This is a genomic window from Duganella sp. sic0402, from assembly GCF_019219065.1.
Taxonomy (GTDB): Bacteria; Pseudomonadota; Gammaproteobacteria; order Burkholderiales; family Burkholderiaceae_D; genus Rugamonas.
The window spans coordinates 57,672-115,342 of record NZ_JAHUWK010000009.1 but is presented as its reverse complement, the minus strand read 5'-3'; the positions used below and the strand labels follow the sequence as shown (position 1 = coordinate 115,342).

Below are 57,671 nucleotides of genomic sequence, written 5' to 3'. Positions count from 1 at the left end.
GGGCGGCTGCGCCATCGGTTCGCGTCCGGTCGACCAGCACATCAAGGGCCTGCAAGCGCTGGGCGCCGACATCACCGTGGAAGGCGGCTACATCTACGCCAAGTGCGCCAAGCTGAAAGGCGCGCGCATCGTCACCGACATGATCACCGTGACCGGCACCGAAAACCTGCTGATGGCCGCCACGCTGGCCGAAGGCGAGACCGTGCTGGAAAACGCCGCCTGCGAACCGGAAGTGACCGACCTGGCCAACCTGCTGGTGGCGATGGGCGCCAAGATCGACGGTATCGGTACCAACCGCTTGGTCATTCAAGGCGTCAGCGAGCTGCATGGCGCCAAACACGCCGTGATCTCGGACCGTATCGAAGCGGCGACCTTCCTGTGCGCGGTGGCTGCCACCGGTGGCGACATCACCATCCGCAACACCCGCGTCGACATCATGGACGCCGCGCTGGACAAGCTGCGCGAGATCGGCCTGCAACTGACCATCGGCGACAACTGGATACGCGCACAGATGGACAAGCGTCCGCACGCCGTGACCTTCCGCACCACCGAATACCCTGGCTTCCCGACCGACATGCAAGCGCAGTTCATGGCGGTGAACACCATCGCCGACGGCGCCAGCCGCGTAACGGAAACCATTTTTGAAAACCGCTTCATGCACGTCCAGGAGATGAACCGCCTGGGCGCGCAAATTGAAACCGATGGCAACACCGCCTTTATCAAAGGCGTGGAACAGCTGGTTGGCGCGCCTGTGATGGCGACCGACCTGCGTGCATCCGCTTCGCTGGTGATCGCCGGCCTGGCAGCGCGCGGTGAAACGCTGATCGACCGCATCTATCACCTGGACCGCGGCTACGATCAGATGGAAGTCAAACTCTCCGCCGTAGGCGCCAACATCAAGCGAATCAAGTAAAACCATGAGTGCATTCCAAGCCGACTCCCCGCAGCTGATTCTTGCGCTGTCGAAGGGCCGTATTTTCGAGGACACCTTGCCGTTGCTGGAAGCAGCCGGCATTACCGTCACCGAGAATCCGGAAACTTCGCGCAAGCTGATCCTGCCGACCAACGACCCGAACGTGCGCGTACTGATCGTGCGCGCCACCGACGTGCCGACCTATGTGCAGCATGGCGCGGCGGACTTTGGCGTGGCCGGCAAGGATGTGCTGCTGGAGCATGGCGGCGAAGGACTGTACCAGCCGATCGACCTGCATATCGCCGAGTGCCGCATGTCGGTCGCGGTGCGCAACGGCTTCGATTACGAGACCGCGGTGCGCCAGGGCGCGCGCCTGCGCGTGGCCACCAAGTTTGTCGAGACGGCGCGTGCGCACTTCGCCAAGAAGGGTGTGCACGTCGACCTGATCAAGCTGTATGGCTCCATGGAACTGGCACCGCTGGTTGGCCTGTCGGACGCGATTGTCGACGTGGTCAGTACCGGCAACACGCTGCGCGCCAACGACCTGAAAGAAGTCGAGGCCATCATGGATATTTCCTCGCGCCTGATCGTCAATCAGGCCGCGCTGAAGATGAAACGCGAGCGCCTGCAACCGATTATCGAAGCATTTGAACGCGCATCCAAAAAATGATTACCAAGCTCGATTCCAGCCAGGCCGATTTCAAGCAGCGCCTGGACACCCTGCTGGCCTTTGAAGCCAGCACCGACGACGCCATCGAATCCGCAGTCGGCAAGATCCTCGCTGACGTCAAGGCGCGCGGTGATGCCGCCGTCCTCGAATATACCAACCGCTTCGACCGCCTGCCGAATGGCGGCGCAACCGGCATGGCGGCGCTGGACGTTTCGCAGGAAGAACTGCAAGCCGCGCTGGCGGCGATTCCAGAAGCCCAGCGCAAGGCGCTGGAAGTGGCGGCAGAGCGCGTGCGCGTGTTCCACGAACGCCAGAAACAGGAACTGAACGGCTTCACCTATACCGAGCCAGACGGCACCGTGCTGGGCCAGCGCGTTACACCGCTGGACCGCGTCGGCATCTACGTCCCTGGCGGTAAGGCAGCCTATCCATCGTCGGTGCTGATGAACGCGATTCCCGCACACGTCGCCGGCGTCCAGGAAATCATCATGGTGGTGCCAACGCCGGACGGCGTGAAGAACCAGATGGTGTTCGCCGCCGCCGCCATTGCCGGCGTTACCCGCGTGATCACCATCGGTGGCGCGCAAGCTGTGGCCGCACTGGCCTATGGCACCGCGACCATTCAGGCGGTCGACAAGATCGTCGGCCCCGGCAACGCCTATGTCGCTTCGGCCAAGCGCCGCGTATTCGGCACGGTGGGCATCGACATGATCGCCGGTCCATCGGAAATTCTGATTGTGGCCGACGGCACCACTGATCCGGACTGGATCGCCATGGACCTGTTCTCGCAAGCGGAGCACGACGAGCTGGCGCAAGCCATCCTGCTGTGCCCTGACGCCGATTACATCGCCAAGGTGGAAGCCAGCATAGCCAAGCTGCTGCCGACCATGCCGCGCGCAGAAGTGATCCGCACCTCGCTGGGCGACCGCGGCGCGCTGGTCAAAGTGCGCGATATGGACGAAGCCTGCGCCATTGCCAACAGCATCGCCGCCGAGCACCTGGAAATCTCCGCCGTCGAACCGCAGCAATGGGCCGACAAGATCCGCCACGCCGGCGCCATGTTCCTCGGCCGCTTCTCGTCCGAGTCGCTGGGCGATTACTGCTGCGGCCCGAACCACGTGCTGCCGACCTCGCGCACCGCGCGCTTCTCGTCGCCGCTGGGTGTGTACGATTTCCAGAAACGCTCGTCGATCATTCACGTCAGCGAAGCCGGCGCGCAAACGCTGGGCAAGGTAGCGGCTGAACTGGCCTACGGTGAAGGCTTGCAGGCGCACGCCCGCAGCGCGGAACTGCGTCTCAAATAATGACGGCAACCTGGCTCAATCAGGTCTTCTGCGAAGATGCGCTGGCCGGTCTGGCGCGCATCCCGGATGGCGCCATCGATCTGATATTGACCGATCCGCCGTATAACCTCGGCAAGGACTACGGCAATGGCTCGGACCAGCAAACGGTAGACGACTACCTGCAATGGACCGAGCAGTGGATAGATGCCGCCCTGCCCAAGCTGAAGCCTAACGGCAGCCTGTACATCTTCCTCACCTGGCGCTTTTCGCCGGAGATTTTCGTTATGCTGAAGAAGCGCATGATGATGATGAACGAGATTATCTGGGACCGTCGCGTGCCGTCGATGGGCGGCAGCGTGCGCAGTTACTCGTCGGTGCATGACACCATCGGCTTCTTCGTGCGCCGCAAGGATTACTACTTCGACCTGGATGCGGTGCGCATCCCCTACGACGCCGAAACCAAGAAGGCCCGCACCCGCTCCATCTTCGTCGGCGCCAAGTGGCTGGAAGTCGGCTACAACCCGAAAGATTTGTGGAGCGTGTCGCGCCTGCACCGCGAGCATCCGGAACGCGCCGATCATCCGACGCAAAAGCCGCTGGAGATTATCGAGCGCATGGTCAAGGCCTCGTGTCCGCCGGATGGCGTGGTGCTGGACCTGTTCATGGGCAGCGGCACCACGGCAATTGCGGCCAAGCGCACCGGCCGCCATTACGTCGGCTTCGAGTTGAATCCCGAATACTGCGCCATCATCAATGAAAGACTGGCGCTGCCTGAAATTCCGGCGCCGCCCAAGAAGCCCAAGAAACCCCGCAATTCAATCACCTCATAGGAGCCCAAGTAAGATGTCCGCCATCGACACCCTGATTAACAGCACCATACGCTCAGACGTGCGCGCCGTAGCCGGCTACCACGTTGCCGATGCGAGTGGCTTTATCAAGCTGGATGCGATGGAGAACCCTTACCACCTGCCGCATCATCTGCGCGAGGATCTCGCCCAGCGGCTGGCCGACGTGGCGCTGAACCGCTACCCGGTGGCTTCCTACAGCAGCATCAAGCAGCGCATCAACGACAAGCTGGGCGTGCCGGCCGGCTATGACGTCATCCTCGGCAATGGCTCGGATGAGCTGATCTCCATCCTGTGCATGGCTTGCGCCATGCAGGACCGCCGCGCCACCGTGGTGGCGCCGGCGCCATCCTTCGTGATGTACCAGCGCTCGGCGCAATTCGCCGGCATGGATTATGTCGGCGTGCCGCTCAAGGCCGACATGACGCTGGACTTGCCGGCGATGCTGGCCGCCATTGCCGAGCACAAGCCGGCGCTGGTGTTCCTGTCCTATCCGAACAACCCGACCGGCAACCTGTTTGCCGAAGCCGACATCGTGGCCATCATCAATGCGCTCGACGGTTTCGGCCTGGCCATTGTTGACGAGGCTTACGAGCCGTTTGCGCAGCAGACCTTTATGCAGCGCCTGCCAGAATTTAACAATCTCGTGGTGATGCGTACTGTGTCCAAGCTCGGCCTGGCCGGCATCCGCCTCGGCTATATGTCGGCGGCGCCGCAATTGCTGGCGGAATTCGACAAAGTGCGGCCTCCTTACAACATCAACGTGCTGACCCAGGTTGCGGCCGAATTCGCGCTCGACCACGTGGAGGTGTTGAACCAGCAGGCAGCCGCTTTGCGCGCCGCACGCGCCGATCTGACGGCTGCATTGGCCCGTATGCCTGGCGTGGAGGTTTTCCCATCGGCGGCGAATTTTATCTTGATTCGCGTACCCAATTCCGACGATGCCCACGCAAAACTGCTGTCTCACAAGGTTTTAGTTAAAAATGTGAGTAAAATGCACGGTGTGCTGACCAATTGTTTACGCATCACCGTCAGTACCCCGGAAGAAAATTCCACCTTCCTCGATGCCTTCGCCGCATCGCTGGCAGCCTGAGACCATCGCGAGCTTTTCATGAACCGCACCGCAGAAATCATCCGCAACACCAACGAGACGCAAGTCCGCGTATCCATCAACCTGGACGGCACCGGCAAGCAGAAGCTGAACACCGGCGTGCCCTTCCTCGATCACATGCTGGACCAGATCGCCCGCCACGGCCTGTTCGACCTGGAAGTCGAAGCCACCGGCGATATCCATATCGACAACCACCACACGGTGGAAGATGTCGGCATCACACTGGGCATGGCGGTGACCAAGGCCATCGGCGACCGCAAGGGCATCGTCCGCTACGGCCATTCCTATGTGCCGCTGGACGAGGCGCTGTCGCGCGTGGTGCTGGACTTCTCCGGCCGTCCAGGCATCGAATACCACATCCCGTTCACGCGTGCGCTGATCGGCACCTTTGACGTTGACCTGACGCTGGAATTCTTCCGCGGCTTCGTCAATCACGCGCTGGTCACGCTGCACATCGATAACCTGCGCGGCACCAACGCCCACCACCAGTGCGAGACGGTGTTCAAGGCCTTTGGCCGCGCGCTGCGCATGGCGTCGGAACTCGATCCACGCGCTGCCGGCACCATCCCGTCGACCAAGGGTACGCTCTAAACCACATCATGAAAAAAATCGTAGTAGTTGATTACGGCATGGGTAATCTGCGCTCGGTCGCGCAGGCGCTGCGCGCCGTGGCGCCGGAAGCCAATGTGCTGATCTCCGGCGCAGTGGCCGATATTGAAAGCGCCGACCGCATCGTGTTGCCCGGCCAGGGCGCCATGCCGGACTGCATGCGCAGCCTGCGCGAGTCCGGCGTACAGGACGCCCTGCTGACGGCATCGAAGAATAAACCTCTTATGGGGGTATGCATCGGCGAGCAAATGCTGTTTGATGTCAGTGAGGAAGGCAATGCCGCCGGCCTGGGCCTGTTGCCCGGCAAGGTGGTGCGCTTCCAGCTGGACGGCCAGACGCAGGAAGACGGTTCGCGCTTCAAGGTGCCGCAAATGGGATGGAACCAAGTGCAGCAAACGGCGTCTCATCCGATGTGGCAGGAGATTGCGGACAACGCCTACTTCTACTTCGTGCACAGCTATTTCGCGCAACCGGAGCAGTCGGCGCACACCGTCGGGCAAACTGTCTACGGTGCGCCATTCAGTTGCGCCGTCGCTCGTGATAATATTTTTGCGACCCAGTTCCACCCGGAGAAAAGCGCCGCGGCCGGACTGCAGTTGTACAAAAACTTTGTCCACTGGAACCCTTGATTTCACTTTCACATTTAATTTAAACCATCATGCTGCTCATTCCTGCCATCGACCTCAAAGACGGTCACTGCGTTCGCTTGAAACAAGGCGATATGGAACTCGCCACCGTATTTTCCGAAGATCCGGCCGAGATGGCCCTGCATTGGCTGAAGCAAGGCGCGCGCCGCCTGCACCTGGTTGACCTCAACGGCGCCTTCGCCGGCAAGCCGAAGAACGAAGGCGCGGTCAAGGCCATCCTGAAAGTGGTGCAGGAGTACGCTGAAGAAAATGACCTGGAAGAAATTCCAGTGCAACTGGGCGGCGGCATCCGCGACCTCGACACCATCGAGCGCTACCTGGACGCCGGCATCACCTACGTCATCATCGGCACTGCTGCTGTCAAGGAGCCGGGCTTCCTGCACGACGCCTGCGGCGCCTTCCCTGGCCACATCATCGTCGGCCTGGACGCCAAGGACGGCAAGGTTGCCACCGACGGCTGGAGCAAGATGTCCGGCCACGAAGTCATCGATCTGGCCAAGAAATTCGAAGCCTATGGCGTGGAATCGATCATCTACACCGACATCGGCCGCGACGGCATGATGGGCGGCGTCAACATTGACGCTACCGTCAAGCTGGCGCAAGCCGTCAAGATTCCGGTGATCGCTTCGGGCGGCCTGCACAATATCGGCGACGTGGAAGCGCTGTGCGCAGTGCAGGACGAAGGTATCGAAGGCGTGATCTGCGGCCGTTCGATCTACGAAGGCACGATCGACCTGGCCTCTGCGCAGGAACGTGCTGATGCGCTGAGCGGCGACCTGATCGAAGAAGAAGACGAATAACATGCTGGCTAAACGCATCATCCCCTGCCTGGACGTGACCGATGGCCGCGTCGTCAAAGGCGTCAACTTCACCGAGCTGCGCGATGCCGGCGACCCGGTGGAAATCGCGCGCCGCTACGACGAGCAGGGCGCCGATGAGCTGACCTTCCTCGACATCACCGCCACCAGCGACAACCGTGGCCTGATCCTCGACATCATCGAGGCGGTGGCCTCGCAGGTCTTCATTCCGCTGACCGTCGGTGGCGGCGTGCGCGAGGTGGCCGATGTGCGCCGCCTGCTCAACGCCGGCGCCGACAAGGTCAGCATGAACTCGTCGGCGGTGTCGAATCCGCAGCTGGTGTACGAGGCGTCGCAGAAGCATGGCTCGCAGTGCATCGTGGTGGCGATCGACGCCAAGCAGACTTCGCCCGGCAAGTGGGAAGTGTTTACCCACGGCGGCCGCAAGGCCACCGGCATCGACGCCATCGAATGGGCGAAGAAAATGGAACAGCTGGGTGCCGGTGAAATCCTGCTGACCAGCATGGACAAGGACGGCACCAAATCCGGCTTCGACCTGGGCCTGACGCGCGGCGTGTCCGACGCCATCAGCATCCCGGTGATCGCCTCCGGCGGCGTGGGCGGCCTGCAAGACCTGGCCGACGGGGTCAAGCTGGGCAAGGCAGATGCGGTGCTGGCCGCCAGTATCTTCCACTACGGTCAACATACCGTGCAGGAAGCCAAGAAATTTATGGCGCAGCAGGGCATCCCGATGCGCCTGGATTAAGAGACAGCATGATGAATACCTCTACCCAGCCGAAAGCCGCCTGGTTGAAAAAAGTGAAATGGGACGAGCATGGCCTGGTGCCGGTGATCGCCCAGGAAGCGGGCAGCAACGATGTGCTGATGTTCGCCTGGATGAACCGCGAGGCGCTGGCCAAGACGGTCGAGCTGGGCGAAGCCGTGTACTGGAGCCGCTCGCGCAAGAAACTGTGGCACAAGGGCGAAGAGTCCGGCCATGTGCAGAAAGTGCTGGAAGTGCGCCTGGATTGCGATGAGGACGTGGTGCTGCTGAAGATCGAGCAGGCCGGCGGCATCGCCTGCCATACCGGCCGTCACTCCTGCTTCTTCCAGAAGTTTGAGGGCGATGCGCAGGAAGGCGACTGGCAGAACACCGAGCCGGTCCTGAAAGACCCATCCGACATCTACAAAGGCAAGTAAGCATGAGCACCATCCTGGACCGTCTGGCGGACGTGATCGAATCGCGCAAGCCGGCCAATGGCGGCGATCCCGCCGTTTCCTACACCTCCAAGCTGTTCAGCAAGGGCGACGACGCCATCCTGAAGAAAATCGGCGAGGAAGCCACCGAGACCGTGATGGCCGCCAAGGATGCGCGCGCCGGCGGCGACAGCGGCAAGGTGCTGTACGAAGTGGCTGACTTGTGGTTCCATACGCTGGTGTTGCTGGCGCAGTTCGACCTGAAGCCGCAGCAAGTGCTCGATGAGCTGGCGCGCCGCGAGGGCGTATCCGGCATCGAGGAAAAAGCGTCCCGCAAAGAATAACGGAGCCTTCGTGGAAAACTGCATCTTTTGCAAAATAGCTGAAAAGAAAATTCCATCGACCACCGTCTACGAAGACGATGATCTGCTGGCCTTCAAGGACATCAACCCGCATGCCCCGGTGCATTTGCTGGTGATTCCAAAAAAACACTACGCGACCTTACAGGATGCCGCCGTCGAGCCGGCCTTGCTGGGCAAAATGCTGGCGCTGGCCCCTCGCCTGGCAGAGGAATTCGGCTGCCTGGTCAGCTATGATGCGGACGGCGTGCCGTCCGGCGGCTACAAGGCCCTGATCAACAGTGGGCCGGATGGCGGTCAGGAGGTGTACCATTTACACCTGCATGTGATCGGCGGACCTCAGCCATGGGGCGGCAAGCGTTGAACTGGGGCTGAATGGCCTTATTTACCTTAGAGACTGCGCTTCGCGTATACTATCGACGCAGTTCCGGGAATCAACGAATTTAATCTAGGCGCAAGCGCGCCTTGCAAGGGGAATAAGATGGGTTCTACTAGCTGGGTACACTGGGCAATTTTGCTGGTTGTCGTGATTCTGATCTTCGGCACCAAAAAGCTGGGCAATATGGGTTCGGACATCGGCAAGGCTGTCAAAGGCTTCAAGGACGGCGTCAAGGGCGGTGAAGAAGACAAGCCAGCCGCACCTGCCGCACCAGGCACGATCGACGTCGATACCAAAGAGAAGAAGTAAGCCCCGGCGCTTATGATCGATCTCGGTCTTACCAAAATTGCTGTCATCGGCGTGGTCGCGCTGATCGTCATCGGTCCTGAAAAGCTGCCCAAGGTGGCGCGCATGGCCGGGACGCTGTATGGCCGCGCCCAGCGTTACCTCAACGACGTGAAGTCCGAGGTGACGCGCGAAATCGAAATGGAAGAGCTGCGCAACCTGCAGAAGGAAGTGCAGGAGGCTGCGCAGAGCGTCAAGTCTGAAGTGGAAAACTCGATTTCGCAGAATATGGCGGATGTGGAAAACAGCTGGAGCGACAGTTCGTCGTCGTCCGAGAGCGCCGCTTCGTCCGGGTATTCTTCGTACAGCCATGTCAGCACCGATGATCTGGCGCGCAAGGCGCGCGAGTTCCGCCGCAAGAAACTGGTGCGCAACTCCGCCATTCCCAATTGGTACAAGCAGCGCAATGGCGGCAAGATGCATGTGACGTCCGGCGCGGCCCGCGTGGCGCGCTTCCGCCCACGCGGCCCGACCAACAGTTCTTTCTACTAAATGAGTACACCTAACCAGGGCGAAGAGACCTTTATCTCTCACCTGATCGAACTGCGTGACCGCCTGGTCAAGGCGACGATCGGGATTGCGGTGATGTGCATCGGCCTGATGATCTGGCCGGGACCTTCGCGCATATACGACATCATTGCCGAGCCGATGATTGCTGCGCTGCCGGTTGGCTCGAAGATGATCGCCACTGGCGTAGTGTCGCCGTTCCTGGTGCCGATGAAGGTGACGCTGGTGATTGCCATCATCCTGGCCTTGCCGTGGGTGCTGTACCAGCTGTGGGCGTTTGTGGCGCCGGGCTTGTATGCGCACGAGAAGCGCCTGATCGCGCCGCTGGTGATTTCCTCGTCGGCCTTGTTCATGGGCGGCGTGGCGTTCTGCTACTTCCTGGTATTTGGCCGGGTGTTCCATTTCATCGCCGAATTCTCGCCGCAGTCGATTGCGGTGACGCCGGATATCGAGAACTACCTGGACTTCGTGATGTCGATGTGCCTGGCGTTTGGCGCGGCGTTCGAGGTGCCGGTGGTGGTGGTGATCCTGGTGCGCATGGGCCTGGTGACTGTGGCCAAGCTGAAGGAGATTCGTCCTTACGCCGTCGTCGGCGCGTTTGTGATCGCCGCGATTGTCACGCCGCCAGACGCGGTGTCGATGTTCTCGCTGGCGATTCCGATGTGTCTGCTGTTCGAACTGGGCCTGCTGGTCGCCCCATTGTTCGTCCGCATCTCCACTGCCCCCGAAGAAAAAGTCTGAATCTTACGGTAGCCTGCCGATGATGTAGAGAAGGATGCTGATCGTAACGGCATGCAGCCCAAGCGACAGACCTAGCAACGACGATAGCGTGCCCACCTTGCGCTTCAGAATATCCATGTCGTGCTTAAGCAATTCTATGCGGGCAACGACATCTGTTTTCAGCAGCAGTAAATCGGCAGGTGTCACCGTTCCCTCAGAGAGCGCTTCATGTAAGGCTTGAGCTTGTGCCTCAGCCTGTGTCTGGGGCACGCCCGCCACAGTTAGTTTCTTGGTGTACTCAAGCGTATCGAATTTGATGGGCATGGTCATGATACCTCCCGGATTTGATCGTAGCAGAAAACGGCTGCGCAGCAGCCGTTCCCCATCGTATCGAATCACCTGCCCATCGGTTTGAGCGCGCGCAGGATTACTGCGTCATCAGGCCCTTGATCACGCGTACCGGCGCGCTGCCGTAGCTGAGGAATTGTTCGTGGAATTCCTTGAGGTTGAAGCGTGGACCCAGTTGCTGCTTGCGCTGCTCGCGCAACTCCATGATCTCGCTGTAGCCGCTGAAATAGCTGGTCAGCTGCACCGACGACACTTGCACGCGATGCCATTTTTCCACCGCCTCGCTGCGCGTCTGGAATGCCTGGCGCGTCAGCAGATCAACTGCCTGCTCTTCGGTCATGCCCAGTACATGCACGCTGTAATCGAGGATGGTGTTGGTGACGCTGCGCAGATTCCACTTGGAATACATCAGCCACATCTCCGGCGCGTTGTCGCCATAGCCGGATTCCAGCATCATGCGCTCGCCATACACCGCCCAGCCTTCCACCATCGCGCCATTGCCGAAGATCGACTTGACGATCGACGGCGAGCGGTTGGCATACACCAGCTGCGCGTAGTGGCCCGGAATCGCCTCATGGATATTCAGGATCTGCAAGATCCAGTGGTTGTACTCGCGCAGGCTGCTCTCGGCCGCTTCCGGCGTCGCGCCATCCAGCGGCGTCACGTTGTAGTAAGTGCGGTCCTGCGGGCGATACGGCCCCGGCGCATCAATGCTGGCGCCCGCCACACCGGCCGCATAGGCTGGCGTTGCGCGCACTTCCAGCGGCTTGTTCGGATCCAGGGTCAGCAGGTTCTTGCTGATCACCCAATCCTGCAATACCGGAATCTGGCGCTTGATCTCATTGACGAAATCCTCGCGCGCCACATGGCGCTCGGACAGCTTGTCGATCATCATGCCGATCTTGGCAAAGCGGTCAGCCGGCTTGGCGACACCGCCCAGATACTTGTCCCACAGCTCATCGGACAGTTTGTCCATATTCGCCAGCAGTTCCTCGCGCGCCGCCAGCGCTTTCTGGTAGGTCTGCTCGGCGGTGCTGGCCGACTGGATATCGTAGGCAAACTTCTGCTCGTACAGTTCTTTGCCGAGACGGAAAGTGCGGCGGCCCTTGGTGTCCATCTGCTTGTCCATCTCGGTCAGGAAGGCGACGTAGCTGTCCACCGCCGTCAGCGCCGCATTGACGCGCTGCGTGTATTGCTGTTTCTCCACCGGCGTCAGGATCGACGCCTGCGCGACTTTGTCGACTTCGGTCAGCAGATGCTGCACGCCAGGCGCCTGCTTGATCGCCAGCCGCGTATGTTCGCGGGTTGGATTGACGATGTTGGCGCGCGCCGCCTCGTAATAGGCCGGAATGCTGGCGATGCGCTTGAGCAGCGTGCGCAGGCGCTGCGGCTGGGCCGCGTATTCGGTATTCAGGATCAGGTCGATAGGACCGGCCACGTTGTAGCTGGCCGGATTCCACTCCCACTCACGCAGCGTGGTCAGACGGAAGCGATCGCCTTCCAGCTTGTTGACCAGCAGCGCCAGATCGGTACGCTGCTTGGCTGCCAGGCCATTGCTCTTGACCGCGCCGAAGCGTTGCAGCCATTCTTCGATAAAGGCCAGTTCCTTGGCCTGTTCTTCCTTGTTCGGCACCGTCAGCACGGCGGCGGTGTCGTACTTGCCGGCGTAGATTGCGCTTTCCGAATCGATGCGCCACAGCGCATTCAGGAACTGGTTGCTCAGGTTGTCGAACTGGCGGTCCTGCCAGCGTTCCGATGCGACCTTGAGTGCCGGTACTGCGGCGACGGCGGCAGCGGTGCGGGCTTTGCCGGATGCCTTGGCTGGCGCCTTGCCCTTGCTCTTGGTGGATTTACTGGACTTGCCCGATTTGGCGCTCTTGGCCTTGCTGCTGCTCTTCTTGGTGGCAACTGCTTTTTTCTGTGGTGTGGCGGCGTCGGCCGGCGCGGCGGCCAATGCCGCCATCAGCGCCGCCAGCGCGAATTTTGTCTTGATCATCATATACAGCCTTGTCTTCGAAGCGGAAGAGATTATCACTAATCTGTCCGCTTGAGAGCGTCCGATACAAGCCGAAATTATTTCTTCAAACCCTCTTGCAGCATCGCTAACATTTCAGACGCCGACATCCGGCCGCTGACATCGCTGCCTTCCAGCAGGCTGTCGGCCAGGTCGCGCTTGTGCTGGTGCAGGTCGACGATGCCCTCTTCGATGGTGTGCCGCGCCACCAGGCGGTAGATGGTCACTGGCCGCAACTGCCCCATGCGGTGCGCACGGTCGGAGGCCTGGTCTTCCACCGCCGGGTTCCACCACGGGTCCATGTGGATCACGTAGTCGGCCGCCGTCAGGTTGATGCCGACGCCGCCCGCCTTCAGCGAAATCAGGAACACATCGCCCTCGCCGGCCTGGAAAGCATCGACGCGCTTCTTGCGGTCGGCCATCGAAGTCGAACCGTCGAGGTACTGGTAGCTGACACCCTGTGCGTCCAGATGTTCGCGGATCAGCGCCAGGTGATCGACGAACTGGCTGAACACCAGCACCTTGTGCTTGTTCTCCAGCAGGCCTTCCAGCAGGTGCGCGAAGGCCGCCAGCTTGCTGCTGGCCAGTTGCAGGTCCGGTGCGATCAGATTCGGATTGCAGCAGGCGCGGCGCAGTTTCATGATCTCGGCCAGGATCTGGATCGATTTCTTCTCGGCCGGGCCTTCGACTTTTTCCAGGTTTTCCAGCGCGGCGCGGCGCAGCGATTCGTACAGCGCCGTTTCGTCGGCCGACAAATCCACTTCCAGCGTGATCTCGGTGCGCGACGGCAGCTCGGTCAGCACCTGCGACTTGGTGCGGCGCAGGATGAACGGCTGGATCAAACGGCGCAGCCGCTTGCGCGCACCCAGTTCGGCGCGATGGTCCTGCGGTTTCTCGATCGGCGCGGCAAAGCGCAGGTTGAACTGCTCGATGCTGCCCAGCAGGCCCGGATTGATGAAGCGGAACAGGTTCCACAATTCGCCCAGGTGGTTTTCCAATGGCGTGCCGGTGACGGCGACGCGGAACTCGCCCTTCAGCGCCATCACCGCCGCCGAGCGCTTGGTGGCGGCGTTCTTGATCGCCTGCGCCTCATCCAGCACGATGGTGTTCCACTGCACTTTGGCGAACAGTTCGGACTCCAGTTGCAGCAGGCCGTAGCTGGTCACCACCACATCGTAGCCGTGCAGATTGTTCAGCTGCGCGGCGCGGTCGCCGGGACCGAATAGCTGCATGTTCAGCGTCGGCGCGAAACGCGCGGCCTCGCTCATCCAGTTCATGCACACCGATGTCGGCGCAATCACCAGCGTCGGACCTTGCGGTGCGCGTGACAGCATCAGCGCCAGCGCTTGCAGCGTCTTGCCCAGGCCCATATCGTCGGCCAGGCAGGCGCCCACGCCCCAATGCGCAAGGCGCGACAGCCAGTGATAGCCTTCCAGCTGGTAGTCACGCAGCTCTGCTTGCAGCGTGCTTGGCAGCTGCGGCTCGAAGGCCGTCTGCTCCTGCATGCGCGACAGATGCTCTTTCCACAGCTTGTCGGATTTCAGGCCGCCGACATCGTCGGCCAGTTCTTCCAGCGCGAACGACGCCAGCGGGTGCAGGCGCACGCCGTCGGCGGTGAGTTCGCCGTAGGCCGTCACTTCCTGCAAGCGGCGGTACAGCTCATCGGTCAGCGCCAGGTAGCGGTTTTCGCCCAGTTCGACGAAGCGGCCATGGCTTTTCTCCATCATCTCCAGCAGCGTGCGCAGGTCGATGACCTTGCCTTCGTCGACTTGCAGCTCGCCGCTGGCGGCAAACCAGTCTTTGTTGCTCTTGATCGCCAGGCGCAGGTGCTTGGTTTCCACCTTGTTGGTGACGCGGAAGCTCTCGCCTTCCGGCCAGGCGATGACGATGCTGGCCGGGTCCAGTGCTTGCAGCTCTACCAGCAATTGCAGGCACAGCGCCGGCTGGCCCAGCAGCCATTCGCCGTGTTCCTGCTCGGCGGATTCCAGTATCGGGCACCGGGCGATCAGGTCGCGTTCCGCATCGCGCTCGTCGATCAGCTTGCGGCGCGCCTGCACCGGCTTGCCGCCGATGTCGGCGATCACGCTGTCGGCACCGTCGCCCGGCTTGTAATAGGCGCCGTTGACCAGCGGCCGCACCAGGATCTGCATCTTCAAGCCGTGCTGGTAAGGCAGCAGGTGCAGATGCAGGCGCATGTCGGCTTCCATCTGCTCCATGTCCGGTGCAGCGCCGCCGATGTCGGACTGCACCGTCACCAGCGACGAGATGGCGCTGATCGCCGACAGCACCTGCTGTTCCGCATGCGCTGGCACGTTGAGCGCATCGCCAACGATGGCGGCGATCTTGCGGTGTTCTTCGAGGATGCTGACCACCCGCAGTCGGGTCGGGGTTTCCTTGGTGATCACCACCGAGGAGTTATCGTCGGGGATCGACGGCTGCAAGCGCAGCTCCAGGTTGCCGGGGCTGCGCTTGACCAGCAGCTCCGGTTCGCCAGACAGCATTTCCACGCGCATGTCCGGCAGGTCGGACCAGTACAGCAGTGGATGGCCGACCAGCGATGGCGCGGCGCGCTGCGGGTCGATTTCGTAGGTCAGGCCGGTGGACTGGTAGCCACGGTGCGCTACGGTAATCGCTTCGGCCGCGCGGATATCCTGCGGCGTCAGAAAATCGAACTGCTCGGATTCGAAGCGCAGCCGCTTCAGGCCCACGGCGCGGCCCTTGCTCCACAGGCCGCGCGCATCGCGCTTCTGTTCTACCGGTGCGATGTCGGTCAGGCCGTTGCGGTGATCGTAGGTCAGCAGCCACACCAGGCGCGAACTGCCCGCTGCATCCGGCGCGGAAGGCTGGTGTAGATTGATCAGCGCGGTCAGCTGGCGCTGCCAGCCTTCCTGGCGCTCGAACCAGGTGCTCAGGTCGGGGAAGCCGTAGCGCGAGCGCAGCGCTTGTGCGTGCGTCTGCATGGCCGCATCGCCCATCTGGCCGAGCAGCGCGGCGGACTGGCTGGCGATAAACATATAGCCGGCGCGTTCGGCGTTTTTCACCAGTTCCTGCAACTGCTCCTTGCGTTCTTGCAGCTCGGGCAGCGACAGCCAGAAATACAGCAGGTACTGGAACATCTGCGTTTGCAGCGACGGTTCCCACGGCAGTGCGGACACCGCGTCTACCTGCATCACACCGGCGCGGATCTGGCGCAGCAGGTCGATCTGCTGGTGCACCGAGCTGTCGTGGTTCTTCGGCAGCTTGAGCGCGATTTCCAGATAGGCTTCGGCGTTCTTCAAATGTTTGGCGTCGCCGCTGCGCAGCGCCGACAGCAGGTACAGATTGCCGCCCATGCCGCTGAACAGCTGCTTGCGCTTGCCGGTGTCGCGGCGCAGGGTTTTCAGCGCAACGTCGAAACCGGTGATGGCCGCACTGGCGGCGCCGCGCAGCAGTACGATGATGCTGGCCAGGTACTGGCTTTGCGCGCCGGCGGTGCGTTCCAGATAGCGCTTGGCATCGTCCAGACGGCCGCACAGCAGCGCGTCTTCCGCCATCGCCATGCGCAGTTCGGCGTTGATGTCGCCGTGGCGGCGCTGCATGTGCATCTCGCAGAATTCGCGTATCACCGGCGCGGTGGCGGGCTCGCGCTGGGCGTTGTGCATCAATACCGCCAGCACATCGTCCTGCAACAGCGGGCTGACCAGCATGATCATGCCCGGTTCGAAAGGACGGCCGAAAATGTCGACGATAGGATGCAGCTGTGCCGCCTCGTAGCTGCCCAGGCAGAAGGCCAGCACTTGCTGGATCTGCTGCGGGCCGTGGCCGCGCAGTAGCCCCATGCGCAGGCGCGCCATGCCGGCGCGGTAGCTGCGCGGCTCGGTGCTGTTCCAGGTCTGGCGCATCGGCGCCAGCTCGGCGTAGGCGGTGCACAGGTCTTCCATCGCATGGGTGCCGATGGCTGAGCGGATCGCCGGCCAGCGCAGTTTCGGATTGCAGACAAAACCGCGTCCCGTCACCACGCTGAGGAAGGCCAGCCGTTCCAGTTTGGATAGCGCATCGTCCAGCGTGGCCACGGTATAGGGTGCGCCATCGTCGTTTTGTTCGATACGCGCGTGGATCAGGTGATCGAGGATGTGCGTGCGTCCGGTAGGCTCGCCGATCAGGGCGAGCAGCGCGAGTATCACTTTTTCATTGAAGGGCAGCGCGTCGAATTCGGCGAGCAGCTTGGGATCGGTCATGCGTTATTCAAACCAAAGATGCGTTGATAGAAGTCCAGCTCCGCTTCCAGCGTGCGGATGATGTTTTCGGCCTTGCGGAAGCCGTGGCCTTCGCCTTCCAGCTCCATGTAATCGACCGTGATGCCACGCTTTTTCAGCGCATCCACCATCATTTGCGATTGCTGCGGCGGCACCACCTTGTCGTCCAGGCCCTGGAAGAAGATCATCGGGCGCGACAGCTTGTCGGTGTGGTTGATCGGCGAGCGCTGGGCGTAGACGGCGTCCGCCTGCGCTTTCGGCGCGATCAGGTATTCATTGTAGTGCGATTCGAATTTGTGCGAATCCTGGTCCAGGCCTTTCAGGTCGGAGACGCCGTAGTAGCTGGCGCCAGCCTTGAATACATCGTGGAAGGTCAGCGCGGACAGCGTGGTCAGGCCGCCGGCGCTGCTGCCCCGGATGATCAGGCGTTCGCCGTCCACCAGGCCGCGCTCCACCAGCGCCTTAGCGCCGTTGACGCAGTCTTCCACATCGACAATGCCCCACTGGCCCTTGAGCAGGTCGCGGTAGGCGCGTCCAAAGCCGGTGCTGCCGCCGTAGTTCACATCCAGCACGCCGAAGCCACGGCTGGTCCAGAACTGGGTTTTCAGGTTCAGCGTATTGACCGTCATGCCGGTCGGGCCGCCGTGGCCGATGACGATCAGCGGCGGTTTGCTGCCCTGCGGCGCCTGCGCGTCCTGGTTGCGCGGCGGGTAGTAGAAGGCGTGCGAGGTGCGGCCATTGGCGCTTGGGTAGCTGATGCTGGCCGGGATCGACAGGTTGGCTTCATCCGGCAGGTCGTCAATCGATTGCGCCAGGATTTCGACGCCTTCCTCGGTGAAGTCGATGCGCGCCAGTTCCATCGGGATGGCCGGGCCGCCGGCCAGCATGGCGATGTAGCCGTTGCCGACGCGCAGCTCGCGGATTTCTTCGTAGGGGTTGGCGATGGCTTCCAGCTTGCCGCTGCCGGGCAGCAGGCGCGCCAGGCGGCTGACCCCTTTGTCGATGTAGGTGCAGATGATTTCGCTGGCCGAGCGGAAGCCGTACATGCTGTTGCCAAAGGTCCAGTGCGGGGAGGCGAATTCGGCTTCCATCGGGCACAGGCCTTCGCTGCGCTGGCGGTCGCGGCACAGGCGGTACAGGTTCCACCAGCCGCTGCGGTCGGAGACGAAGTGCAGCAGGTTGTCGGGCGACCATTCTGGCTGGCAGATCGATTCCTCGTCGCCGCCGGCGATGCGGACCGGCGCTGCCAGCGTGCCGTCGTCGTTAAACTCGGCCAGCCAGAGCGTGGTGCCCTGCCACGGCATGCGCGGGTGGTCCCAGCTCAGCCAGGCCAGCGAGCGGCCGTCCGGCGACACGCGCGGCGAGGAATAAAAGTCCGCACCCTGCGCCAGCACCGTTTCGGCACCCGCCACGTCATTGCCGCTCCCGGCCGCCCCTGTACCATCGCGCATGGCGGTGCCGAGGCTGATGGCGCAGATGGTGTTGGTGGGCTGCGCGTGTTCGTCATCGCCATGCAGCTCGCGCACGGCGATCAGGCGGTTACGGGCGCGGTCGATTGCAAAATCGGCAAAACGCTGCTTGCCCGGCTGCGTCACCGCGAACGGCGCCTCGCCAGCGACCATCCTGTAGACGACGTTGTCCTTGAAATGCGTGAAATACACCGTTTCGCCATCGACCGCATAGGCGCCGCCGCCATATTCATGCACCCGCGAGCGGATATTGAACGGCGCCGGCGTTAATTCCTGCGTGGCTACGCCGTGGTAGCGCAGCAGCGTATTGCGCCCGGCCTCGGCCGCCCGTCCCGCCAGCCAGAAAATATCGCTGCCGTCGGTCCCGCCCAGCAGCAGCGAGGACAGCGGCACGGCGCCAGCGGCCACGCGCGCGGCGCTGATGGTCGATGGCCAGGCGCCGTAGGCGGCAATGGTCGGGGCAACGGTGGATGTCATGGGCGGCTCCAAAAGGTCTATGCGCGGTGCTACGCATGATAGAGAAAAAACGCCGCCTTCGGGCGCTAAACGCTAAAAAATCGACGGGATGCGATAATACTTGCTTTCACCGCTTTCGATTGCCTTCCATGCCACAATTTGCTCCGCTCAAGAACGACACCTTCCTGCGCGCGTTGCTGCGCCAGCCCACCGACTACACCCCTGTGTGGCTGATGCGCCAGGCCGGAAGGTATCTGCCTGAATACCGCGCCACCCGCGCCAAGGCTGGCTCCTTCATGGGCCTGGCCACCAATCCGGACTACGCCACCGAAGTCACCATCCAGCCGCTGGACCGCTTCCCGCTGGACGCCGCCATCCTGTTCTCCGACATCCTGACGGTGCCGGACGCGATGGGCCTGGGCCTGTATTTCGTCGAAGGCGAAGGCCCGAAATTCGAGCGTCCGCTGAAAACCGAAGCCGACGTGCTGGCGCTGCGCCAGCCGGCAGCCGGTTCGCTGGACTATGTATTCAAGGCCGTGACCCAGATCCGCACCGAGCTGAATGGCCGCGTGCCGCTGATCGGCTTTTCCGGCAGCCCATGGACGCTGGCCTGCTATATGGTGGAAGGCCAGGGCTCGCGCGAGTTCCACACCATCAAAAAGATGCTGTACAACCGCCCCGACCTGATGCACCGCATCCTGGACATCAACGCCAAGTCGGTGGCCGAATACCTGAACGCGCAGATCGACGCCGGCGCGCAAGCGGTGATGATTTTCGATTCGTGGGGCGGTGCGCTGGCCGACGGTGCCTACCAGGCGTTCTCGCTGAAATACATGCAACAGGTGGTGTCGCTGCTGAAACGTGAAAAAGACGGCGTGAAAATCCCCGCCATCGTGTTCACCAAGGGCGGCGGCCACTGGATCGAGCAAATTGCCGACATCGGCGCTGACGCGCTGGGCCTGGACTGGACCGCCAACCTGAGCAAGGCGCGCCAGCTGGTCGGCCACAAGGTCGCGCTGCAAGGCAATCTGGACCCTGCCATCCTGTTCGCCAGCCCGGAACAGATCACCGCCGAAGTCCACAAGGTGCTGGACGCCTTCGGCAAGCCGGACGCCAACGGCAGCGGCCACGTCTTCAACCTCGGCCACGGCATTTCGCAGTTCACCGCCCCGGAAAACGTGGCGGCCATGGTGGAAGCTGTGCACAGCTACAGCAAGGCGCAGCGCGCTTCCTGACCGATTCTGTGAGCAAAGGGCACGTTTCGGTGGAAACGTGCCCTTTTTCATTGCTGCGCGCAGTCTTGGCAAGCTGACTTATGCACATTTTTTTCTACTGCGGAAATAATAGGCAGCCACTTTTCGCTAGCCCGTGACCATATTGTAAGTGCATGATTTTGAAGAGAATTTTTTATGGCTTACTGGGCAATATTTAGCAAGCCGTAAACCTTCCAGCGAAGCTTCATGTAGTTTATTTCTTCATTCTCCACAAAGTTATCCACAAAAACTGTGGACAAGAAATAAAATGACTTAGTAAACCGTGACTTAGCCATAATGTTGCTGTTTCACGTTAGGATTATGTTGCGTTGCAGGATACGATGGCAAAAATGTCAGGCTTGCCAAGCTCGTTATCAGAGCGCAAAGCTTGAGATGAGCATAAGTATAAAATTTGGTGGGCTGGTGTTCCGCGACGACGCTAAAACGCTCAAAAAACTGCTTGATTTCGGTGAAAAAAACATCCTAAATACTTCACTTATGCACAGCTGGCGGGGAGCGATGGGGAATTTCCCTCTCCTATGAAGCATTTTTCAAGTTACTGATTTTAAAGAGAAAAAATTTTGATTTTTTGCCCGGTTTTGGATGATGCCAACGTGGATGTCAGTGCTTTCCGGGGAATAAGATTCCATTGTCCACAAAGTTATCCACAGAAACTGTGGATACATACAGCATCGATAAATCCGCAGGGTGCAGCATGAATAATCCATGCCCTTGCTACCTTCAAATCGCCATTGATACACCGCTCAATGCGGTTTTTGATTACCGCTGGCAGTGCGAGGACGATCAGCGGCCGCAAGTCGGCCAACTGGCGCTGGTGCCGTTCGCGCGGCGCGAGGTGATGGGCCTGATCGTCGGCGTGGCAGAGGCGACCGATGTGCCGGTGGATAAGTTGAAAGATGCGCTGGCCGTGCGCAGCCAGCTGCCGCCGCTGTCGGCCAAATGGCTGGCGCTGGCCGGTTTTGCCGCCGACTACTACCAGCGGCCGCTGGGCGAGGTGGCGCTGCCCGGCCTGCCCAAGAATCTGCGCGTGCTGACCACCGTGGCGCTGGACCGGGCGCTGAAAAAGCTGGCCAAGCTGGAAACCCGGCATGATCCCGCGCCGGCCAATATGCCGGTGCTGAATCCCCAGCAGCAAGCGGCTGCGGACGCCATCGGCGGCGCGGCGGGCTTTACGCCGTCGCTGCTGTACGGCGTGACCGGCAGCGGCAAGACCGAAGTCTATCTGCAAGCCTGCGCGCAGGTGCTGGCGCGCGAACCGGACGGCCAGATCCTGATCCTGGTGCCGGAAATCAATCTGACGCCCCAGCTGGAAGGCAATATTCGCGCGCGCTTCCCCGGCGTGATGCTGGCGACCCTGCACAGCAGCCTGTCCGAAGGCGAACGCATGCTGCACTGGCTGGCCGCGCATCAGGGCAAGGCACGCATTGTGCTGGGCACGCGGCTGGCGATCCTGGCGTCGCTGCCGCACCTGAAGCTGATCGTCATCGACGAGGAACACGATCCCTCGTACAAACAGCAGGAAGGCTTGCGCTATTCGGCGCGCGACCTGGCCGTGTGGCGCGCCTGGCAGTTGCAGATTCCGATCGTGCTGGGTTCGGCCACGCCGTCGCTGGAAACCTGGCACCACGCGCAGTCCGGCCGCTACCGCAAGCTGGAGCTGCGCGAGCGCGCCGTGCAGAACGCCGTGCTGCCGCAAGTGAAGCTGATCGACATGGAGCGCGACAAGCCGAAGGACGGCCTGACCTCGCAGCTGGTGGCGGCGATCCGCCAGCGCATGGAGCGTGGCGAACAGTCGCTGCTATTCCTCAATCGGCGCGGCTATGCGCCGGTGATCTGCTGCGAATCCTGCGGCTGGATCAGCGAATGCACGCGCTGTACTTCGTTCATGGTGTTGCATCGTCCAGAGCATCGCTTGCGCTGCCACCATTGCAGCCTGGAGATGCGCATCCCGCGCCATTGCCCGACCTGCGGCAACGTCGATCTGCAGCCGCTGGGACGCGGCACGCAGCGAGTGGAGGAAGGCTTGCAGGCGTTGTTCCCGGAAGCGCGGGTGCTGCGCATCGACGCCGACTCGACACGCAAGAAGGGCAGCGCGCAGGAGGCTTTCGCCAGCGTGCACCGGGGCGAGGTGGATATCCTGGTCGGCACGCAGATGGTGGCCAAGGGCCATGACTTCAAAAAGCTGACGCTGGTCGGCATCATGAATCCGGACACGGCGCTGTTTTCGCAGGACTACCGCGCCAGCGAGCGGCTGTTTGCGCAGCTGATGCAGGTGGCCGGCCGCGCCGGAAGGGCTGGCATGCCGAGCGAGGTGCTGGTGCAGACGCGCTATCCGCAGCATCCGCTGTACGGCGCGGTGGTGCATCACGATTACGATCACTTTGCTTCGGCCTTGCTGGAGGAACGCGAGCAGGCGGCTTTGCCGCCCTATCTGTTCCAGGCGCTGCTGCGGGCCGAGGCCCGCGAGCTGGCGACGGCGATCGAATTCCTGACCATTGCCCGTGATTGCTTGCAGCATCCGGGCATCACCATCAACGATCCGATCCCGATGACGATGACGCGCGTGTACAACGTCGACCGCGCGCAGCTGCTGGTGGAGTCGCCCTCGCGGCCGGCGCTGCAAGCCTTCCTCAAGGAATGGCTGCACATGCTGCGCGAGATGAAGAGCCGCGTGAAGTGGTCGCTGGAAGTGGACCCGCTGGATATCTAGACCGGCAGCAGGTGGCGCCTGGCGGTCGCGATGATCTGTTCGGACAGCGCGCGGGTGAATGGCGTATCCAGGTTCCACGCATGCCAGTACAGCGGCACATCAACGAAATGGCCGGGTGCCAGGTCGACCAGCCGCTCATCGTTCAGCGCCGCCGACACTTGCTGCCACGGCAGCAAGCCATACGCCAGGCTGCCGGATACGCATTCGCTGGCGGCCGGCGACAGCGGCAGCGTGTGATGCGGATATGCCCCGCGCAGATCCAGCACCTCGTGCAGGAAGCCGGACATCATGTCGCGGTCGCTGACCACGGCCGGCGCCAGCCGCGCTGCCTCCATCGAAAAACCGTCGCCGAACCAATGGCCCGCAAACGCCTTGGTGGCCACGCACACATAGCGCATGCGGCCCAGCGGCGTCAACTGCGGACCGTTGGCCTGTGTTTCGGACGCATCCGCTCCGGCCGCCACGCAGCCAAACACGCTGCCTTCACGCACCAGATGCAAGGCCATGCCGGTTGCCGCCTGCTGCACATTCAGCTGGCAGCGCGGCGGCGACAGCAGCGGTGGCAGAGCGAGCGGGAACCAGGTCGCCAGGCTGGCCGCATCCACCGCCAGCGCGATTTCCGGCATGCTGACCTGGTTGCCCAGGTCGATATCCAGCGATGCTTCCATCAGCTTGACGTTGCGGTGATGCGAAACCAGCCGCTGGCCCAGCCCGGTCGGCACCGCCGGCTGGCCGCGCACGATCAGCAGGCGGCCCGCAGCATCTTCCAGCGCCTTGATGCGCTGGGAAACGGCCGATTGGCTGATGCCGAGCGCCAGCGCCGCTTTTTCAAAGCTGCCCTGGCTGACCACTGCATCCAGCACGGCCAAGGCCCGGTAATCCAGATTGTCCATAAGTCAAACTTATAAAATTTAAAAACAATAAGTAATACTAATACTGATTTGCCTTGAAGTAAAACACGATACGTAATCAGGAGTAGACTTATCCCATGAAAACCTTACGCACTGAAGTCGCCGTCATTGGCGCAGGCACCGCCGGCATGACCGGCTATCGCGCCGCCAAGGCCGGCGGCAAGCAAACCTTGCTCATCGAGGGCAATGTCTACGGCACCACCTGCGCGCGGGTCGGCTGCATGCCCAGCAAGCTCCTCATTTCCGCTGCCGACGCCGCGCACATGCTGCATGCGGCGGCCGGCTTCGGTGTACACGCAGGCGAGGTACGCATCGATGGCCAGGCAGTGATGGCGCGCGTGCGCAGCGAACGCGACCGCTTTGTCGGCTTCGTGGTCGAGAGCGTGGACGGCTACCCGGACGAAGACAAGCTGCACGGCCACGCCCGCTTCATCAGCCCGACCCAGTTGCAAATCGACGATCACACCGTGGTGGAGGCGGAACGCTTTGTGATCGCCACCGGCTCAACCCCGATCGTGCCGGACGAGTGGCGCGCTGCCGGTCCGCGCGTGATCACCAGCGACGAGGTGTTTTACTGGGACGACCTGCCGGAATCAGTGGCAGTGGCCGGCACCGGCGTGATCGGACTGGAGCTGGGTCAGGCATTGCACCGGCTTGGCGTGCGCGTCACCATCTTCGGCCGTGGCGGCAGCGTCGCCCAGCTGAGCGACCCGGAAGTGCTGGATGTGGCCCGCAGCGCCATGCTGGATGAGCTGGACGTGCGCTTCAAAACCAAGGTGGTGAAGGTGGTACAGCAGGGCGATGGCCTGGCTGTCACCAGCGAGGACACCAATGGCGACCAGCACACCGAGCATTTCAGCTATCTGCTGTCGGCCATCGGCCGGCGGCCGAATGTGCATCAGCTGGGGCTGGAGCACACCGGGCTACAGCGCGACCACCATGGCGTTCCTGTCTATGACAAGCAGACCATGCAGTGCGGTGCGTCCGCCATCTTTATCGCCGGCGACGCCAACGACGAACGCCCGCAGCTGCCGGAAGCCGCCGACCACGGCCGCATCGCCGGCGCCAACGCGGCGCGCTATCCGGATGTGCAGCCGGGCTTGCGCCGCACGCCGCTGGCGATCAGCTTCACCGAGCCGCAGATTGCCACTATGGGCAGCAGCTACAGCGAATTGTGCGTCACGCACGCTGGCCGCTTCGCCGTCGGCAAGGTGTCGTTTCACAACCAGGGCCGCAGCCGCGTGATGCTGCAAAACAAAGGCATGCTGCGCGTCTACGCCGAGTACAAGACCGGCCGTTTCCTCGGCGCCGAGATGATCGGTCCGCGCGCGGAAAACATCGGCCACCTGCTGTCCTGGGCAGTGCAGGCGGGGCTGACGGTGGACGCCATGCTGGACATGCCGTTCTACCATCCGGTGGTGGAGGAAGGCGTGCGCACCGCGCTGCGTGATCTGGCGCATCACCTGGAGCATGAACCGGCGCACGATTGTCCTTGCGTCGACTGTACGCCGGCGCCGTGAATTTTCCTTGATTGTTATTTATACGTCAAAGATACAAAAAAACTCACACACTCTCACCTGAAAGCCGTATGCTTCGGCGATGAACATACGCAAAGTGACAGCGGCTGATCTACGGCTTGGCATGCTGCTACCGTGGGATGTCTATGGTGAGAACGGCGCTTTACTGATCCGCAAGGGACATATGATCGCCAGCGCCAATCAGATTGCGTATCTGGTCGAACGCGGCGTGTTTGAAGACCAACAGCCGCCGGAAGCGGCGCCGGAACCGCCGTCGGTGCTGCGCAAGCTGAACGCTGCCTACCTGGAATTGCACACGCTGTTGCAAGGGCTGTCGATGGGCATCGCCGTGCCCGATTTTCGCCGCCGCCTCGACGACATCGCGCTGATGGTGCACGCCGCCATCGAGCTGGACCCCGACATCGCCGCCGCCAGCGTGCTGCACAACCAGCACGCGGCGCCGTACGCGGCGCGCCACAGCGTCAACACGGCGGTGATCGCGGTGCTGCTGGCGCGCGCCCGCCAGCGCTCGCGCAACGATGTCATGACAGTCACGCTGGCGGCGCTGACCATGAATGTCGGCATGCTGGCGCATCACCAGCGCTGGCACGACAGCCGCACCGCGCTGAGCGCGGATGACCGGGCGCGCATGCTGGCCCATCCGCAACGCAGCGCACAGCTGCTGCGCCAGGCCGGCGTCAACGACGAAGCCTGGCTGCACTGCGTGCTGCATCACCATGAAAACGAAGATGGCAGCGGCTATCCCGGCGGCCAGGTGGGGGCGCAGATACCGCTGCTGTCCAAGCTGGTGGCGCTGGCCGACCGTTATTGCGCGCGCGTGTCGGAGCGTGGCTACAAGCCGGCGATGGCGGCCAACGCGGCGCTGCGCGACATGCTGCTGGAGGCGCGCCTGACGCTGGACATCCACCTGGTGACACTGGTGATACGCGAGCTGGGGATTTACCCGATCGGGACCTGGGTGCGGCTGATTAACGGCGAGGTGGGCGTGGTGTCGCGGCGCGGCCTGCAATCGACCACGCCGCATGTGGAGTCGGTGATCGGGCCGCGCGGCGCGCCGCTGGACGTGTTCCTGAAGCGCGACACCCGCAACCCGCTGCACACTATCCGCGAAGTGCTGACCAATGCGCAGGTGGCCGCGCTGCACGTTGCGCCGCTGCGCATGGCGCAGGTATGGGGACGCGCGGCCGCTGCCGATTAATTCAGCAGCGCATCCAGGCGGCCCTGGCGGGCCAGTTCGCGCAGCATGCCGATGGTGTCGATGTCCGACTCGACGTAGGCCGAGCGGCGGAATTCATCGTACATGGCGTTGGCCTGGTCGGTGGCTTCGTCGTGGCTGTCCTCGTACTGGAAGCGCACGAACAGCGTGTCCTCGGTCGGCTGCTCGATGGTCATGGTCAGGCTGGATTCGGCGATATCCTGCTGCGCAGCGACGCGGTAGCGTACCTGGCGCATCGGCTCCAGCTCCACCTGGTCTTCCACCACCAGTTCGCCGTAGCGCAGGCGGCGGCGGAAGCCGTGTTCGGTGCGCTGGTCGATGATGCTGTCGTCCAGGTGCGGCACAAACAGTTTCGGCGAATCGGCGCGCAGCACCAGGCCGGCCCAGACCTGCTTGACGGTCAGTGCATCCAGCAGCGGATTGAGCGGGTCGTTGACTTCGATTAAGTGTTCAAATTTCATGATTGCAACCAATATAAGGTTAGGCGGGGCCTATGATGAGCGCATGGTAACGCAAATGTCCTGTGCGCTTCATGCGCCACATCAGTGGAGGCCCTGGCGACTGCTACAATGTGGGGCTGTTTGTCCGTTTTACTAGCCCCTCGTCCGATGTCCACCAAAGTCCCCGTTTTCGGCCTTAATTTGCCCCAGAGCCAGGCTGTTACCTACCTGGATGGTCCTTGCCTGGTGCTGGCAGGCGCCGGCTCGGGCAAAACCCGCGTGATCACGCAGAAGATCGCCCACCTGATCGAGGACCGTGGCTATGATCCGCGCACCATCGCTGCGCTGACCTTCACCAACAAGGCGGCGCTGGAGATGCAGGAGCGTATCGCCAAGCTGCTCAAGCAGCCCAAGCAGGCCAAGCAGCTGACGGTGTCGACTTTCCACTCGCTGGGCGTCAAGATCCTGCGTCAGGAAGCCAACGGCGTCGGCCTCAAGGACCGCTTCTCGATCATGGACGCCGACGATTGCGGCTCGCTGATCCAGGATATGGCGATCACCACCGACAAGCAGGTGGTGCGGCGCATCCAGACCGATATCTCGCTGTGGAAGAACGGCCTGGTCGATCCGTTGGCTGCGCTGAGCCAGGCCAAGGACGAGGACGAGGCGCAGTCGGCGCGCGTCTACGCCAGCTATGTGGCCACGCTGTCGGCCTATCAGGCGGTGGATTTCGATGACCTGATCCGCCTGCCGGTGGAGCTGTTCCGCAACAACGATCCGGTGCGCGACAAATGGCAGCGCCGCCTGCGCTATCTGCTGATGGACGAGTACCAGGACACCAATACCTGCCAGTACGAGCTGGTCAAGCTGCTGGTAACCGGCATCGGCAAGAAGCCGATGTTCACCGCCGTGGGCGACGATGACCAGGCGATTTACGCCTGGCGCGGCGCCTCGGTGGAAAACCTGAAAACGCTGCAAACCGATTTCCCTGACCTGCAAGTGATCAAGCTGGAGCAGAACTACCGCTCCACCACCCGCATCCTGCAGGCGGCCAACGCGGTGATCGGCAACAATCCCAAGCTGTTCGAGAAATCGCTGTGGTCGGAGCACGGCCTGGGCGAGCCGATTCAGGTGACCTCGATGCCGACCGACGATGCGGAAGCGGACCAGGTGGCGATGCTGATTTCGGTCGACCATTTCAACCGCAAGAACAAGTGGTCGGATTACGCGATTCTGTATCGCGGCAACCACCAGGCGCGGATTATCGAACAGGCCTTGCGCAAGGAGCGCATTCCGTACACGATTTCCGGCGGCCAGTCGTTCTTCGACAAGGCGGAGATCAAGGACATTATCAGTTATCTGCGCTTGCTGGCAAATACCGACGACGATCCGGCCTTCATCCGCGCCGTGACCACGCCACGGCGCGGCGTCGGCCAGTCGACCATGGAAACGCTGGGCACCTTCTCCGGCCAGTGGCAATGCTCGCTGTTCGAGGCGGTGTTCAAGGGCGGCATCGAAGGATTGCTGCAAGACCGGCAACTGAATCCGCTGCGCGACTTCTGCAACTTCATCAACAACCTGGAAGCCCGTGCCAGCCGTCCCGGCCCGTCGGGCAGCGGCGACAACGCTGCGCAGGTGCTGGATGATCTGCTGGAAGCGATTAATTATGAAAACTATTTATACGATATGTTTGACGAGCGCGCGGCCCAGAGCAAGTGGCAGAACGTGCTGGAGTTCGTCAACTGGCTGAAGGATCGCGGCCGCGGCGGCAAGGACCGCGACGGCGAGGAAAAAAACGTACTGGAGCTGACCCAGATGGTGGCGCTGATGTCGATGCTGGAAGGCCAGGACGAAGACCCGGACGCGGTGCGCATGTCGACCTTGCATGCGTCGAAGGGGCTGGAGTATCCGCACGTGTTCCTGGTCGGCTGCGAGGAAGGCATCCTGCCGCACAAGGGCGATGCCGACGCGCCGGCCGAATCGATTGCGGCGCGGGTGCAGGAGGAGCGCCGGCTGATGTACGTCGGCATCACGCGCGCCCAGCGCACGCTGCACATCACCTGGTGCAAGAAACGCAAGCGCGCGGGCGAGCAGGTGCACTGCGACCCGTCGCGCTTTATCAAGGAAATGAAGTTGGACGAAGGCACGGCCGTGCCGATGGAATCCGAAGTGCTGACGCCGAAGGAACGCCTGGCGCGCATGAAGGAACTGCTGGCCACACCCAAACCCGACAAGGAACAACCATGAACACCGAAGACCGCTTCATCGACATCGAAATCAAACTGGCCTACGCCGAAGACATGGTGGACTCGCTGAGCCAGCGCGTCCACGAACAGCAGCAGCAGATCGACAAGCTGGAGCAGCTATGCGCCGTGCTGGTCCAGCGCCTGCGCGACAACACCCAAGGCAGCAGCGGCAGCCAGCTCCCCCACGAGCGTCCACCGCACTATTGATCAGGCCAGGACGGCGCGCAGGGCTTCGATGACTAGCGCGTGGTCTTCGGCCTGGCGCAGACCGGACACGGTGACCGTGCCGATGATGCCGGTATTGCGTATGGTGATCGGGAAGGCGCCGCCGTTGGCCGCGTGATCCAGCGGGTCCAGATACTTGATGTCTTCAAACACCACGCCGCGGTGCTTGTGGTCGATGCCGACGTAGAAGGAGCAGCGGCCGAAGCGCGCCACCACATTGTTCTTGCGGCGTATCCAATCCGCCTGGTCGGCAGACGCACCCTGCATGGCATGATGGAACAACACCTTGCCGTTAATGGTGATGTTGACCGTAATAATCTTTTGTTTCGCTTTGGCCAGCTCGATGATGTTCATCCCGAGCGTCAGCGCGGTGTCGCTGTTGAATGCGGCGAACTGCAAATCTTGCTCCTGCTGCGTCAGGGTCTCCAGCAGTTCCGCGTAATTTTCCATGCATGCTTCCTGTTGTTAAGGGATGTAAGTCCAGAGTGTAGCGTAGTAGAGCTTGCTATACTGCACGCTTCCTTTTTTGTCATTCCCTTCAAATGCATCTTGATGTTGCTTCTTTGCTCATAGCCATGACGCTCAACCTGGTGGCGATCGCCGCCGCATTGTTGGCGGTGATGGGCAAGGTCAGTGTGGCCGCGCGCCGCGCGCAGATCGGCATCCTGCTGCAAACGCTGGGTTGGCTGTTGCTGATGGCCACCACCCTGGTGGAGGCGGAATCGCTGGCAGACCGCATCATGTCGACCCTGGCCATGGCCGGCATCGCCGGCGGCCTGACCTACAGCGCCATCGCCTTCGACATGTGGTGCGACCGCGAGGCGGTGGCGCGTGCGCCAGCCATCATCGCCATTGTGATGACGGTCGGCTATTGCATAGGCTATGGCAATTACGCGTTCCGCGTCGGCTGGGCCAACGGCTTGCTTACTTTGCAAGTAGCGATCGTGGTGATCGCGCTGTGCCGCCCCACCGATGTGCCGGTCGGCCGCTGGCGCTGGTTGCTGGTGGCGTCGCTGCTGATGCAAATGGCGGTGACCGCGTCGCGCGGCGTGCTGGGCGCTTTCTTTACCGACCTGTTCCCGAATTTCTTCACGCCGCACCCGGCCAATGTGCTGTTCGCGCTGGCGACCAATGTGACGGTGGTGATGTCGCTGGTCGGCATTCTGCTGGCCCACCGCGACCAGGCCGAGCGCGAGCTGGAGCGGCTGGCGTGCACCGATGGCATCACCGGCGCACTGAACCGCCGCGCCTGGCTGGAACGGGCCGCGCTGGTGGTCACCGATAGCCAGCGCCTGCATCAGCCACTGTGCGCGATGCTGCTGGATCTCGATCATTTCAAGGAAATCAACGATACCTACGGCCATGAAGCCGGCGACCGTGCGCTCAAGCTGTTCGTCGAAGGCATGCAGACCGTTGGCGGCAAACGCAACCTGGTGTGCCGCTACGGCGGCGAGGAATTCAGCGTGCTCAAGCGCGGCGCCGACCTGGACGACATCCGCGCCTACGACCAGCGTCTGCGCGCCTGGCTGGCCGAAGCCGGCCCGCGCGAGCTGGGCATGCCGCTCAGCTACAGCGCCGGCATCGCCGTCATGCTGGGCCAGCGCGACAGCGTGGAAGCCATGCTGCGCCGCGCCGATTCGCTGCTGTACAGCGCCAAAATGCTGGGCCGCGACCGCACGCTGGACGAGCAGGCGCTGGAAGCCAGCCTGACTTAAAACGCGAAGTGAACCGGTTCATCTGGTCTGCCTGGATGACCCAGACGCGCGGCCCTGTCCAACCATACCTTTCCCTCATCGGTATCGACTGCTGCACGCAAACCTTGTGACAGCATCAGTCCCAGTTGACGCATTGCCGGCCCGTTGCCGGCCATCGCGGCGCGGCGCAGAAAGCGCATACCTTCCACGTCGTTTTGCGGCATGCCAGCGCCGCTGAAGTACAAATTGGCCAACGCTGCCTCCGCATTTTCGATGCGGTCGTTTGCCGCCATGGTCAGCCAGGGAACAGCTTGCTCGACGTCTTTCGCTTGCAGATACAGATTTCCGAGAAGATAGGCCGCTTCGGTGTTGCCGGCATCGGCAGCTCTGCGATACCAGATGGTGGCCTGTCCGGTGTTTTTCTGCCCTTGCTGTCCGGTTTCATACATCCGGCCTAATGCGACTTCTGCGTCGTGATCACCTTGTTCGGCCGCGCGGCGATACCAAGCTGCCGCCTGCGCCGGATCTGAGAGAACGGTGGTGCCAGATGCATAAAATTCCGCTAGCCGATACTGTGCAGCGGCGTTGCCGTGGTCGGCGGCCCTTTGATACCAGATCAATGCTTGGTCGAGGTCTTTGGGTAAGAGCACCCCCGATGTGTAGTTGGCGCCGAGTTCATATTCGGCCTCGGCATAGGAGTGCTCTGCCGAGAGACGCAGGAGTTTGATGTATTTATCGTTATCAAATGGGAAGCCTATACCTTTCCTGAACAACTGCGCCAGTTGGTAAATGCTACCCGCGTCACCGGCCAATGCGGCAGTGCGGTACTTGGCCACGTTCTCTTTTGTTTTACGGAGAAATTCATCGGTCTCCAATGACCATACGTACTGCATTTTTTGCCAGCCTCGGACGGCTACGTCGTTGAGCGTGGCGGGTGTAAATCCACAACGTTGAATGCCGTTTACTGCGGCTTCATCGAGTAAAGCAGAACCGCTGGACTTTTGGATAGATGTGTCGAGCACTTTGCCTTCTTCATCGATCAGGAACTTGATGTAAACCGTGCCGGATTCTTCTTTGCGTAGCGACTCTTTTGGCCACTCGGGCTTGACGCAACTACTGAAGTTAACCGTGGCGGGCCGTTTAATATCGGCAGCCTCGGCCGCGCTGAAGATAAGTAGTGGAAGAAGGAGGGATAAAATGCGCATAGAATGACAGTTAGGTAATACAAGCTGGCGATCTTATTGAGAAAAAAGCAATTTGTCCATCTTGTCAGCCGATGTCGATTTCCGCTACCCTCGTTCGTCGTGAAGGTAGATCAACTTTGTGAAGGGAATCGATCATGACCGCCAATACCGTGCAACTGCATCGCGTGCTCAAGTCCAGCGCTGAGCGCGTCTACCGCGCCTTTCTCGACCCGGATGCGCTGGCCAAATGGCTGCCGCCGCATGGCTTCATCGGCAAGGTGCATCAGCTGGATGCCAGGGTGGGCGGCGCCTACCGCATGTCGTTCACCAATTTCACCACGGGCGACAGCCATTCTTTCGGTGGCGAATACCTGGAGCTGACGCCAGGCGCCAAGCTGCGCTACAGCGCCGTGTTTGACGATCCCAACCTGCCGGGCCAGATGCAGACCACGGTCACGCTGCGTGACGTGTTCTGTGGCGTCGAGATGACGGTGGTGCAGGAGGGCATACCGGCCGTCATCCCGGCTGAAGCCTGCTATCTCGGCTGGCAGGAATCGCTGCTGCTGCTGGCGCAGCTGGTGGAAGCCGAGATTCGCGAATAAGCCGCGTCAGAGCTGGAACGGATTGGTTTGCCGGGCGCTGGCCTCGATGGCTTTCTGCCGCCATTCCGCCGCTTTGACCGGGTCCGCATCCAGGCCCAGTTCGCCGTTCTGGTAAGCAGAGGCCAGGCGGCGCATCGCGGCGGCGTTATGCAGTTCGGCCGCACGGTTGTACAGCAGACGGGCCTGGGCGAGGTTGCGTTCCACGCCCTGCCCGGTTTCGTGCAATTTCGCCAGGCGCTGCATGCCGTCGGCATTGTTGTGGCTGACGGCGGCCTGATACAGCTCGATCGCCCTGGATAACTCGGTGGCGCCGCCGCGTCCCTGCTCGTACAGACCGCCCAGCGCGGCCTCGGCGTTGCCGTTTTGCTTGGCCACGGCCTGCAGGTACAGGCCGCGCGCGGTGGCGTAGTTCTGTTCGACGCCACGGCCGATTTCATAGGCATAGCCGAGATTATTGAGGCCGGTGGCATTGCCGCTATCGGCGACCTTGCGCAGCCAGCCCACGCCCTCGGTGGTGTTGGCCGGCATGCGCACGCCGTAGTTCAGCGCGCCCGCCAGCCGCAGCTGCGCCATCGTATCGCCACCGATGGCGGCGTGGCGCAGCAGCCGGATGGCGGTGGCGTCGTCGGCGTCCACACCCAGGCCGTTGAAATACATCAGCGCCAGGTCGCCTTCGGCGGCGTGGTTATTCTTGTCGGCGGCCAGGTGCAGCAGGCGCAGCGCTTCGGCCGGATTCTTTTCCACGCCCTGGCCGCGCAGGTACAGCCGGCCCAGGTTGGCCTGACCCCAGGTATTGCCGCCGCCCACCGCCTTGGCGTACCACTCGGCGGCCTTGGCATAGTCGCGCGGTAGGTCGCGGGCGTTGTGGTACATCACGCCCAGCGCGTTTTCCGCCTCGTGATTGCCTTGGGCGGCGGCTTTCAGATACCAGCTCATCGCGGTTTTGCTGTCGCGTTGCAGACCCATGGTGCCGTAGTCGAGGAAGGCGCCGATGCGTTCCTGTGCCGGGGCATAGCCGGCGTCTGCCGACAAGCGATACCAGCTCAGCGCTTCGGCGCGGTTGAGCCGCGCGCCGCGTCCCTGGTACAGGCGGGTGGCCAGTTCAAATTGCGCGGCGGCGGTACTCACCGATAGCGCTTGCAGCATGCGGTTGACGTCGGCGACTTCATCGGTCATGCCGGCGCTGTATTCCTGCGCCAGGGCGAACAAGGCGTCGCGGTCGCCTGCCTGGGCGGCGGCGAAGTACTGGCTGGGCGGGCGCGGCTTTTGTTCCAGCAGCCAGACGTATTGCATCATCTGCCAGCCTTCCTGCGGCACGCCATTCACGCTGGCGGGCGTGAAGCGGCATTTGCGGATGCCTTCGCGCGCCGCCTCATCCAGCAGCGGATAGCCGCTGGAACTCAGCACTTTTGCGTCATTGACCGTGCCATCGGCACCGATCAGAAAGCTCAGCGTGACCTTGCCGCCCTGTTCCTTGCGCAGCGCCTCTTTCGGCCATTCCGGCTTGGCGCAAGTGTCGAAATTGACGACGGCCGCGATGCGGGAGGTGGACTCGGCGGCGATGGCCGGCGACAGCGCGGCAAGCATCAAAGGAACAATAATCAAACGCGACATGGTGGATGAGGGTAGGTTGAAAAATTCAGAATATGGCGGATTTGGCAATTTGTCCAATGCAATATCGCAAGCTCTCGAACTTGTAATGTCGCACTCCCCTCAGACAAATGTCATAGCCATGTGCTGCGCCTGACCGTCTATACTCTGCATCGCCGAGACGGCATATTTGCGATGAAGAGGGCGATTGTGGGTAAGAACCGGTTGGAAGCGTTTAGCGATGGCGTGATCGCGATCATCATCACGATCATGGTGCTGGAGTTGAAGGCGCCGCATGGGGCGGACCTGGCGGCGCTGGAATCGGTGCTGCCGGTGTTCTGCAGCTATGTGCTGAGCTTTGTCTACGTGGGCATCTTCTGGAATAACCATCACCACATGTTAACTGCCTCCTCGGTGGTTGACGGCCGCGTGCTGTGGGCCAATCTGCATTTGCTGTTCTGGCTGTCGCTGGTGCCGTTCACCACCGGCTGGATGGGCGAAAACGATTTTGCGCCGCTGACGGTGGCGATGTATGGCGCGATGTTGTTCATGTCGGCCATCGCCTACACCTTGCTGGAGAAAGCCCTGATCGTGTGCAATCCCAGCGACGCCGTCATCACTATCGCGCTGGCCAAGGAGCGCAAGGGCTATGCCTCAGTGGCGCTGTATCTGCTGGCGATTTTCACCGCCTTCCTGCATGTGTGGATTTCGTTCAGCCTCTACATTCTGGTCGCCATCCTGTGGTTCTTCCCGGAACGCCGCATCGAGGCGCTGTTCAAGCGCTGAGCTGGATATTGCACTGGTGCATTGCAGGTTTTACCGTCGCATCCGGCGGTAATTTCCGCTGAGGCAAAGTATTCTTCGGAAAATACCCAGTGATTCCAAGAAAGTGCAGTGCAGCATTTTTTGCCAGTGACTCCCCTGGCGTGGCGCTGCTATGATCTGACGCTTCCATGCTGAGCTTTGAGCGCCTCAGCATTTTTCCCTGCCTTCATAAGAGAAAGAGATCTTCATGACCCGTCCTCATATGCTTGTCGTTGCCGCCGCCCTGGGCGTGGCGTTTTCGCACACCGTACTGGCCGCGCCGGCCGCCCCTTTGGCCGGTAATCCGCTGGCCGCCGCCAGCACCCTGCCATTCCACTATCCGGCCTTCGACAAGATCAAGGACGAGCATTTCATCCCGGCGTTCAACGAAGGCATGCGCCAGCAGCTGAAGGAAGTCGATGCCATCGCCAACAGCAAGGCTGCGCCGGGTTTCGACAACACCATCGTGGCGATGGAAAAATCCGGCGCACTGCTGATCCGCGTGCAGACCGTGTTCTACAACCTGCAAGGCGCCAACACCAACGACAAGCTGGATGCGATCGACAGTGAAATGTCGCCCAAGCTGGCCGCGCACAGCGACGCCATCTACCTGAATCCGAAGCTGTGGGCGCGCGTGAAGTCGCTGTACGAAAAGCGCGATGCGCTGAAGCTCGATGCTGAATCCAAGCACCTGCTGGAACGCTACCACACCGACTTCGTGCGCGCAGGCGCCAAGCTGTCGGCCGCCGACAAGACCAAGCTGAAAGCGGTCAACGGCGATATCGCCAAGCTGCAAACCGCGTTCACCCAGAACGTACTGAAAGAAACCAATGCGTCCGGCCTGGTGGTCGACAACCGCGCCGACCTGGCTGGCATGAGCGACGCCGCCATCGATGCCGCCGCCGCTGCGGCCAAGGCCAAGGGACTGGATGGCAAATTCTTCGTCGCCGTGGTCAACACCTCGGGCCAGCCACCGCTGGCGGAACTGACCAACCGCGCAGTGCGCGAGAAGCTGATGGCCTTGTCGCTGGCGCGCGGCAGCCATGGCGGCGAGTACGACAACCGTGAGCTGGTGCTGAAGATCGCCAAGGCGCGCGCCGAGAAAGCCACGTTGCTGGGCTACGCCAACTTCGCCGCCTACTCGCTGGAAGACCAGACCGCGCACGACACCGCCTCGGTCAACAAGCTGCTGGGCGAACTGGCCAAGCCGGCCGTCAACAATGCGAAGAAGGAAGCGGCCGACCTGCAAGCCGTGGTCGATGCTGAAAAAGGCGGTTTCCAGATCGCCGCCGCCGACTGGGCCTATTACACCGACAAGGTGCGCGCGCAGCGCTTCGCCTTCGACGAGAACCAGCTCAAGCCTTACTTCGAGCTGGATAATGTGCTGATCAACGGCGTGTTCTACGCCGCCAACAAGCTGTACGGCCTGTCGTTCAAAGAGCGCAAGGACCTGCCGGTGTACAACCCGGACGTGCGCGTGTTCGATGTATTCGACGCCGATGGCAAGCAGCTGGCGATCTTCCTGGCGGATATGTACGCCCGCTCCAACAAGCAGGGCGGCGCGTGGATGAACGAGTATGTGTCGCAATCGTCGCTGCTGGGCACCCACTCGGTGGTGGCGAATCACCTGAATATTCCAAAGCCGCCAGCCGGCGAGCCGACCCTGCTGACCTACGATGAAGTGAAGACCGCCTTCCACGAATTCGGCCACGCGCTGCACGGCATGTTCTCCAGCGTGAAGTATCCGCGCTTCTCCGGCACCAGCGTGCCGCGCGATTTCGTTGAATATCCATCGCAAGTGAACGAGATGTGGGCCGTGTGGCCGGAAGTGCTGACCAACTACGCCAAGCATTACAAAACCGGTGCGCCGATGCCGAAGGAACTGCTGGACAAGGTAATCGCGTCGAAGAAATTCAACCAGGGCTTCATGACCACCGAGTACCTGGCTGCGTCGCTGCTGGACCAGCGCTGGCACCAGCTGACCCCGGCGCAAATCCCGGCCGATGTGCTGGGCTTTGAAGCCAAGTCGCTGAAGGACATGGGCGTGGACTTCGCACCGGTGCCGCCGCGCTACCGCACTACCTACTTCTCGCACAGCTTCTCCGGCGGTTATTCGGCCGGCTACTACGCCTACCTGTGGTCGGAAAAGCTGGATGCCGATACGGTCGAATGGTTCAAGGAAAACGGCGGCCTGCAACGCAAGAACGGCGACTGGTTCCGCGCCAAGCTGCTGTCGCGCGGCGGCACCGACGATGCAATGAATTTGTTCCGCAACTTCCGTGGCCGCGATCCGGTGATCGAGCCGCTGCTGGAGCGCCGTGGCCTGACCGGTAATTGATATAAATAGTTTATAAGGATAACTGCATGAACCACACCAACATCATTCTGGCCGCCAGCGTAGTGGCCGTATTCGGCGCCGCCCACGCGGAAGCTGCATCGATGCTGCCGGCATCGAATCCGTTCGCCAAGGTCAGCACGCTGCCGTTCAACTATCCTGTTTTCGACAAGATCAAGAACGAAGATTACGCGCCGGCGTTCGCCGAAGGCATGCGCCAGCAAGCCGCCGAGATCCAGGCCATTGCCAACAACAAGAAGGCTGCGACCTTCGACAACACCATCGTGGCGATGGAAAAGTCCGGCCAGCTGCTGTCGCGCGTCTCCAGCGTGTTCGGCAACCTGTCCGGCGCCAACACCAACGACACCTTCAAGGCGCTGGAGCGCGATCTGTCGCCGAAACTGGCCGCGCACAGCGATGCCATCCGCCTCAACGGCAAGCTGTATGCACGCATCAAGTCGCTGTACGACCAGCGCGACAAGCTGCACCTGGATGCCGAGTCCAAGTATCTGCTGGAACGCTACCACACCGATTTCGTGCGCGCCGGCGCGCAGCTGTCGGATGCCGACAAGGCCAAGCTGAAATCGATGAATGCCGAACTGGCGAAACTGCAAACCACCTTCGCGCAGAACGTGCTGGAAGAAGCCAACGCCTCGGCGCTGGTGGTCGACACCCGCGAGGAACTGGCCGGCATGTCGGACAAGGCGATTGACGCCGCCGCCAAGGCTGCCGCCGCCAAAGGCCAGCCAGGCAAGTTCCTGATCCCGGTGGTGAACACCACTGGCCAGGCCAACCTGGCGGTGCTGACCAACCGCGCGGTGCGCGAGAAGCTGATGGCGCTGTCGCTGGCGCGCGGCAGCCATGGCGGCACGTTCGACAACACCAAGGTGGTGCTGGACACGGTCAAGCTGCGCGCTGAAAAAGCCGCGCTGATGGGCTATCCTAACTTCGCCGCGTATTCGCTGGAAGACCAGACCGCGCACGACACCACCGCGGTCAACAATCTGCTGGGCGAGCTGGCCAAGCCGGCTGTCAGCAACGCCAAAAAAGAAGGCGCCGAGATCCAGCAGGCGATCGACAAGGCCAACGGCGGCTTCCAGCTGGCCGCGCATGACTGGTCGTTCTACAGCGACAAGGTGAAGGCCGAACGCTTCAACTTCGACCAGAACGAGCTGCGTCCGTATTTCGAACTGAACAGCGTGCTGACCAACGGCGTGTTCTTCGCCGCCAACAAGGTGTATGGCCTGTCGTTCAAGGAGCGCAAGGACCTGCCGGTGTACGATCCGGACGTGCGCGTGTTCGACGTGTTCGACGCCGACGGCAAGCAGCTGGCCATCTTCATCGCCGACTTCTACGCCCGCTCCAACAAGCGCGGCGGCGCCTGGATGAATGCCTATGTATCGCAATCGTCGCTGATGGGCACCCGTCCGGTGGTGGCGAATCACCTGAATATTCCGAAGCCGGCCGATGGCGAGCCAACGCTGCTGACCTTCGACGAACTGCGCACCCTGTTCCATGAATTCGGCCACGCGCTGCACGGCATGTTCTCCAACGTGAAATACCCGCGCTTCGCCGGCACCCGCGTGCCGCGCGATTACGTCGAGTTCCCGTCGCAGGTCAATGAAATGTGGTCGGTCAATCCTGTGGTGCTGGCCAACTACGCCAAGCACTATCAGACCGGTGAGGCCATCCCGCAACAGCTGCTGGACAAGGTGATCGCATCGAAGAAATTCAACGAAGGCTTCCGTACCACCGAGTACCTGGCGGCCTCGATCCTGGACCAGAAATGGCACCAGCTGGGCGTGTCGCAAATCCCGGCCGACGTGCTGGGTTTTGAAGCGGCTGCGCTGAAGGAAGCCGGTGTCGATTACGCGCCGGTACCGCCACGCTACCGCACCACCTACTTCTCGCACACCTTCGCCGGCGGCTATTCGGCTGGCTACTACGGTTATCTGTGGGCAGAGAAGCTGGACGCCGACGCGGTCGAATGGTTCAACGAAAACGGTGGCATGACCCGCGAAAACGGCGACTACTTCCGCAAGATGCTGCTGTCGAAAGGCGGCACCATGGACGCGATGGAGATGTACCGCAACTTCCGCGGCCGCGACGCCAGGATCGAGCCGCTGCTGGAGCGCCGTGGCTTGACCGAAAAGTAATGTTTCGTTAAGTCCCACACCGGGGCCGGCTTTGATTTGTGTAGAATCAAAGTCGGCCCTTTTGATTTTTGAGTAAGATATGAACAACCAATTACATGGCGTCACGCTGGAAGCGATCGTGACCCGTTTGCAGGAATACTATGGCTGGGAGCAACTGGCGCGGCGGATCGACATCAATTGCTTCCGCAGCGATCCGAGCATCAAGTCCAGCCTGAAATTCCTGCGCAAGACGCCGTGGGCCCGTGAACAGGTCGAAGCGCTGTACCTGGCCACCACATTCTAAACTGGGAAATATTATGGACAGCAATCTGAAAACCTCGCTCAAAAGCCTGCATGCCAATCTGGCCAATGCCGGTCCTATCGATGAGGAACTGCAGGACCTGCTGCGACAGCTGGACGGCGACATCAAAACGCTGCTGGAACGCGGTGCCGAACCTGCGCCGGGCGAGTCCAGCACCTATGGGCTGGCCGAGCGCAGCCAGGAACTGTCGGCCAAGTTCGCCGTCAAACATCCCAAGCTGGAGTCGGGGCTGCGCGAGCTGGGTACCATTTTGTCAAACATGGGAATTTGACATTGTTTCTAAGTGTTTGAAAAGTAAAAGATTTTTTTCAAACACCCATGAGCGTGGTGGGGGTAATTCCGGTACAATACCGCCCCATGAATCCCCCAACCAATTTATTTGCGGCCGTCCCGAAGCGGTCTGCCCGCGCTCCCGCTGCGCCTTTCCTTCCGATGACCCGTCAAGAGATGGATGTGCTCGGCTGGGAAGAGTGCGATGTCATCCTGGTGACCGGCGACGCCTATATCGACCATCCGAGTTTCGGCATGGCCCTGGTCGGCCGTCTGCTGGAAGCGCAAGGCTACCGCGTCGGCATCATCGCCCAGCCGGACTGGCAGTCGGCTGACGCTTTCCGCGCACTTGGCAAGCCGCGCCTGTACTACGGCGTCACCGCCGGCAATATGGACTCGATGGTCAACCGCTACACGGCCGACCGCAAGCCACGCTCCGACGACGCCTACACGCCGAACGCCGAGCCGAACAAGCGCCCTGACCGCGCCGTCACCGTCTACGCCCAGCGTTGCCGCGAAGCCTATCCTGGCATTCCGGTGGTGATCGGCTCGATTGAAGCGTCGCTGCGCCGCATCGCCCACTATGACTATTGGTCAGACAAGGTGCGCCGTTCGGTGCTGTTCGAGTCCAAGGCTGACATGCTGATCTTCGGCAACGCCGAGCGCGCGCTGGTCGACCTGACCCGCCGCATGGCTGAAGGTGAATCGATCAAGCAGATCCGCGACCTGCGCGGCACCTCCTTCCTGGTGCCGGCCGGCTGGATGCCGGGCGAGGAATGGGGCGTGCACAACAGCACCCGCGTGGATACGCCGGGCAAGATCGACAAGCATATCGATCCCTACCTGATGGTCGAGCCGAATTCGCCGACCTGCGCCACCGACAACAAACCGGCTGAGGAGGTGAATCCCGCCATGGTCGAACCGGCCAAGGTGGTCGCCCCGCCGCCGCCGCCGGTCGAAGTCGTCAAGACTATCCGCATCATGAGCCGCGAAGAGCGCCGCGCCATGGAACTGGAAAAGCACCACAAGACCGTGGTGCGCCTGCCATCGTTCGAGACCGTGGCCAACGATCCGATCATGTACGCGCACGCGTCGCGCGTGTTCCACCTGGAGTCGAATCCGGGCAATGCACGCGCACTGGTGCAAGGCCATGGCGACCGCGATGTATGGATGAATCCGCCGCCGCTGCCGCTGCAGATGGACGAGATGGACAACGTCTATGACATGAACTACGCCCGTGGCCCGCACCCGAGCTATGGCGACGCCAATATTCCGGCGTGGGAAATGATACGTTTCTCGGTCAACATCATGCGCGGCTGCTTTGGCGGCTGCACCTTCTGCTCGATTACCGAGCATGAAGGCCGCATCATCCAGAGCCGTTCGGAACCGTCGATCCTGCGCGAGATCGAACACATCCGCGACAAGACCAAGGGTTTCACCGGCATCATCTCCGACCTCGGTGGCCCGACTGCGAATATGTACCGCCTGTCCTGCAAGGACAAGGAAATCGAGACCACCTGCCGCCGCCTGTCGTGCGTGTATCCGTCGATCTGCGTCAACCTGGGTACCAACCACAACCCGCTGATCAAGCTGTACCGCCGTGCCCGCGAAATCCCTGGCATCAAGAAGATCCTGATCCAGTCCGGCCTGCGCTACGACCTGGCGGTGCGTTCGCCCGAGTACGTCAAGGAACTGGTGACCCACCACGTCGGCGGCCTGCTGAAGATCGCGCCGGAGCATACCGAATCCGCCGTGCTGAGCAAGATGATGAAGCCGGGCATCGGCGCTTATGACGAATTCAAGGCGCTGTTCGAGAAGTATTCGCTGGAAGCAGGCAAGAAGCAGTACCTGATTCCTTACTTCATCGCCGCCCACCCTGGCGCGACTGACGAGGACATGCTGAACCTGGCGCTGTGGCTGAAGAAAAACAACTTCCGCCTGGACCAGGTGCAGACCTTCATGCCGACGCCGATGGCGATGGCCAGCGCCATGTACCACTCGCGCCGCAATCCGCTGCACAAGGTGACCGAGGATTCGGAGGAAGTGTTCACGCCGCGCAGCCTGAAGCAGCGCCAGGCACAGAAGGCTTTCCTGCGCTACTACGATCCGAAGAACTGGCCTATCCTGCGCGACGCGCTGCGCCGCATGGGCCGGGCCGACCTGATCGGTACCGGCGAGCGCCACCTGATTCCGCCATACGTGGTCGGCGAAGAGAACTTCAAGGCCTCGCAAGGCAAGCGCGCGATGCCGATGATGGCGCCAGGCGAAGGCAAGCGTGGCGCCCGCAGTTTGCCGGTGGCTGGCGGTCGCGGCAAGCCGAACGCGCTGACCGGTTCGCTGACCGCGCGCGCCACGGTCGAGACCAAGGCCAAGCCGTCGATCCTGGACACCATCAAGGTCAAGAAAGCGCCGCCGGCGCCGGCCAAGGGCGGCAATCCGGGCCGTGGCGCTGCGGCCGCGCCGCGTGGCCGCAAGTAATTGCGCCAAAAAGCACCTTCGGGTGCTTTTTTTTTCGTCCGTTCTCAAAAGAAATGTTGTTAAATAACCGTATAGGCTTAATAAGGTGGATAATTCAGGCCTGCTCTTGCGATGCAGGGCCGCCATGCCGGGCTACACTGCTTGCTCCGCAGACCTCATTCTGTGAACTGGAAGATCATGAAAAACTTTAAATTCTCATCCCTCTTGCTGGCGCCGCTGTTCGCCGTGCTGGCCGCATGCGGCGGCGGTGGCGGCGACGATAACAAGAGCAGCACGCCGACCCCTGTGACGCTGAAAAGCATCGCCGTCACTGGCGCCCAGTCGCCCACCATGACGGTCAACGCCACCCAGCAGCTGACTGCCACCGGTACTTATTCGGACGGCAGCACCAAGACCATGACCGGCCTGACCTGGGCGACCAAGTCTGGCGCCGCGACGGTTGCCACCATCGCCACCAGCGGCCTGGTGACGGCCAAGGGCGTGGGCAAGGAAACCATTACCGCAACCTCGACCACGGACAGCATTTCCGGTTCCTATGACCTGACCGTGATTGCGCCGTGGACGCAGATCAGCTCCGGCGGCAACCAGACTGTCGCGCTCAAGGCGGATGGCAAGCTGTATAGCTGGGGTTCCAACATCCAGGGCCAGCTGGGCGATGGCAGCAGCACCTCGCGCAATGCGCCAGTGACCGTTTCGGGCAATAGCACCCTGTGGAAACAGGTGGCGGTTGGTCACCAATTCGTGGTGGCGATCCGTACCGATGGCACCCTGTGGACCTGGGGCTACAACAAGAACGGCCAGCTGGGCGATGGCACGCAAAACAGCAGCCTGGTGCCGAAACAAATTGGCACGCTGAAAATCTGGACCGCAGTGGCGGCCGGCAAGTCGCACGTGCTGGCGCTGCAAACCACCACCACCACCGGCACCAACCCGACCAGCGTCAGCACGCTGTGGGCCTGGGGCGGCAACTATGCCGGCCAGCTGGGCGATGGCACCCTGGTCGACAAGCTAATGCCGACCAAGATTGGCACGGCCAGCTGGAATTCCGTGGCCGCCGCCGGCGACCACAGCCTGGGCATCCAGGCGACCGGCCAGACCCTGTGGGGCTGGGGTGCGAATGAATCGGGCCAGGTCGGCAATGGCGTGGCTTCGGGGTCCGCCGTGACTGCGCCGGTGCAAATCGGCAGCGCAACCTGGCTGTCGGTTGCCGCCGGCACTGCCCACTCGCTGGGCATCCGCACCGATGGCTCGCTGTATGCCTGGGGCGTCAACGCGTCCGGCCAGTTGGGCAACAGCGGCACGGCGCTGCAATCGGCGCCGGTGCCGGTCGACACCTCGACCCGCTGGTCGCAGGTCGCGGGCGGCGACACCCACAGTATCGGTGTGCGCAACGACGGCACGCTGTGGGCCTGGGGTTCGAACGCCAACGGGCAGCTGGGTAACGGCAGCACCGACAGCCTGTTCCCGGTACAGATCGGTACTTTGCAGACCTGGAAGTCGGTCAGCGCAGGCCTTGAGCATACCTCCGCGCTGCGCGCCGACGGCACGCTGTGGACCTGGGGCAGCAATACCGACGGCCAACTGGGCAACGGCAACAATACGCTGTCCCCGGTACCGGTGAACGTGCCTTACTAATCGACGGCAAGCTGCAAAGGACGGCGGGCGGCCAGCCCGGCCGTCCTTTTTTTTTTGTGCCTGCGGGAATGGCCTGCGCTACACTAGCGCCAGTGCTTATCGCTTCGGGATAACCGTGCCATTTCGCTTCTGCGTTCTCGCCCGCCTTCGCCTCCGCCTGTGCGTCGCCGCCTGCCTGCTGGCTGCGGCGCCGGCTATGGCGCTGGAAAAAATCACGTTGCAGCTCAAGCATGTCCACCAGTTCCAGTTCGCCGGCTACTACGCCGCGCAGGAACTCGGCTATTACCGCGAGGCCGGGCTGGAAGTGCGCATCCTCGAAGGGGCGGACGGCAATGCGCCGGAGCGCGATGTCATCGCCGGCAAGGCCGAGTACGGCACCGGCAGCAGCAGCCTGCTATTGGCGCGCATGGCCGGCAAGCCGGTGGTGGTGCTGGGGGTGATCTTCCAGCATTCGCCATATGCGCTGGCGATGCGCCAGACCGGCGCCGATCCCGATATCCGTCGCCTGGCCGGCAAGCGCGCGATGATCGGCTCGCTGACCGACGACCTGGGCAACGCCGACGAGCTGCTGGCCTACCTGGCCAAGGAAGGCGTGCCGACCAACGGTTTCCAGCGCGTTGAGCACAGCTTCAATCCGCAAGACCTGATCAGCGGCAAAGTGGATGCGATGGCGATCTACAGCACCAACGAGCCGGACACCTTCGACCGGCTCGGCTTTCCCTATGATATCTACAGTCCGCGCGCGGTTGGCATCGATTTCTACGGCGACAACCTGTTCACCAGCGAGCGCGAACTGGCCAGCCATCCGGCGCGGGTGCGCGCCTTCCGCGCCGCCAGCATGCGCGGCTGGCAGTGGGCGATGAGCCACCAGGAGCAGATGGCCGACATCATCCTCAGCAAATATTCGCGCCGCAGCGACCGCCAGCACCTGCTGTACGAGGCGCGCCAGATGGTGCCGCTGGTGCAGCCGGTGCTGGTGGAAATCGGCTATATGAATCCGGACCGCTGGCAGCATATCGCCGATGTTTATGCCGGCCTGGGCATGCTGCCCAAGGGCGCCAGCTTCGACGGCTTTATGTACCGGCTCGACAGCGGCCACACCAGCCTGGCCTGGCTGTACCGCGCGCTGGGCGGCGTGGCCTTGCTGCTGGTGCTGGGCGCGGCCATCCACTTCAGCCGACTGGCGCACGAACGCAAGCGGGCGCTGGAAACTATCCGCACCGGCGAGCAGCGCTTCCGCACCATGTTCGAGGCGGCGCCGCTGGGCATCGCGCTGATCGATTCGGTCAGCCATGAATACCGCGACATCAATCCGCGCTACCAGGAAATCCTCGGCCGCTCGCAGCACGAGTTGCGCGCGCTGCGCTGGCTGGAAGTCGGCCATCCGGACGATATCGTGCAGATCAAGGCGCAGATGGCCTTGCTGAATGCGCGGCAGATCAGCAGCTTCAAGGCGCTCAGCCGGCTGTTCAGGCCGGATGGCGGCGTGGTGTGGATCGATGTCTCGGTCAACGCTATCGAGGCCGAGGCCGGCAGCCATCCGCACCACTTGTGCATGATCGAGGATGTCACCGCCAAGAAGCAAAGTGAGCAGCTGATCTGGCAGCAGGCCAATTTCGATGCGCTGACCCAGCTGCCCAACCGCCGCATGTTCCTCGACCGGCTGGCGCACGACCTGCTGAAAAGCCAGCGCGACAAGTCGCACCTGGCGATCCTGTTCATCGACCTCGACCACTTCAAGGAAGTCAACGACACGCTGGGCCACCACCAGGGCGACGTGCTGCTAGTGGACGCCGCGCGCCGCATCAGCGCCTGCGTGCGCAAGTCGGACACGGTGGCGCGGCTGGGCGGCGACGAGTTCACCGTCATCCTGTGCGAACTGGAAACGCCGGACCATGTCGAGCGCATCGCCCAGGACATTCTCAGCAGCCTGCTGCAGCCGTTCGCGCTGGGGCAGGAGCAGGCTTTCGTCTCGGCCAGCATCGGCATCACGCTGTACCCGGACGACGCACTCGACATCGACGACCTGCTGAAACACGCCGACCAGGCCATGTACGCCGCCAAGGGCGCCGGACGCAACCGCTACAGCTATTTCACGCCGGCCTTGCAGGTGGCGGCGCTGAGCCGCATGCGGCTGACCAATGATTTGCGCGGCGCGCTGAAGGGCCAGCAGTTCGAGCTGTACTTCCAGCCCATTGTGCACCTGGCCAGCGGCGCTATCCACAAGGCCGAGGCGCTGATACGCTGGAACCATCCGCAGCGCGGCCTGGTCAGCCCGCTGGAATTCATCCCGCTGGCTGAGGCGAGCGGCCTGATCATCGATATCGGCGAGTGGGTATTTCACGAATCAGCGCGCTGGGTGCAGCGCTGGCGCCAGTCGCACGATGCGGATTTCCAGATCAGCCTGAACCAGTCGCCGCTGGAATTCCAGCGCGAGGGTAATGGCTATCAGGGCTGGCTGCAGCACCTGCAATCGCTGGCGCTGCCCGGCCAGTCGCTGGTGGTGGAAATCACCGAAGGACTGCTGCTGGACGCCAGCAGCGCGGTCAGCAACCGCCTGCTGCAATTGCGCGACGCCGGCATCCAGGTGGCGCTGGACGACTTCGGCACCGGCTACTCCTCGCTGTCCTACCTGAAGAAATTCGATATCGATTACCTGAAAATCGACCGCTCCTTCACCCGCAACCTGGCACCGGACTCCAGCGATATGGCGCTGTCCGAGGCGATCATCGTCATGGCACACAAGCTGGAATTGAAGGTGATCGCCGAAGGCGTGGAAACGCCGGAGCAGCGCGCACTACTGGCCGCCGCCGGCTGCGACTACGGCCAGGGTTATCTTTTTGCCAGGCCCATGCCGGCGGCGCAATTCGATGCCTTCCTGCGCGATAATGCTATGCCGTTTGCTGCGCCGATAGTTAAACCTAATTGAAACTATTGGAACAATCAATTTTGCAAATGGATTAAAAAGCCTTAAACTGGCGTCTCAATGATTCACAACCCAACGAGGAAACCACAATGTCCCTGATCAACACCCAAATCAAACCATTCAAGGCCACCGCATACCACGCAGGTAAATTCATCGACGTGAGCGACGAGACCCTGAAAGGCAAGTGGTCCGTTCTGATGTTCTACCCAGCCGACTTCACCTTCGTTTGCCCAACCGAACTGGAAGACCTGGCCGAGCAGCAACCTGAATTCGCCAAACTGGGCGTGGAAGTCTACGGCGTGTCGACCGACACCCACTTCGCGCACAAAGCATGGCACGACACCTCGGACGCGATCAAGAAAGTGAACTACCCGCTGATCGGCGACCCAACCGGCACCCTGTCGCGTAACTTCGAAGTGATGATCGAAGAAGAAGGCCTGGCACTGCGCGGCACCTTCGTGATCAATCCAGAAGGCCAGATCAAAGTGCTGGAAGTGCACGACAACGGCATCGGCCGCGACGCAAGCGAACTGCTGCGCAAAGTCAAAGCAGCTAAATACGTTGCCGAGCACCCAGGCCAAGTGTGCCCAGCTAAATGGACCGAGGGTGCAGCTACCCTGACCCCATCGCTGGACCTGGTTGGCAAGATCTAAGCCCGGCTTAGCTTGAACAACAAAGCAGCAAACAAGTAGTTACCGCGATGCCGGACCGGGCGTCCGGCCCGGCATACGCCTAAATATTTGTGTAAAGGAAGAAAATCATGTTGGACGCTACCCTCAAAACCCAGTTGAAAGCCTACCTGGAAAAAGTGGTTCACCCACTGGAGCTGGTCGCTTCTCTCGATGACAGCGCCAAGGCCCGTGAGATGAAAGAACTGCTCCTCGAAATCAGCGAGTTGAGCGACAAGATCACGCTGGTCGAGCGCAGCGAAGCTGGCGTACGTGCACCGTCGTTCAGCATCAACCGTGCAGGCACCGATATCGCCGTGCGTTTCGCCGCGATTCCGATGGGCCACGAATTCACCTCGCTGGTGCTGGCGCTGCTGCAAGTCGGCGGCCACACCATCAAATTTGACGAAGCCGTGATCGAGCAAATCCGCAACCTGGATGGCGATTACGAATTCGAAACCTTCATGTCGCTGACCTGCCATAACTGCCCGGACGTGGTGCAGGCGCTGAACGCCATGTCGGTGATTAACCCACGCATCAAAGTGACCACCATCGACGGCGGCCTGTTCGCCAAGGAAGTCGAAGAGCGCCAGATTCTGGCCGTGCCGATGATGTTCCTGAACGGCCAGCATTTCGGCCAGGGCCGCACCTCGGTCGAGGAAATCCTCGCCAAGCTGGACACCAATGCCGGCGTGCGCCAGGCTGCGGAACTGAGCAAGAAAGAAGTGTTCGATGTGCTGGTGGTTGGCGGTGGCCCTGCCGGCGCGGCTGCGGCGATCTACGCTGCCCGCAAAGGCATCCGCACCGGTGTGCTGGCCGAGCGTTTCGGCGGCCAGGTGCTGGACACCCTGGCGATCGAGAACTTCATTTCGGTGAAAGAGACCGAAGGGCCGAAGTTTGCCGTCGCACTGGAACAGCACGTCAAGGAATACGACGTTGATATCATGAACACCCAGCGTGCCAGCAAGCTGGTGCAGGCTGGCAAAGTGGTGGAAATCCAGACCGCCTCCGGCGCGGTGCTGAAAGCCAAGTCGGTGATCCTGGCGACCGGCGCCCGCTGGCGCGAGATCAACGTGCCGGGCGAAAAGGAATACCGTAACCACGGCGTGGCTTACTGCCCGCACTGCGATGGTCCGCTGTTCAAGGGCAAGCGCGTGTCGGTGATCGGCGGCGGCAACTCTGGCGTGGAAGCGGCGATCGACCTGGCTGGCCTGGTCAAGCATGTGACCTTGATCGAGTTCGGCGCGGAACTGCGTGCTGACGCGGTGCTGCAACGCAAGCTGCGCAGCCTGCCGAATGTCACCGTGATCACCTCGGCGCAAACCACCGAGATCCACGGCGACGGCAAGATCGTCAACGGCTTGAGCTACACCGACCGCAACACCAATGTGTCGCACAAGGTCGAGCTGGAAGGCGTGTTCGTGCAGATCGGCCTGGTACCGAACACCGAGTGGCTGAAAGGCACGGTTGCCCTGTCGCGCCACGGCGAGATCGAAGTGGACGCGCGTGGCCAGACTTCGCTGCCGGGTGTGTTTGCTGCCGGCGACGTCACCACGGTGCCGTACAAGCAGATCATCATCGCCACCGGCGAAGGCGCAAAGGCCGCCCTGTCAGCCTTCGATCACCTGATCCGCTCGGATGACGAGGAAGTGGTGGAAGAGTCGGCCGAAAAGCAGGCATTAACCGCGTAATAAAACAAAAACGGGAGCCTCGGCTCCCGTTTTACTTTTGCAGCACGCCGGCATCCCGGCCGAACTGGCCGAGCACGGTATCCAGCCCTTGAAAACCGAACAGCAGCGCGGCGATCACCAGTATCGTCACAAAGTTCACCATCAGATTCCCGCCCACCTCCGCCGCCGCTCGCCACCGCGCACGTTTGATGCAGGTCTAGGACGTCAGGTCGTAGCTGGCTTGCTTGGTGCGCAGTTGCATGGCGTTGCGGTGGCGGGCGCGCAGGCGTGGGTCGGTGATGAGACGGCCTAGTGTTTCGCCGATCACCATCACCACGCCCAGCAATGGTAGTACCAGCATCAGTCCCGCCACGCCCGCCACCGATCCTCCGATGAAGATCATCAGCACGGTGATCAAAGGATGGATGTGCAGACTGCGCCCCAGCGTCAACGGCATGAAGACGAAATCATCCAGCAGCCGCACGCAAATGAATACGCCGATCGCCAGATACGCCACCGAGGGATTCGACGGCGCATCGGTCGACGCCACCATCACCACCAGCATGCAGCCGACGATGGAGCCGACATACGGTACCCACGCCAGCACCGCCGCGATCAGCCCCAGCGTCAGCGGCGACGATACGCCTATCGCCCACAGGCCCAGCGCCAGCACGGCGGTATCCAGTATGGTCAAACGAATGAGGCCGCGGAAGTAGCGGTGCGCCGTCTGGTCAACCTCATGCAGCAGGCACAGCGTGCGCTCGAAGAAAGCATTCGGCACCGCGCGCGCCAAAAATTTTTTGAAGCGCAGGCCGTCGCGTAAAAAGAAGAAGGTCAGGAACGGCGCCAGCAGCAGCGACGGCAGCCAGGCCGCCGCCGACACCAGGATGTCGGTCAGGTGAGATTGAAGATAGGCACCGGTGAAGTCGCTCATGCGCTGGTTGACGGTGTCCGCCAATTGCACTTGGCGCAGCAGCGGAAATTGTTCTTCGAGCGTCAGCAGCGTATGCCGCACAAACTCCAGCCCGCCGGCCAGATAGATGCCCAGCATGTCTTGCCAGGATGTGTCTGGCGTGGTTTTCCAGAAGATCACCATCAGCACCGCCAGCGCGACCAGTATCAGGAACAACGCACCGACCAGCATGGTGGCGGCGTTCTGGCTGAAACCCATGCGTGTCAGCCTTTGCATGGGCGGTTGCAGGATGTAGTACAGCACAATGCCGAGAAGGAAGGGGATCGCCAGGAACAGCGTCTGTTGTAGCAGGAACAGCAGCACGCAGGTGGCGGCGATGATGCCGCTCCATACCACCGGCCCGCCACGCTGTTGGGTCGGCAGCAGATTCATAGCGCCTCGACTTGCGGCTTGCCGGCCATCCAGTCGCGCAGGCGGCCGCCGATGTGGCGCGCCAGTGCCAGCGCGATCTTGTAGCCGATGACGGGATCGGTTTCCATCAGACCCATGAAGTCGGCGCGGAAGAAGACCGCCAGTTCGCAATTGTCCAGTGCGCGCGTTTGCGCGTTGCGCGGCGCATTGTCCAGCAAAGCCAGGTCGCCAAAGAAGGCGCCGGCCGACAGTTCTGCCACCACCTCGCGGCCAGCACTATGCTGGCGGCTGATGATCACGCGGCCAGACATCACCAGGTACAGCGCCTGGCCTTCCTCACCTTCGTCAAAGATGATTTCCTCGGCCAGATAGCGGCGCTCGTGCATCAGGCCATCGACGATTTTCAGTTCAAGCGGCGTCAGCGATGCGAACAGCGCCGATTCTTTCAGGCGTAACAGGCGCGGCGATAGTGCTGGTGACTTGAACAGGCCGAACATGGAACCGCGCTCCTGAAAAAATAAATAAGACGACAACGGCGATTGTCGCATATCAGCGGCATCTTAGTAACTTGCAAAGTCATACCCATGAAATACTGCGCCAGTAAGCTACCGCTCGCCACTTCCACCACAACCACACGAGTAGCGAATATGAAACGTAGCCAAATCGCCAGCGCAGCCGCGCTGCTGTGCGCCTGCCAGGCGCTGAGCATCGCCCACGCCCAAAATACCAGCGCCGCCGCAGCGGTCAGCGCCGACGCGCAGCAATCGGTGATCGTCACCGGCACCCGCGCCAGCAACCGCACCCAGTTCGACACGCTGGCGCCGGTGGACGTGTTCACCCGCGAAGAAATCGGCGCGGTCGAATCGTCCGACCTGAATGATGTGCTGGCGCAGCTGGTGCCATCGTATGTGGTGCAGCGTTTGCCGATGGCCGACGGCCAGGTATTTGTGCGCCCAGCCACGCTGCGTGGCCTGTCGCCGGACCAGACGCTGGTGCTGGTCAACGGCCGCCGCTTCCACCGCAGTGCGCTGCTCGGCGCGCGCGGTGCCCAGGCGCCCGACCTGGCGCAGATTCCGACCAGCGCCATCAAGCGCATCGAAGTGCTGCGCGACGGCGCTTCGGCGCAGTATGGTTCGGACGCCATTGCCGGCGTCATCAACATCATTCTGGATGACAGCCTGGGCGGAGAGATCAGCGCCCAGCACGGCCAGTACAGCGAAGGCGACGGCAAGGCCAACGAGCTGCGCGCCAAATACGGCTTCATGCTGGGCGAGAATGCCCGCGTCACGCTGTTTGCCGAAGCGGCACAGTCCGATCCGACCTCGCGCACCCGCCAGCGTCCTGACGCGATCGCCTTCCAGGCAGCACACCCTGAATTGAAAGTGCCGAACCCGGTACAGCGCTGGGGCCAGCCGGACCTGGAAAGCCAGCGCGCCGGCTTCAACGCCAACTGGGATCTGGGTGGCGACACGGTGGCCTACAGCTACGGCCTGTTCGCGCATAGCGACGGCACCTCGGACTTCAACTGGCGTAATCCAGACACCAGTACCTCGGTCTACAAGCTGACCACCGTGTTCCCCGGCTGGGATGTGCGTAGCGTATTCCCGCTCGGCTTCAGCCCGCAGTACACCAACAAGCAGAATGACATGCAGCTGATGGCTGGCTTACGCGGCCAGTTCAATGATGCGCTGAGCTGGGATGTCAGCGCCTCCTATGGCCGCAACGCCATCGACTATGGCCTGCACAATTCGATCAACGCCTCGCTGGGCCCGAACAGCCCGACTTTCTTCAACCTGGGCCGTCTGACCCAGGAAGAGAAACTGGTCAACGCCAACTTCAGCTACGCGTGGAATGTGGCCGGACTGTCGCAGCCGATTAACGTCGCTTTTGGCGCGGAATACCGTAACGAGAGCTACGCAGTGAAGGCCGGCGATCCGGCTTCCTACGCGGTCGGTCCGGGCGCTTCGGCCGGCCTGGACGCCAATTCCAACGGCGCGCCGGGCTTCAGCGATATCCAGGCTGGCAAGTGGGATCAGGATAGCTATGCCGCTTATGCCGACATCGAAGTCCCGCTGAGCAAGCAGGCATCGATCGGCGCGGCAGTACGCTATGAAGATTTCTCCGAGTTCGGCAACACCGTCAACGGCAAGCTGTCGGCACGTTTTGAAGTAACGCCGGACTTCGCGCTGCGCGGTTCCTATTCGACCGGCTTCCGCGCACCAACGCCGGGCCAGCTGAACACCAATAGCACCAGCCAGGGCCTGGATACCAAGACGCTGCTGGTGTTCACCACCGGCCGCCTGGCCAACAAGGACCCGCTGGCGGTGGCGCTGGGCGCCAAGCCGCTGCAACCGGAAAAATCCAAGAACCTGTCGCTGGGCCTGACCTGGAAGAGCAGCGCAGGCTTCTCTGGTTCGGTCGATATGTACCAGATCAAGCTAAGCGACCGTTTCAGCACCTCGGCCTCGTTCGCGGTGCCGGCTGGTATGCCTAACCCGCTGCGCTATACCTCGGTGACTTACTTCACCAATGACTTCGACACCACCACCAAGGGCGTTGATGTGGTCGGCAGCTACCTGAGCCGTCTCGGCGCCGGCAAGCTGAATCTGACGGCTGCCTACAACCACAACGAAACCAAGATCGATGGCGGCAAGTCCAGCATCGTCACCAACGAGAGCCAGCGGGTGGTGTTTGAAGAGCGCCTGCCGCGTCAGAAGGCCACCTTCAGCGCCGCTTACGACCAGGGTGCGTGGAATGCACTGGCGCGCGTGCGTTACTACGGCGGCTGGACCGACAGCACCGGCAACGCCACCGGCGATATTTTCCAGCGCTTTGGCGCGATGCGTTTCCTCGATCTGGCCGCCAGCGTCAAGCTGGGCGAGAAGCAGTCGCTGCGCTTTGGCGTCGACAATGTACTCAACAAGTATCCGGATGAAGCGGTGTTCCAGGCCAGCCGCGGCCTGATCTACTCGCGCAACGCGCCTTACGACACCGACGGCCGCAACCTGTATCTCGAATATACGGTGAAGTTTTGAGCGCAGCGGATCCGCAACGCCGCACCTGGCTGAAGGCCGGCGCGCTGCTGCCGCTGGCGCCTTCGGTGGCGCTGGCAGCGTCCGCGTCCACGCTGCCGGCCATGCCGGCACGTCCGGCTGGCACGCCGCAGGAAGTCGCGGCGGACGAATCATACTGGCGGCAAATCGCCGCGCAATACGACATCACCAATGAAGTCACCATGCTGGACAACGCCTTCTGGGGCTCGATGTCGCGCCCGGTGCTGGCGGCGTATGAGCGGCATGTGGCCGAGGTCAATCGCGGCAACTCTTACTACGGCCGCACGACGTTTCCGCCCGCCTACCATGCGGCCCGCCGCCGCGCCGCGCAGTCGCTGGGCGTGGCGGAAGACGAGATCGTGTTCACGCGCGGCGCCACCGAAGCATTGCAAATCCTGATCAGCGGCTATAACCAGCTGAAGCCGGGCGATGTGGTGCTGTGCGCCGACATCGACTACGACAATATGATCACCACGCTGCACTGGCTGAAGCAGCGGCGCGGTGTTGAAGTGGTATCGATTGCGATGCCGGAGCCGGCCACTTATCAAGCCGTGATCGATTGCTATGCGCAGGCGATGGCGCGCTATCCGAAGCTGAAGATGATGCTGCTAACGCACGTCAACCACCGCAATGGCATGGTGCTGCCGGTGGCCGAGATCAGCCGCATGGCGCGCGAGCGCGGCATAGACGCCATTGTCGATACCGCGCACGGTTTTGGCCAGCTGGATATGCGCATCCCCGATTTGCAGGCTGACTTTGCCGGCATCAATCTGCACAAGTGGATCGGTGCACCGATAGGCGTGGGCGCGATCTACATCCGCCGTGGCCGGGTGCAGGACATCGATCCCTACATGGGCGAGAAAGATCGCGGCGATATCCGCACGCGGGTGCACACCGGCACCATCAACTTTGCCGCTTACCTGGCCTTGCCGCTGGCGCTGGACCTGCACGAACAGATAGGCGTGGCGTACAAGCAGGCGCGGCTGGCACGGCTGCGCAAGCGCTGGCTGGACGCGGTGCGCGATCTGCCCAGGCTGGAACTGCTGGCGTCGGACGATCCGCGCCTGAGCAGCGCGATTGCCTCGTTCCGCCTGCGTGGCCGTGGCGCGATGGCGGATAACGTCGTGCTGGCGCGCCGGCTGTTAAAGGAGCATGGTGTGTTCACCGTCGAACGCGATGGATTGGCGGCTGGCGCCTGTGTGCGTGCGACGCCATCGATCTTCACCATGGAAGCCGAGGTCGACCGGCTGAGCGCCGCGCTGCGCAGCGTGGCGGCCTAAAGTTGCACGCTGCCTGTCAGCGGTAGTTGCGGATCGAGATGGCTGGTCAGCAGGATCACCTGGCGCGCCAGCCGCGCCGGTGCGGACAGCTGCTGGCGCAGGTAGGCGACCGCATCCACATCGAGTCCGTTGAAAGGCTCGTCAATCAGCAGCAGGCGCACCGGCAGCGACAGGGCCAGCGCCAGCTGCATCTTCTTGTGCTGGCCCAGCGATAGCGTGGTCACCGGCTGGTCCAGCGCTGGTGTCAGGTGAAAGGCGGCCAGCTCGCGGTTGAGCGCATCCACCTCGGCGCCGGTGTACAGCGACATATGCATGTCCAGCACTTCGCGCACGGTCAGCCACGGCAGTTGCGGCGTATCGCCGCCGCAGTAGTAGCAGTGCAGACGGTAGGCCAGCGGCTGGGCGTGGACTTCGATGTCGTCCAGCCAGATGTGGCCGGCATGCGGCGTCAGCGCGCCGCCAGCCAGTTTCAGCAGTGTGGTTTTGCCGGCGCCGTTGTCGCCACGCAGCCAGGTGACGCCGGCGCCCAGCGTCAGGCTGTATTGCCGGAACAGCGGGCGGCTGGCGTATTCAAAGTCGAGCTGGTCGATTCTTAATTCCATAATTCGCTTCCGATGGCAGTCAGGATAATGATGGCGCCGATAATCAAACCGACGCGGCCGCGCGTGCTGAGCTGGCGCAGCGTAATCAGCGCTATCTGGGCCAGCGCCACAAAGCACAGCCAGACCAGGGCCACGGTGTGGCTGTAGCCTGGCGCGTCGCGACCCAGCGTCAGCAGCGCGAACCAGCCCACCACACAGGCGGCGGGCAACAGCGTGAACAGCATGGCCAGGCGGTACAGCGTGGCGGCGTTCAGCGGCCAACTGGCGGCGATGGGCCGCAGCAGGCTGATTTGCTCGGCCACTGCCTTGTCGCCGCGATCCGTCAGCAGCATGGTCAGCAGCGCGGCGCAGGCGGCCCATAGCGCTGGCGGGATCATCGGCGGACGCCACAGCCAGACGGCAATGCTGAATAGCGCGCCGGCCAGCAGCAAGCTTTGCTGGACGCCAACCGGGTTTTCAGCGCGCCAGAAGGGCAGCCAGAACAGCTGTCGCCAGAAATATGCCAGCCGGCGGATTTGCGGCGCATCGGCGGCCGGCGCGCGCGGTGACGGCAGATAGACGGTGGGCGCGGGACGGCTGCGGCCGGGCTTGCGCGCTGCGGGAATGCGCGAGCGCCGCGCCAGCGTCAGGGTAGACAGCAGCCAGGCCAGCAACGCGAGCGTCAGCAGCAGCGCCTGTGGCGCAACCGGTCTCAGCCAGTCCGGCCATTGATATAGCCAGATGGCGGTGGAGACGGAATAGGCCAGGCTGAGCGGGCCGACGATCATGCCGGCGACAGCCGCGTCGGCCAGCCAGCGGTCGCGCGCTGGCACAGGCAAGGGCCTGGTCCATAACAGCACCGCTGCCGGGTGCAAGCGCTTGCGCAGCAGCCATACCGGCGCGCTGGCCAGTATGGTCTGGCCGGCAAACAATCCCAGCGCTTCCGGCCATGGCTGGGTGGCGGCGAGCAGTCCCGGCAAGGCGATACAGGCGAGCAATCCCAGTATCACCGGCGCAAAGGCCAGCAGTATGTATTCAAACGAACTTTGCAGGCTGGTGGCAAATTGCAGCAGCGCGTGCTGCGCCAGCCGGAGCCGAAAGCGTTGATAGGAGGTTTTCATTGCCAGGCAGCATATATGAAAATACTGAGGCGGAAATGAAAAAGGCCCGATGCGAACATCGGGCCTTCTTCGGAATATTGGCGGAGCGGACGGGGCTCGAACCCGCGACCCCCGGCGTGACAGGCCGGTATTCTAACCAACTGAACTACCGCTCCAATTCGTTCTGCATAAGTTTTACTGGTGGGTGCTGAGAGGCTCGAACTCCCGACCTACGCCTTGTAAGGGCGCCGCTCTACCAACTGAGCTAAGCACCCAGAAAACTTATCAGCGTTTGTCACAACTGCTGAACGAGGCCGTATTCTATAGGAGGCGGATTCAGTTCCGCAAGAGGTTTTGTAAATTATTTAGAAAATTGTTTTCCAACCATGACTGATAACCTTGATAACTTGTACAAACGCGTCAGCTGGCGGCTGATGCCTTTCCTGTTCCTGTGCTTTGTGGCGGCCTACCTGGACCGGGTCAATGTCGGCTTCGCCAAATTGCAGATGCAGGCCGACTTGCAGTTCAGCGACGCCGTGTATGGCGCCGGCGCCGG

General features: G+C 62.0%; 49 protein-coding genes and 2 tRNA genes (2 of these 51 cut by a window edge). 36 read left to right on the top strand and 15 right to left on the bottom strand.

All coding sequences use genetic code 11. The features are described 5' to 3' along the window. From murA to tatC, 15 genes are all read left to right on the top strand, one after another. A protein-coding gene (gene murA / locus KW842_RS20345) for a UDP-N-acetylglucosamine 1-carboxyvinyltransferase (protein WP_218305944.1) crosses the window boundary here: on the top strand, positions 1 to 913 show its 3' portion. 338 nt of this gene lie to the left of the window's left edge; 913 of the gene's 1,251 nt are visible here — the last part of the coding sequence; its start codon lies off the left edge, out of view; it ends in the stop codon at positions 911 to 913. A gap of 4 nt (positions 914 to 917) precedes the next feature. Next, entirely contained in the window at positions 918 to 1,583 is a 666-nt protein-coding gene (gene hisG / locus KW842_RS20340) for an ATP phosphoribosyltransferase (RefSeq protein ID WP_218305943.1), read from the top strand. Then, positions 1,580 to 2,887: a histidinol dehydrogenase gene (gene hisD / locus KW842_RS20335; RefSeq protein ID WP_229223816.1), complete on the top strand. Its 1,308-nt coding sequence runs from the start codon at positions 1,580 to 1,582 to the stop codon at positions 2,885 to 2,887. Before hisG ends, hisD begins: the two co-directional genes overlap by 4 nt. Further along, positions 2,887 to 3,696, top strand: coding sequence for a site-specific DNA-methyltransferase (locus KW842_RS20330; protein WP_218305942.1), 810 nt, complete (start codon positions 2,887 to 2,889; stop codon positions 3,694 to 3,696). Before hisD ends, KW842_RS20330 begins: the two co-directional genes overlap by 1 nt. Positions 3,697 to 3,709: 13 nt before the next feature. Continuing rightward, positions 3,710 to 4,804 (top strand): histidinol-phosphate transaminase, encoded by a 1,095-nt coding sequence (hisC, locus tag KW842_RS20325; RefSeq protein ID WP_218305941.1) that lies wholly within the window; start codon positions 3,710 to 3,712, stop codon positions 4,802 to 4,804. Positions 4,805 to 4,822: 18 nt separating this feature from the next. After that, entirely contained in the window at positions 4,823 to 5,413 is a 591-nt protein-coding gene (gene hisB, locus KW842_RS20320) for an imidazoleglycerol-phosphate dehydratase HisB (RefSeq protein ID WP_218305940.1), read from the top strand. Between the two features lie 8 nt (positions 5,414 to 5,421). Continuing rightward, complete coding sequence (gene hisH / locus KW842_RS20315) at positions 5,422 to 6,060, top strand: imidazole glycerol phosphate synthase subunit HisH (RefSeq protein ID WP_218305939.1); 639 nt, start codon at positions 5,422 to 5,424, stop codon at positions 6,058 to 6,060. Between the two features lie 29 nt (positions 6,061 to 6,089). Further along, positions 6,090 to 6,878: a 1-(5-phosphoribosyl)-5-[(5-phosphoribosylamino)methylideneamino]imidazole-4-carboxamide isomerase gene (gene hisA, locus KW842_RS20310; protein WP_218305938.1), complete on the top strand. Its 789-nt coding sequence runs from the start codon at positions 6,090 to 6,092 to the stop codon at positions 6,876 to 6,878. A gap of 1 nt (position 6,879) precedes the next feature. Then, the gene (gene hisF / locus KW842_RS20305; RefSeq protein WP_218305937.1) at positions 6,880 to 7,641 is read left to right on the top strand and encodes an imidazole glycerol phosphate synthase subunit HisF; all 762 of its coding nucleotides are present in this window, start codon (positions 6,880 to 6,882) and stop codon (positions 7,639 to 7,641) included. 11 nt (positions 7,642 to 7,652) lie between these two features. Next, complete coding sequence (hisI, locus tag KW842_RS20300) at positions 7,653 to 8,075, top strand: phosphoribosyl-AMP cyclohydrolase (RefSeq protein ID WP_218306087.1); 423 nt, start codon at positions 7,653 to 7,655, stop codon at positions 8,073 to 8,075. A gap of 2 nt (positions 8,076 to 8,077) precedes the next feature. Next, positions 8,078 to 8,416, top strand: coding sequence for a phosphoribosyl-ATP diphosphatase (locus tag KW842_RS20295; protein WP_218305936.1), 339 nt, complete (start codon positions 8,078 to 8,080; stop codon positions 8,414 to 8,416). Positions 8,417 to 8,426: 10 nt separating this feature from the next. Beyond that, a complete protein-coding gene (locus KW842_RS20290) occupies positions 8,427 to 8,795 on the top strand; it encodes a histidine triad nucleotide-binding protein (RefSeq protein WP_218305935.1) in 369 nt (122 codons plus the stop codon). A gap of 117 nt (positions 8,796 to 8,912) precedes the next feature. Then, positions 8,913 to 9,119 carry a Sec-independent protein translocase subunit TatA gene (gene tatA / locus KW842_RS20285; RefSeq protein WP_218305934.1) on the top strand — a complete coding sequence of 69 codons (207 nt, stop codon included), beginning with the start codon at positions 8,913 to 8,915 and terminating at the stop codon, positions 9,117 to 9,119. 12 nt (positions 9,120 to 9,131) lie between these two features. Continuing rightward, positions 9,132 to 9,647 carry a Sec-independent protein translocase protein TatB gene (gene tatB / locus KW842_RS20280; RefSeq protein WP_218305933.1) on the top strand — a complete coding sequence of 172 codons (516 nt, stop codon included), beginning with the start codon at positions 9,132 to 9,134 and terminating at the stop codon, positions 9,645 to 9,647. Beyond that, on the top strand, positions 9,648 to 10,403 hold the full coding sequence (tatC, locus tag KW842_RS20275) for a twin-arginine translocase subunit TatC (RefSeq protein ID WP_218305932.1): 756 nt from the start codon (positions 9,648 to 9,650) through the stop codon (positions 10,401 to 10,403). A 3-nt stretch (positions 10,404 to 10,406) separates the two neighbouring features. On the opposite strand, the gene KW842_RS20270 is transcribed toward tatC, so the two are convergent. From KW842_RS20270 to KW842_RS20255, 4 genes are all read right to left on the bottom strand, one after another. Further along, positions 10,407 to 10,712, bottom strand: a complete 306-nt coding sequence (locus tag KW842_RS20270) for a hypothetical protein (protein ID WP_218305931.1) — start codon at positions 10,710 to 10,712, stop codon at positions 10,407 to 10,409. A 97-nt stretch (positions 10,713 to 10,809) separates the two neighbouring features. Continuing rightward, positions 10,810 to 12,726 carry a DUF885 domain-containing protein gene (locus KW842_RS20265; protein ID WP_218306086.1) on the bottom strand — a complete coding sequence of 639 codons (1,917 nt, stop codon included), beginning with the start codon at positions 12,724 to 12,726 and terminating at the stop codon, positions 10,810 to 10,812. A 77-nt stretch (positions 12,727 to 12,803) separates the two neighbouring features. Beyond that, positions 12,804 to 16,961 carry a DEAD/DEAH box helicase gene (locus tag KW842_RS20260; protein ID WP_218305930.1) on the bottom strand — a complete coding sequence of 1,386 codons (4,158 nt, stop codon included), beginning with the start codon at positions 16,959 to 16,961 and terminating at the stop codon, positions 12,804 to 12,806. Continuing rightward, positions 16,958 to 18,925 (bottom strand): S9 family peptidase, encoded by a 1,968-nt coding sequence (locus KW842_RS20255; protein ID WP_218305929.1) that lies wholly within the window; start codon positions 18,923 to 18,925, stop codon positions 16,958 to 16,960. Before KW842_RS20255 ends, KW842_RS20260 begins: the two co-directional genes overlap by 4 nt. Before the next feature lie 128 nt (positions 18,926 to 19,053). Between KW842_RS20255 and hemE the strand changes: the two genes are divergently transcribed. Together hemE and KW842_RS20245 are read left to right on the top strand one after the other, a co-directional pair. Continuing rightward, entirely contained in the window at positions 19,054 to 20,139 is a 1,086-nt protein-coding gene (hemE, locus tag KW842_RS20250; RefSeq protein WP_218305928.1) for a uroporphyrinogen decarboxylase, read from the top strand. A 733-nt stretch (positions 20,140 to 20,872) separates the two neighbouring features. Continuing rightward, positions 20,873 to 22,888, top strand: coding sequence for a primosomal protein N' (locus KW842_RS20245; protein ID WP_218305927.1), 2,016 nt, complete (start codon positions 20,873 to 20,875; stop codon positions 22,886 to 22,888). Here KW842_RS20245 and KW842_RS20240 read toward each other — a convergent pair. Then, positions 22,885 to 23,781, bottom strand: coding sequence for an ArgP/LysG family DNA-binding transcriptional regulator (locus KW842_RS20240; RefSeq protein WP_218305926.1), 897 nt, complete (start codon positions 23,779 to 23,781; stop codon positions 22,885 to 22,887). The genes KW842_RS20245 and KW842_RS20240 overlap by 4 nt on opposite strands. A gap of 95 nt (positions 23,782 to 23,876) precedes the next feature. On the opposite strand from KW842_RS20240, the gene KW842_RS20235 reads away from it, so the two are divergent. Both KW842_RS20235 and KW842_RS20230 read left to right on the top strand, forming a co-directional pair. Beyond that, complete coding sequence (locus KW842_RS20235) at positions 23,877 to 25,319, top strand: dihydrolipoyl dehydrogenase (RefSeq protein ID WP_218305925.1); 1,443 nt, start codon at positions 23,877 to 23,879, stop codon at positions 25,317 to 25,319. Positions 25,320 to 25,398: 79 nt separating this feature from the next. Then, complete coding sequence (locus tag KW842_RS20230) at positions 25,399 to 26,535, top strand: HD-GYP domain-containing protein (protein ID WP_218305924.1); 1,137 nt, start codon at positions 25,399 to 25,401, stop codon at positions 26,533 to 26,535. Here KW842_RS20230 and KW842_RS20225 read toward each other — a convergent pair. Then, positions 26,532 to 27,014, bottom strand: coding sequence for an SRPBCC family protein (locus KW842_RS20225; protein WP_218305923.1), 483 nt, complete (start codon positions 27,012 to 27,014; stop codon positions 26,532 to 26,534). The genes KW842_RS20230 and KW842_RS20225 overlap by 4 nt on opposite strands. 147 nt (positions 27,015 to 27,161) lie before the next feature. Between KW842_RS20225 and KW842_RS20220 the strand changes: the two genes are divergently transcribed. Together KW842_RS20220 and KW842_RS20215 are read left to right on the top strand one after the other, a co-directional pair. Beyond that, positions 27,162 to 29,240: a UvrD-helicase domain-containing protein gene (locus tag KW842_RS20220; RefSeq protein ID WP_218305922.1), complete on the top strand. Its 2,079-nt coding sequence runs from the start codon at positions 27,162 to 27,164 to the stop codon at positions 29,238 to 29,240. Next, positions 29,237 to 29,446 (top strand): SlyX family protein, encoded by a 210-nt coding sequence (locus KW842_RS20215; protein WP_218305921.1) that lies wholly within the window; start codon positions 29,237 to 29,239, stop codon positions 29,444 to 29,446. The genes KW842_RS20220 and KW842_RS20215 overlap by 4 nt, the downstream gene beginning before the upstream one ends. On the opposite strand, the gene KW842_RS20210 is transcribed toward KW842_RS20215, so the two are convergent. Next, positions 29,447 to 29,914: a heme-degrading domain-containing protein gene (locus tag KW842_RS20210; protein ID WP_218305920.1), complete on the bottom strand. Its 468-nt coding sequence runs from the start codon at positions 29,912 to 29,914 to the stop codon at positions 29,447 to 29,449. It abuts the gene before it with no gap. 125 nt (positions 29,915 to 30,039) lie between these two features. Between KW842_RS20210 and KW842_RS20205 the strand changes: the two genes are divergently transcribed. Further along, positions 30,040 to 31,179: a GGDEF domain-containing protein gene (locus tag KW842_RS20205; RefSeq protein WP_229223814.1), complete on the top strand. Its 1,140-nt coding sequence runs from the start codon at positions 30,040 to 30,042 to the stop codon at positions 31,177 to 31,179. Here KW842_RS20205 and KW842_RS20200 read toward each other — a convergent pair. After that, positions 31,176 to 32,363, bottom strand: coding sequence for a TonB family protein (locus KW842_RS20200; RefSeq protein WP_218305918.1), 1,188 nt, complete (start codon positions 32,361 to 32,363; stop codon positions 31,176 to 31,178). The genes KW842_RS20205 and KW842_RS20200 overlap by 4 nt on opposite strands. A 134-nt stretch (positions 32,364 to 32,497) precedes the next feature. On the opposite strand from KW842_RS20200, the gene KW842_RS20195 reads away from it, so the two are divergent. After that, on the top strand, positions 32,498 to 32,944 hold the full coding sequence (locus KW842_RS20195; RefSeq protein ID WP_218305917.1) for an SRPBCC family protein: 447 nt from the start codon (positions 32,498 to 32,500) through the stop codon (positions 32,942 to 32,944). A gap of 6 nt (positions 32,945 to 32,950) precedes the next feature. Here KW842_RS20195 and KW842_RS20190 read toward each other — a convergent pair whose 3' ends face one another. Further along, the gene (locus KW842_RS20190; RefSeq protein ID WP_218305916.1) at positions 32,951 to 34,558 is read right to left on the bottom strand and encodes a TonB family protein; all 1,608 of its coding nucleotides are present in this window, start codon (positions 34,556 to 34,558) and stop codon (positions 32,951 to 32,953) included. Between the two features lie 186 nt (positions 34,559 to 34,744). Between KW842_RS20190 and KW842_RS20185 the strand changes: the two genes are divergently transcribed. The 10 genes from KW842_RS20185 (at position 34,745) to ahpF (ending at position 49,798) form a co-directional block, all read left to right on the top strand. Next, positions 34,745 to 35,320, top strand: a complete 576-nt coding sequence (locus tag KW842_RS20185) for a TMEM175 family protein (RefSeq protein WP_218306085.1) — start codon at positions 34,745 to 34,747, stop codon at positions 35,318 to 35,320. A 226-nt stretch (positions 35,321 to 35,546) separates the two neighbouring features. Continuing rightward, a complete protein-coding gene (locus tag KW842_RS20180; RefSeq protein WP_229223812.1) occupies positions 35,547 to 37,676 on the top strand; it encodes a M3 family metallopeptidase in 2,130 nt (709 codons plus the stop codon). A gap of 26 nt (positions 37,677 to 37,702) precedes the next feature. Continuing rightward, entirely contained in the window at positions 37,703 to 39,829 is a 2,127-nt protein-coding gene (locus KW842_RS20175; protein ID WP_218305915.1) for a M3 family metallopeptidase, read from the top strand. 79 nt (positions 39,830 to 39,908) lie between these two features. Continuing rightward, entirely contained in the window at positions 39,909 to 40,112 is a 204-nt protein-coding gene (locus tag KW842_RS20170) for a VF530 family DNA-binding protein (RefSeq protein ID WP_218305914.1), read from the top strand. Between the two features lie 13 nt (positions 40,113 to 40,125). Then, complete coding sequence (locus KW842_RS20165) at positions 40,126 to 40,401, top strand: DUF4404 family protein (protein ID WP_218305913.1); 276 nt, start codon at positions 40,126 to 40,128, stop codon at positions 40,399 to 40,401. A gap of 161 nt (positions 40,402 to 40,562) precedes the next feature. Then, on the top strand, positions 40,563 to 42,878 hold the full coding sequence (locus tag KW842_RS20160; protein WP_218305912.1) for a YgiQ family radical SAM protein: 2,316 nt from the start codon (positions 40,563 to 40,565) through the stop codon (positions 42,876 to 42,878). Positions 42,879 to 43,055: 177 nt separating this feature from the next. Further along, on the top strand, positions 43,056 to 44,513 hold the full coding sequence (locus KW842_RS20155; protein ID WP_218305911.1) for an Ig-like domain-containing protein: 1,458 nt from the start codon (positions 43,056 to 43,058) through the stop codon (positions 44,511 to 44,513). Positions 44,514 to 44,628: 115 nt separating this feature from the next. Continuing rightward, the gene (locus tag KW842_RS20150; RefSeq protein WP_373925215.1) at positions 44,629 to 47,442 is read left to right on the top strand and encodes an EAL domain-containing protein; all 2,814 of its coding nucleotides are present in this window, start codon (positions 44,629 to 44,631) and stop codon (positions 47,440 to 47,442) included. An 86-nt stretch (positions 47,443 to 47,528) separates the two neighbouring features. After that, a complete protein-coding gene (gene ahpC, locus KW842_RS20145; protein ID WP_218305910.1) occupies positions 47,529 to 48,092 on the top strand; it encodes an alkyl hydroperoxide reductase subunit C in 564 nt (187 codons plus the stop codon). Between the two features lie 107 nt (positions 48,093 to 48,199). Further along, complete coding sequence (gene ahpF, locus KW842_RS20140) at positions 48,200 to 49,798, top strand: alkyl hydroperoxide reductase subunit F (protein ID WP_218305909.1); 1,599 nt, start codon at positions 48,200 to 48,202, stop codon at positions 49,796 to 49,798. A 196-nt stretch (positions 49,799 to 49,994) separates the two neighbouring features. Here the strand turns inward: ahpF and KW842_RS20135 are convergent, their stop codons facing one another. Together KW842_RS20135 and KW842_RS20130 are read right to left on the bottom strand one after the other, a co-directional pair. Next, the gene (locus KW842_RS20135; RefSeq protein ID WP_218305908.1) at positions 49,995 to 51,122 is read right to left on the bottom strand and encodes an AI-2E family transporter; all 1,128 of its coding nucleotides are present in this window, start codon (positions 51,120 to 51,122) and stop codon (positions 49,995 to 49,997) included. Continuing rightward, on the bottom strand, positions 51,119 to 51,598 hold the full coding sequence (locus KW842_RS20130; protein WP_218305907.1) for a cyclic nucleotide-binding domain-containing protein: 480 nt from the start codon (positions 51,596 to 51,598) through the stop codon (positions 51,119 to 51,121). The genes KW842_RS20135 and KW842_RS20130 overlap by 4 nt, the downstream gene beginning before the upstream one ends. Positions 51,599 to 51,748: 150 nt before the next feature. Here KW842_RS20130 and KW842_RS20125 point away from each other — a divergent pair, with 150 nt between their 5' ends. Continuing rightward, on the top strand, positions 51,749 to 54,136 hold the full coding sequence (locus KW842_RS20125) for a TonB-dependent siderophore receptor (RefSeq protein ID WP_218305906.1): 2,388 nt from the start codon (positions 51,749 to 51,751) through the stop codon (positions 54,134 to 54,136). After that, positions 54,133 to 55,434 carry an aminotransferase class V-fold PLP-dependent enzyme gene (locus KW842_RS20120; RefSeq protein WP_218305905.1) on the top strand — a complete coding sequence of 434 codons (1,302 nt, stop codon included), beginning with the start codon at positions 54,133 to 54,135 and terminating at the stop codon, positions 55,432 to 55,434. The genes KW842_RS20125 and KW842_RS20120 overlap by 4 nt, the downstream gene beginning before the upstream one ends. Here the strand turns inward: KW842_RS20120 and KW842_RS20115 are convergent. From KW842_RS20115 to KW842_RS20100, 4 genes are all read right to left on the bottom strand, one after another. Next, the gene (locus KW842_RS20115) at positions 55,431 to 56,036 is read right to left on the bottom strand and encodes an ATP-binding cassette domain-containing protein (RefSeq protein ID WP_218305904.1); all 606 of its coding nucleotides are present in this window, start codon (positions 56,034 to 56,036) and stop codon (positions 55,431 to 55,433) included. The two genes, KW842_RS20120 and KW842_RS20115, sit on opposite strands and share 4 nt — an antisense overlap. Continuing rightward, a complete protein-coding gene (locus KW842_RS20110; protein ID WP_218305903.1) occupies positions 56,027 to 57,136 on the bottom strand; it encodes a hypothetical protein in 1,110 nt (369 codons plus the stop codon). Before KW842_RS20110 ends, KW842_RS20115 begins: the two co-directional genes overlap by 10 nt. A gap of 78 nt (positions 57,137 to 57,214) precedes the next feature. Further along, positions 57,215 to 57,291: transfer RNA gene (locus tag KW842_RS20105), tRNA-Asp, on the bottom strand. Between the two features lie 23 nt (positions 57,292 to 57,314). Next, positions 57,315 to 57,390: transfer RNA gene (locus KW842_RS20100), tRNA-Val, on the bottom strand. A gap of 111 nt (positions 57,391 to 57,501) precedes the next feature. On the opposite strand from KW842_RS20100, the gene KW842_RS20095 reads away from it, so the two are divergent. Beyond that, positions 57,502 to 57,671, top strand: the 5' portion of a protein-coding gene (locus KW842_RS20095) for an MFS transporter (protein ID WP_218305902.1). It continues 1,093 nt past the right edge of the window; only the first 170 of its 1,263 coding nucleotides appear in the window; its start codon is at positions 57,502 to 57,504; its stop codon lies off the right edge, out of view.

Excerpts from the sequence above, each read along its gene's own strand:
- hisG (WP_218305943.1), top strand. The coding sequence starts at position 918 with ATGAGTGCATTCCAAGCCGACTCCCCGCAGCTGATTCTTGCGCTGTCG.
- hisD (WP_229223816.1), top strand. The coding sequence starts at position 1,580 with ATGATTACCAAGCTCGATTCCAGCCAGGCCGATTTCAAGCAGCGCCTG.
- KW842_RS20330 (WP_218305942.1), top strand. The coding sequence starts at position 2,887 with ATGACGGCAACCTGGCTCAATCAGGTCTTCTGCGAAGATGCGCTGGCC.
- hisC (WP_218305941.1), top strand. The coding sequence starts at position 3,710 with ATGTCCGCCATCGACACCCTGATTAACAGCACCATACGCTCAGACGTG.
- hisB (WP_218305940.1), top strand. The coding sequence starts at position 4,823 with ATGAACCGCACCGCAGAAATCATCCGCAACACCAACGAGACGCAAGTC.
- hisH (WP_218305939.1), top strand. The coding sequence starts at position 5,422 with ATGAAAAAAATCGTAGTAGTTGATTACGGCATGGGTAATCTGCGCTCG.
- hisA (WP_218305938.1), top strand. The coding sequence starts at position 6,090 with ATGCTGCTCATTCCTGCCATCGACCTCAAAGACGGTCACTGCGTTCGC.
- hisF (WP_218305937.1), top strand. The coding sequence starts at position 6,880 with ATGCTGGCTAAACGCATCATCCCCTGCCTGGACGTGACCGATGGCCGC.
- hisI (WP_218306087.1), top strand. The coding sequence starts at position 7,653 with ATGAATACCTCTACCCAGCCGAAAGCCGCCTGGTTGAAAAAAGTGAAA.
- KW842_RS20295 (WP_218305936.1), top strand. The coding sequence starts at position 8,078 with ATGAGCACCATCCTGGACCGTCTGGCGGACGTGATCGAATCGCGCAAG.
- tatA (WP_218305934.1), top strand. The coding sequence starts at position 8,913 with ATGGGTTCTACTAGCTGGGTACACTGGGCAATTTTGCTGGTTGTCGTG.
- tatB (WP_218305933.1), top strand. The coding sequence starts at position 9,132 with ATGATCGATCTCGGTCTTACCAAAATTGCTGTCATCGGCGTGGTCGCG.
- tatC (WP_218305932.1), top strand. The coding sequence starts at position 9,648 with ATGAGTACACCTAACCAGGGCGAAGAGACCTTTATCTCTCACCTGATC.
- KW842_RS20270 (WP_218305931.1), bottom strand. The coding sequence starts at position 10,712 with ATGACCATGCCCATCAAATTCGATACGCTTGAGTACACCAAGAAACTA.
- KW842_RS20265 (WP_218306086.1), bottom strand. The coding sequence starts at position 12,726 with ATGATCAAGACAAAATTCGCGCTGGCGGCGCTGATGGCGGCATTGGCC.
- KW842_RS20260 (WP_218305930.1), bottom strand. The coding sequence starts at position 16,961 with ATGACCGATCCCAAGCTGCTCGCCGAATTCGACGCGCTGCCCTTCAAT.
- KW842_RS20255 (WP_218305929.1), bottom strand. The coding sequence starts at position 18,925 with ATGACATCCACCGTTGCCCCGACCATTGCCGCCTACGGCGCCTGGCCA.
- hemE (WP_218305928.1), top strand. The coding sequence starts at position 19,054 with ATGCCACAATTTGCTCCGCTCAAGAACGACACCTTCCTGCGCGCGTTG.
- KW842_RS20245 (WP_218305927.1), top strand. The coding sequence starts at position 20,873 with ATGAATAATCCATGCCCTTGCTACCTTCAAATCGCCATTGATACACCG.
- KW842_RS20240 (WP_218305926.1), bottom strand. The coding sequence starts at position 23,781 with ATGGACAATCTGGATTACCGGGCCTTGGCCGTGCTGGATGCAGTGGTC.
- KW842_RS20235 (WP_218305925.1), top strand. The coding sequence starts at position 23,877 with ATGAAAACCTTACGCACTGAAGTCGCCGTCATTGGCGCAGGCACCGCC.
- KW842_RS20230 (WP_218305924.1), top strand. The coding sequence starts at position 25,399 with ATGAACATACGCAAAGTGACAGCGGCTGATCTACGGCTTGGCATGCTG.
- KW842_RS20225 (WP_218305923.1), bottom strand. The coding sequence starts at position 27,014 with ATGAAATTTGAACACTTAATCGAAGTCAACGACCCGCTCAATCCGCTG.
- KW842_RS20220 (WP_218305922.1), top strand. The coding sequence starts at position 27,162 with ATGTCCACCAAAGTCCCCGTTTTCGGCCTTAATTTGCCCCAGAGCCAG.
- KW842_RS20215 (WP_218305921.1), top strand. The coding sequence starts at position 29,237 with ATGAACACCGAAGACCGCTTCATCGACATCGAAATCAAACTGGCCTAC.
- KW842_RS20210 (WP_218305920.1), bottom strand. The coding sequence starts at position 29,914 with ATGGAAAATTACGCGGAACTGCTGGAGACCCTGACGCAGCAGGAGCAA.
- KW842_RS20205 (WP_229223814.1), top strand. The coding sequence starts at position 30,040 with ATGACGCTCAACCTGGTGGCGATCGCCGCCGCATTGTTGGCGGTGATG.
- KW842_RS20200 (WP_218305918.1), bottom strand. The coding sequence starts at position 32,363 with ATGCGCATTTTATCCCTCCTTCTTCCACTACTTATCTTCAGCGCGGCC.
- KW842_RS20195 (WP_218305917.1), top strand. The coding sequence starts at position 32,498 with ATGACCGCCAATACCGTGCAACTGCATCGCGTGCTCAAGTCCAGCGCT.
- KW842_RS20190 (WP_218305916.1), bottom strand. The coding sequence starts at position 34,558 with ATGTCGCGTTTGATTATTGTTCCTTTGATGCTTGCCGCGCTGTCGCCG.
- KW842_RS20180 (WP_229223812.1), top strand. The coding sequence starts at position 35,547 with ATGACCCGTCCTCATATGCTTGTCGTTGCCGCCGCCCTGGGCGTGGCG.
- KW842_RS20175 (WP_218305915.1), top strand. The coding sequence starts at position 37,703 with ATGAACCACACCAACATCATTCTGGCCGCCAGCGTAGTGGCCGTATTC.
- KW842_RS20170 (WP_218305914.1), top strand. The coding sequence starts at position 39,909 with ATGAACAACCAATTACATGGCGTCACGCTGGAAGCGATCGTGACCCGT.
- KW842_RS20165 (WP_218305913.1), top strand. The coding sequence starts at position 40,126 with ATGGACAGCAATCTGAAAACCTCGCTCAAAAGCCTGCATGCCAATCTG.
- KW842_RS20160 (WP_218305912.1), top strand. The coding sequence starts at position 40,563 with ATGACCCGTCAAGAGATGGATGTGCTCGGCTGGGAAGAGTGCGATGTC.
- KW842_RS20155 (WP_218305911.1), top strand. The coding sequence starts at position 43,056 with ATGAAAAACTTTAAATTCTCATCCCTCTTGCTGGCGCCGCTGTTCGCC.
- ahpC (WP_218305910.1), top strand. The coding sequence starts at position 47,529 with ATGTCCCTGATCAACACCCAAATCAAACCATTCAAGGCCACCGCATAC.
- ahpF (WP_218305909.1), top strand. The coding sequence starts at position 48,200 with ATGTTGGACGCTACCCTCAAAACCCAGTTGAAAGCCTACCTGGAAAAA.
- KW842_RS20135 (WP_218305908.1), bottom strand. The coding sequence starts at position 51,122 with ATGAATCTGCTGCCGACCCAACAGCGTGGCGGGCCGGTGGTATGGAGC.
- KW842_RS20130 (WP_218305907.1), bottom strand. The coding sequence starts at position 51,598 with ATGTTCGGCCTGTTCAAGTCACCAGCACTATCGCCGCGCCTGTTACGC.
- KW842_RS20125 (WP_218305906.1), top strand. The coding sequence starts at position 51,749 with ATGAAACGTAGCCAAATCGCCAGCGCAGCCGCGCTGCTGTGCGCCTGC.
- KW842_RS20115 (WP_218305904.1), bottom strand. The coding sequence starts at position 56,036 with ATGGAATTAAGAATCGACCAGCTCGACTTTGAATACGCCAGCCGCCCG.
- KW842_RS20110 (WP_218305903.1), bottom strand. The coding sequence starts at position 57,136 with ATGAAAACCTCCTATCAACGCTTTCGGCTCCGGCTGGCGCAGCACGCG.